The following is a 57,671-nucleotide window of genomic DNA, read 5'->3' as shown; positions in this document are numbered from 1 at the left end:
TAGACATCCAGCCGTCATGAGGTGGACTGCCCTTCTACAGGTTATAGGCCGAAGGGTTCTGGTAATGACGGTCTTCCAGCCAAACCCGCAGTTCAGAGGCCGAAACACCATGCAGAGCCTGACCTGTCGTGGGGTCATAGCTGTTCCAAACCTCACGTCCTGCAGCATCTTCACTACACCACACATGAGGTTCTGAGGAAACAGAGAGATGGGCGATCGCCGCTTGCCACAGGTTGTTGAGCTGAGCTTTCCAGGCATTGTTACGGCGAGAAGGCTTCTGGAAAATACGTTCCAGGGTTTGCACAGAGTGGAAATGGGATTGCATAACAGGTGCCTCACTGCAGTTCTCTAATAACCTTACTCTACAAAACGGTAGCTAAAGATACAAAAAGCAGCTTGCATAGCTTCCATGAGCAACTTCGATAGATCGCCAGGTTCTAGACCCGTGGATGATTCCCATCAGGATGGAATGGATACATCCAATGGGAATTGTTACGGAAACAGGAGTTCTAGATTTTGACGTGAAATGTGAGTATAAGGGAATGGCATACGCAAAGGTCTAACTTCCGTTATGGGACAACCGATCGCCCCTCTTTCCCTTCCTCCCGGTGAATTTGGCTTGCCGTTCATTGGGGAAACCCTCAGCTTTTTTGGTGATCCCAACTACGCGAAAAAGAAGCACCAGAAATACGGCTCTATTTTCAAAACTCGTTTGTTGGGCCAACCCACTATCTTTGTGCGGGGTTCAGAATTTAACCAGTTCATCCTTACGAACGACAATAAGTATTTCGAAATCAGTTGGCCGCCCAGCACCCGGATGTTGCTCGGTCCCCTTTCGTTGGCATTACAGACAGGCGGTACTCACCAAAGCCGCCGTAAGCTACTGGCGCAGGCCTTCATGCCCCGTGCTCTGTCCGGTTACATTCCGGCTATGCAGGAAATTATTCAAAGCTATACAAAGCGGTGGGCCGAGCAGGGACAACTGGTGTGGTATCCCGAATTGCGAAACTACACCCTGGATGTTGCGTGCAAACTGCTGGTGGGAATTGACCATGGCTCTCAGAGCGAGTTGGGACATCTGTTTGAAACCTGGTGCCAGGGTTTATTTTCAATTCCTTTAGACTTGCCATGGACACAGTTTGGTAAAGCAAAACGAGCACGACACAAGTTGCTGAAACTAATTGAGGAAATTATTCGCGATCGCCAAAAATCTCCCGAATCTGGCACCGATACCCTGGGGCTTTTGCTCCAGGCTCGAGATGATGATGGCAATGGGCTGAGCCTCGAGGAGTTAAAAGACCAAACGCTGCTGTTGTTATTTGCAGGGCATGAAACTTTGACCTCGGCGATCGCCTCCTTCTGCATGCTCATCGCCCAACATCCCCTCGTCTGGGAAAAACTCCGAACCGAACAGCAGTTGTTTGATACAGCCATCCCTACCACCCTGGACAGCCTGAAGCAAATGACGTATCTCGACCAGGTATTGCAGGAGGTGATGCGCCTGATACCTCCTGTTGGAGGTGGTTTTCGCCGCGTGATACAGTCGTGTGAAATGAGTGGCTTTCAGATGCCCGAGGGATGGAATGTCCTGTACGAAATTAATCAGACTCACATGAACCCACTGGAACATGCTGAGCCCGATCGCTTCCAACCCGAGCGCTTTGGAACTACGCAAGCTGGCGTGCAAAGCAAATACAGCTACCTCCCCTTTGGTGGCGGGATTCGCGAATGCTTAGGCAAAGAGTTTGCTCGTCTAGAAATGAAGCTATTTGCAGCACACTTAGTGCGTTACTACACTTGGGAGCTACTGCCAGACCAGGATTTGAGCATGGTCGTCATGCCCACACCACACCCTCGCGATAATCTGCGGGTCACGTTTAGGTCATTAACCAAAACAATTGGTTAACTGAAAGTAAAAGAGGGTAGTGCTCTAATTGGATAAGTGATGGGCTGTGTTTCGCACCCCATTCACTTGCTTTAAACATGGCCGGGCGCTCCGAGTGCTACACCTCTTACATGGAAGGTTTGGACTTTATTTGGTTCCCTCATTAGGAGGACGAAATTTCTCGTGCATATTTCCTACGATGGTGCTGACCAGTGAGGCAGCACGTTACAAACTTTTAGCGAGTTTACCCTCTGAATTTATCAACGTGATTTATTGTTGTTTGCCCGATGTCGCTTCAATATACATGTGAACGCAATGGTCTTCATGTACCCAGGCCAAAGTTGTTGGATGCTAGAAACCCGGTGTTGAAACACCGGGTTTCTGGGCTTTTTGAAACGTTAATAATTAAGCTGCATCGCCCAGTCAACATGCTTTGAAAGCATTATCCAAGCTAGTTCATAGAGGAATGCAAAATGTCAGATTCAGAAATGCAATATCGAGAGCTTGGGAGTACGGGTGTCAAGGTTTCCGCCATTGGATTGGGAGGATGGCATCTCAGCCTCAAGCATGTTGATGAGGAACTCGCAATTCGCATTGTTCGGAGTGCGATCGATCGTGGCATCACCTTCATGGATAATTGCTGGGATTACAACGAAGGGACCAGTGAGCAGCGGATGGGGAAAGCGCTGAAAGAGGGTTATCGCGATCGCATCTTCCTCATGACGAAGCTGGATGGACGTTCTAAAAAGGAAGCCGCGAAACAACTAGACGAGTCGTTACAACGCTTGCAAGTTGACCACGTTGATCTGGTGCAATATCACGAGGTACTGCGGTTTGAGGACCCTCACCGTATTTTTGATGAAGAGGGAGCCCATGCAGCCCTCATGGAGGCACAGCAAGCCGGAAAAATACGCTTCATTGGTTTTACAGGGCACAAAGACCCCATGATTCACCTGCACATGCTGGAGGTAGCTGACTATTACAACTTCCGGTTTGACACGGTGCAGATGCCGTTGAATGTGATGGATGCGCACTACCGCAGCTTTGCAAAACTGGTACTGCCTGAGTTGGTGAAGCGCAATATTGGCGTACTGGGCATGAAAAGTATGGCAAATGGAATTCTGTTACGTTCCAATACCGTCACACCTATTGAGTGCCTTCACTATGCTCTCAATTTACCCACCTCTGTCGTGATTACAGGGATGGATTCGATGGAGTTAGTTGACCAGGCGTTTGAAGCCATTCACGCATTCCAACCGATGACCGATGAGCAGGTACAGGCATTACTCGCAAAAACCGCAGAAGCAGGAGCCCACGGCGAGTTTGAGCCCTTCAAAACTTCCTCAATTTTTGATGGTACGGCCCAAAATCCGGATTGGTTAGGCGAAGAACCTGAGCGACTTCAGCAATTGATGTCAGCAGCAGGTTGATATAGCGCTGTGCGCATAGATTAATTACGATGGGGTGGGGCACGAAGTGCCCCACCCCATCGTTGCTGTACTTAACGCACTTGCATATTGTTGTTATATTATCCGGTCTATTTGATTAGACTGGCGATCGCCTCCACCAACATGACTGGGTCTACAGGTTTTGGAATGTGTCGTTGAAAGCCAGCCTGCATCGCCTGTTGATAGTCAATTTCCCCAGCATAGGCCGTGAGGGCGATCGCTGGAATATCCCCGCCCAGTTCTGGCGGCAAGGCTCTCACCTGGCGCAGGAGCATATAGCCATCCATCTCGGGCATACCAATGTCGCTGAGTAGGATGTCAGGCTTGTTCTGAGTGAGAGCGACCAGTACCTCGTCTGCCGATGTCACCGCTGTGACCTGAGCTCCATGCTGCTCAATTAGGAAGGCGACAAACTCGCGGGTATCCGTGTCGTCGTCAACAATCAGTATCTGAACACCGCTTAGATCCAGGGGTGCATCTAGCTGTCTGCTATCCCTATGGTTTTGGGAGTCGGTTTTTATCAGAGGCAATTTCACCGTGAAGCTTGCCCCCATGCCTTCGCCGGGGCTTTCGGCCCGAATGGAACCGCCATGCAGCTCAACCAGATGCCGTACGATCGCCAGCCCCAAACCTAGCCCGCCAAATTTACGAGTTGTCGCACCATCGGCCTGACGGAAATAATCAAACACGTGGGGCAGAAAATCCGGCGCAATCCCCTGCCCAGTATCACTAACCGTCATGAAGACGTGGTTGCTTTGGTGCTCCACCTGAATCGTGACCTGGCCACCTTCGGGGGTAAACTTCACCGCATTGGACAGCAGGTTCCACACCACCTGTTGCAACCGTGTGGAATCTCCAGAAACCCATTCCTCATTCCCGTCAAAATTTGCTTGCAAGTGAATTGTTTTGGCCTCTGCCGCCAATCGCACTGTTTCCATAGCAGCCCGAATAACAGGCAACAAATTGACGGGAGCTACGTGAAGACTGAGTTTGCCTTGGAGGATGCGCGACACATCCAGAAGATCTTCAATTAATTCAGACTGGAGTTTGGCGTTGCGTTGAATAGTAGCCAGGGCTTGAGCCGTCTTAGCTTCATCTAATTTCTTCTTTTGTAGCAGGTCTGACCAGCCAAGAATGGGATTGAGGGGCGATCGCAACTCATGAGATAGCACCGCTAAAAACTCATCCTTGATTCGATTAGAGGCCTGTGCTTCTTCCCGGGCCACTTCTGCGGCTGAACGGGCCTGTTGCTCCGCTTCATATAATCGCGCATTTTCGATAGCCACTGATGCCATTTGTGCCAACTGCACCAGAATCGTTTCATCCGTTTCAGTAAACTCTCCCTCAAAGCGGTCTGAGAGTTGAATTAACCCAATGTTCTGTCCATCTCGCCCCACTAGAGGAGCCGCCAACCATCCCCCCCGCATAGGGGGATGCTTTGCCCCTGATGGGCCAAAGTTGTTCCAGTGGGGATGTGCTTCCAACTCGGCCTGGGTCATGCGGATAGAACGATTCGTGTGGCATACGCAGGCATAAATTCCAGAACCATCAGGCTTTTCATCATAATTCCGCCACTGGGCGTATTTTTCTGACATGTAGATTGCGTTGATAGCCTGTGCCCAGTTTTCGTTAATCGTCATACTTGTGACAGACTGGTGCGTTCCAATGATGGAAGCTGCCTGATCGTTAATGACTTGCAACACCTGTTCAACAGAAAGAGCCGAATTAATTGCTAGAGCTGCATCAGCTAACCCTTGCAATTGTGTCAGATACCGATATTCTTGGGCTAATAGGTGTTCGCGTTCAGCTTCTGCCCGTTTCCGTTCAGTAATATTGAGAACAGTACCAATCAATCGCGTTTTTGTCCCTGCCGCATTGAAAAAGGTTTTTCCTCGTGTAGCGATCCATCGTTCGATACCATCCTCAATACCGATCACGCGATATTCAATATTAATCTCCCCGCCATCTTCAGAACTGACCGCAGCCTGTATTACTTGGTGAATGCGATCGCGGTCCAAAGGGTGTAATGCTGCCAGGAAAATATCATAATTGACCTCGGCCTCAGGCGGTAGCCCAAACATCGCTTTACATTGCTCATCCCAGGTCAACGCTCCAGTTAGCAGGTTAAGCTCCCATGCGCCTAAAGCGGCTGACTTCAGGGTAAGACGCAAACGCTCCTCATTCTCTCGCAGGGCTTCCTCGGCCTGTTTTCGCTCCGTAATATCCGTAAGCGTTCCAATCCACTCCCGAATTTCACCCGTATCATCCAGAATCGGCACTCCGCGCCCAATACCATAGCGGTACTGACCATCTCGATGCTGGAAACGATATTCCACTTCGTAAGGGAATTTGTTCTGCAGGGCCTCACTCCAAACAGCAAGGGTACGCTCTCGGTCGTCGGGATGCACCTTGTCAAACCATCCCCAGCCCTGATATTCCTCCGGTGTTTGCCCAGTAAACTCTTCCCAGGCAGGTGCCGACACGAGCGACCCCTCACCGGTTGCAATCCAAACAATCGAGGACGTCACCGTAACAAGCGACCGATACCGTTCTTCACTTAACCGCACGGCAGCTTCAGCTAGCCTACGCTCGGTAATGTCCTCCACAATGCCCGCTGTCCGATAAGGCTCACCCCGCTCGTTGTGAACCGGGAAGACGCGGTCATGCACCCAACGAATCTCACCATTAGGACGAACAATGCGAAATTCCTGATCAAACTCAGCACGGGCAAGACCAGGCAGCGCTCGCTGAATCCGTTCTTGATCATCGGGATGCACAGCCTCTAGCCAGGAACGCGTATTTTCGTACAGGCTCTGACAGGAGCGCCCCCAAATCCGTTCGTAGGCCGTGTTGACATACACAATGTGCCCAGGCGAAGACTCACTAAAGCCCTCGCTCATGAAAAAGACAGTATTGATATTTTCAGTCAGCTGACGAACGCGTTCCTCGCTTTCGCGCAAGGCTTGTTCAGATCTTTTGCGATCGCTCACGTCCTGAAAATAAAGGGCTAGCCCTTCAGCAGATGGATAGGCATGCACTTCAAGCCAGGTGCCAAGCGCTGGGTTAAAGTCCTCATACACAACCGCAACTTGTTCCGTTACAGCCCGGTGTAGCTCATGATAGGACAGCGTTCCCACACGATTGGGAAATACGTCTTCCCAGACCTGTTTACCGAGCAATTCTTCACGGGTTTTATGCAAAATTTTGGTAGCGTGTTCGTTCACAAAGGTATACCGCCATTCGCGATCGAAGGCGACGAAAGCATCTGTAATGCTGTCCAAAATCAGGCTGATCTTTTCTCGCCCAGATTCCGCTTCTCGCCGCAATTGTTGTTCATAACGGGCAACCTCCTGACGCATTTGAGCCAGCTTCAACGTCGCTTCAATGCGCACCAAAAGTTCCCGGGCTGAAAAGGGTTTTATCAAGTAATCATCAGCTCCAGCTTCCAGCCCTTCCATGCGGGCTTCTTCTCCGGCCCGGGCTGATAGCAAAATGATGGGCAACTCTTTCGTGGCTGGCTCTGCCCTTAGCCTACGAAGCAACTCAAAGCCATCCATACCTGGCATCATCACATCGGTTAATACCAGGTCAGGCAATTGCTGGTAGATAGCAGCCAGGGCAGCAACTCCATTGCCAACCGCCTCCACGGTGTACCGCTGGCCTAATAGGCGCTTAACATAGTCGCGCATGTCGGCGTTGTCGTCAGCCAGAAGAATCTTGGGAAGCGGGAGGTTGGGTGCTGGAGAGGAAAGGGAACTGGGTGAATGGGCGGGTGGATGTTCGTCGACCCGTTCAGGCCACGCATCTACGCGTCCATTGGCGTCTGGGAACCAGCGCAGGGCTTCTTCGACGTAGGGAGTGGCTCTGGTCGATGATAAGGTGCGGCTTGTCGTGGAAGGAGCGGATGGAGAGCGATCGCCCTCCAAGCGGAGGCGATCGCTCGGCAAGTGCGCCCAGCCCGTAGGAATAGCCACCGTAAAGCAGGTGCCCTGCCCCACAATACTGTTTACTGTAATCGTGCCACCCTGCAGGCGCACAAGTTCCTGTACCAGAGATAGGCCGATGCCCGAGCCTTCGTAGGTACGACCCTGAGCACCCTGCACCCGGTGGAATCGTTCAAAAATGTGGGGAAGTTCTTCGGCGGAAATACCCGTCCCAGTATCTTGGATAGTTAATGCAATGTGATCTCCATAAGGGTGTAGAAGAACGGCGATCTCCCCGTGAAGCGTGAATTTAAAGGCATTGGAGAGTAGATTCAGCACAATCTTCTCCCACATATCCCGATCAACGTAAATCGGTTCCGGCAGAGGAGAACAATCCACCCGCAAGCACAAACCCGCCCGTTCAATCGCCGAGCGAAATACTCCTGCCAGATCCCGCGTTAACTCGGCCAGATCCGTCGGCTCGTACACAGCCTCGATCCGTCCGGCTTCAATGCGGGAGAAATCTAGTAGGGTATTGACCAGTTTCTGTAACCGTAGGGCATTGCGCTGCACCAGTTGGAGGCGATCGCGCTGCTCACCATCCTGGGTCTCTTGCAGGGCTTCTTCTATGGGGCCGAGCATTAACGTCAGGGGAGTCCGAAACTCATGACTAACGTTTGAGAAGAACACTGTTTTGGCGCGATCCAACTCGGCCAGTTGCTCGGCGCGTTGTCGTTCTTCTTCGTAGGAACGGGCATTAGCGAGTGCGGTGGCCGTTTGGCTGGCAATCTGCCCCAAAAAGTCTCGATAGCGCTCATCTAATCGACGTCGTGGGCTTACGACTGCCACCATGACCCCGGCAACTTTGGTCTGTCCCATCAAAGCAATGGGGAGTACCATCGCTTCCTCAGGGGGTTCCGGCCAGGGGCTTCCCGGCAATGCTCCAAAGCGGGCCATCACATCACCGACCACCTGTGGCTGAGCCGTTCGGACGCAGCGAGCAATGGGCCAGCCCTTGGGATTGTCAGATGCATCCAAGTCTATCCGATCTGGAGCAACACTGGTGTTCAAGGGAAACGGGCTCCCATTGCAGAGCTGGGCGCATCCCTTCTCTAAATCAACCTGATAGAAGAGAAACAATGGAATATCAATTGAAGCTGACTGAAGGGCTTCGGCAATCAAGGTATAGGCATCCTCAGTCGTCTTAGCAGTACCCGTACGAGATGCCACCTCGTGCAGAAGTTGGGCCCGGCGATCGTTCAAAACCCGATACGTGGTTTCGCTCACCACGTTAAAAATGCCATCAACGCCGCCCCCTTCCCCCTGGATCGGGTTAAACGTGTAATCAAAGAAGCATTCTTCGGTATAGCCGTAACGGTGCATAGCCAGCAACTCGTCACTATGGAAGGTGCCTTCTCCCGTTGAAAAAACCTTCTCAAATTCAGGGCCAATCTCATCCCAGATTTCAGGCCACACTTCACATCCAGGTTGCCCTAGAGATGCAGGGTGTTTATCCCCCACAATCGGTCGCCAGGCATCGTTGTAGAGCAGTAGACATTGCGGGCCCCAATAAATCGCAATGGGAAAACGGGAGTTCAGACAAATACTCAGGGCCGATCGCAAGCTCTGAGGCCACCGATCAACAGGGCCAAAGGGTGTTTCGGCCCAATCCATAGACCGCATTAAAGCCCCCATCTCTCCACCGCCTGAGAAGAGGTTTTTTGCGATCGCCACTCCATCCTGAGCCACCGTCTTGCTCCTATCGAAAATCTTGGGCTAACAAATCCTGACCCCCAAGCCATTGCGTTGCCTTGGGCAAAGACACCTAGTGCAGCGTTTCCCCAATCTGCTTAAAGGCTAGAGCATACTTTAGAGATGCCTGGATAAGCTGTTTTTTCGGGTGCTTTGCACATTTAAAGGGACTTAAAACAGAGTGTCAGAGATAGACAACGATACGACTTTTCTTATGGGGGCTGCACAGCACGCAATGGCACTTCAGGATTTACCATCAACTTTTCCTGGGCAAGGGTGAGTTGTTGTCATAATTTATGAATTAGAGTAGCTATTTCCAATGGCATAGGAATGATATTACGACAACATCTCTGTCGTTATGGGTATGACAAGAGATCGGCACAGTTTGACAATACGACAAAGGGCATAGGCTTTGTCTCTACCTAGAGTATGGGTTATGAGTAGCGCTTTCCATAGGCTACAAGTCAATCACTACGTGTAGAGCCCTGTACTAAAATCCAAAGCCGTAAGAGCCATATTCCCTTCAAAGGGTGTGAAGGAAAGGCATATAGTGCCCTTTTCTCCCATCCCCTGAACCTATCCATCATCAGTTGTTCTTCTCCAGGAATAGCTGAAACCGTTGCTTCAGTAGGATGTTGTTCGGGGGCGATCGCCTTCTAATAGCTAACAGATGGAGTAATTTTTTGCGTGGATTTCCCACCCATCTCACAGCATCCTTATACTGCAAGCACCATGGAAGAACGAGACGTGACCGATAGCCAGGGCACAACCTGGACCTGTGTACAGGCCTATAGTGGCCTTTCGGATGATGCTGCCCAGGTGAAGGGTAACGAGAATAAGTACTGGGTGGTTTGTACCCCCAGTGGAGGTGCCCAATCGGTTCGAATCCAATTAGAGAACGATTGGCAACATGCTTGCTCCGATGAAACATTGCTGAATCAAATCGCCACTGCCCAAAGCGATTAAGCAAGCTGCAATCAGGGACGCACCACCGATTGCTGATTACCCATTAAACACCAATGATTCAAGATACCTATGCTGTGGCTGTCAACGCCTTTCAACGGTTTGCGATCGCCGCTGAAGCCATTGCTGCCACCACCAAACGACTTACCAAAGCTGCCATTCTGGGAGATTACTTCAATACCCTATCTGACAATGATTTGCGGCTAGCAGCCCGGTATTTTGCAGGCTCTCCCTTTCCGCTATTTGACCAGCGGGTTTTGCAGGTCGGTGGCTCGGCTCTGATGACGGCTCTGGTCGTGGTGAGTGGAGAAGATCCAGAGCGGTTACAGACGGAACTCGTGCAGCGAGGCGATTTAGGGGATGTGGCTGCCAGTGTGCTGGATGATGTTGATACGCCAATTCTGCTGTTGTCAGAGGTGGAGTCAACGCTGGCAACGTTGGTAGAAACGCGCGGCAACAAGAAAAAGGTGGATGTCATTATCAGCCTGTTACGGCGCGCGACCTCTCTGGAAGCCAAGTATCTTATCAAGTTGATGGCAGGAGATTTGCGCATTGGGTTGCGGGAAGGGGCCGTGGAGGATGCGATCGCCCGCCTCGCTCAGCAAAATGTGGCCCGCATTCAGTGGGTCAACATGCTGACGGGTGATATTGGTGAAACGGCAGTGCTGGCCCGCCATGACCAGCTAGACACCGCTCACATGCGGCTGTTCCACCCGATCAAATTCATGCTGGCAAGCCCGGTAGACGACCTGGCTGAAATCACTCAACGCATGCCCGAAGGCTTTGCGGTAGAAGATAAGTATGACGGTATTCGAGCCCAGGCCCACATTGCCCCCGCTAGTTCTGACAAAAATCCGTTACTCCATGGGGCAACCTTCGCAGGCATTCGCGTTGCGCTCTTCTCCCGTACCCTGGATGAGATCACCCTTGCATTTCCAGATCTGGTGCAGCCATTAGCCTCAATGAAACGGGATGCTTTTGGCATGGGAGCGGATGCTGGGTTAATTCTGGATGGGGAAATCGTGCCCTACCAAAACGGCCGCATTCTCCCGTTTCAGGAGTTACAGAAGCGCCTGGGGCGTAAGACGTTGACCGACGACTTGTTGAAATCGGTACCCGTGGCGTTTGTCGCCTACGATATTCTGTACCGAAACGGGCAGGTGCTGATTGAGGAACCCTACGAAGTGCGCCAGGCCATGTTGGAATCGCTGGGGTTGGAGTCTCCCACGGTACAACGGGTTGTCTCCCAACGGTTCTACAACGCGGAGGCGCTGGATGCAGAGTTCCAGGCGGCGCGCGATCGCGGGAATGAAGGGCTGATGGTCAAAGCGTTGCAATCGACCTACAAACCGGGGAAACGCGGCAAAGATTGGCTAAAGGTAAAGCGGGCGATCGCCACCCTAGACGTTGTCATCACCGCCGCCGAAGTGGGCACGGGCAAACGGAGCCGATTCCTCTCAGACTACACCTTTGCCGTGCGGGCCAGTGAGGATGATCCAACTCTGCTGAATGTCGGGAAAGCCTATTCAGGTCTAACCGATGCTGAAGTGCAGGAACTTTCCGATTGGCTGAAAGCCCATACGATTCAGGAGTTTGCCCACGGGCGTGTGCGTACCGTGGAACCCAGGGTTGTCCTGGAGGTAACGTTCGATCGGGTGCAGCCCTCTAAGCGTCACAAGAGCGGCTATGCGCTGCGGTTTCCCCGCATCCTTCGTATCCGCCATGATAAACCCCCGGAAGAGGCTGACACCCTTGAGACGGTACGCCAACTCGCTGCCCAGATGGGGAGTGAAGATGTCGAGCCAGAACCTTAGGAGTGGCTGAGCGGAACGATCGCCCTTCCGCTCATCTACAAAAGAAACTGTGAGTTGCTTGAGAGAGGAACTGTTGTAAGCGGCCTTGAAGATGAACATTCCAGATTTAAACAGCGCATGTCAGGCGTTTAAAACGTTTGTCGATCGCATTTCTACAAACGCACCCGTCACAGGGGCTTACGATTCTGATGCCGATGGCGTAACGGCGGGTGTTGTATGGCAGCGAGCATTCGAACGCGCAGGGTTCGCGCGTATCCATCCTGTCATCCCTGACCGCGAACGCAACGTCTGGACGGAGGCAAACCGCGATCGTATTGCCTCTACCCAGCCGGAATTCCTCTTTGTTATGGATTTGGGTAGCGGCTCCGAAGCCGTTCTAGATGGCGTCCCGACCTGCTTTATCGACCATCACCATCCTGAAGGAGTACCTGATGGAGATACACTCATCAGTGCCTATACCTGGGATCCCATTCCCAACACTTCCTGGCTTGTTTGGCAGCTCTGTCAATCCATTGCTGATGTATCAGATTTAGATTGGATTGCAGCCATTGGAACCTTGAGTGACCTGGGCGATCGTGCTCCCTTCGACCTACTCACTCAGGCCAAACGCAAGTACACGGCCAAGTATCTCAAAGAAGCCACCGCTTTGATCAACGCGTCCCGTCGTGCCTCCCACTATCAACCAGAAGCGGCAGTTGCCGCGCTATTAAATCATTCGGATCCCAAGTCCCTGGTCAACTCCAACTCCTCGGAAGTGGTTCAACTGCGCCAGGCCCGCGAGGAGGTGAAACACGCCCTGGAGGAAGCCCGTAAGGTCGCTCCTATCTTTGCGGGTAAGGTAGCGTTACTCCAACTGAACTCTCCCTGCCAGATACATCCACTGATCGCCCAGAGCTGGCGTAGCCGTCTCCCTGGCTATGTCGTCATTGCTGCCAATGAAGGTTATATACCCAATCGCATCAATTTCTCAGCCCGTTCCAATTCCATCAACGTGCTGGAATTTTTGCGATCGCACCCCCTGAGCGGCGGTGAAGGCAACTATGCAAATGGCCATGACCAGGCATCGGGTGGAAGCTTGCCGCGCGATCGCTGGCAACAATTGCTCACTCAACTCGGCTTCTCAAAAGCGTAGGCATATTTAATTTGAGTTCCAAGATGCCTGTTTTTGCGTGTGCTTCGCACACGCAAAAACAGGCATCTTAACTTGCTCGAAACTAGATTATTCAGCACCAGAGTTAAGGATTAGGAGGTAGGGTTTTGCCCCACCTCTCTCCCTTTTTTAACCTCGGTTCGGGTTAAGGGTGTTTTCGAGTGCCGCGCGTTGTGCGGCACTCGAAAACACCCTTAACCCGAACTCAGTTTTTTTACAAGCTATCTAGCGATCGTTAGAGGCAAGGAAAGCACTGCAGTTGTACCAAACCCTAACTCACTGTTGAGTGTAACTTGCCCATTATGTAGCTCAGCTGCCCGTCTGACGATTGCCAGCCCAAGACCAATGCCAGGAGTACCGGGGATGGAATTGGCATTACTGGCCCGGTAGTATCCATCAAAAACGCTCTCCAGCTCATCGGACGGAATTCCAATACCGGTATCTCTGATGTAAAACACAATGGTTTGCAACTCGTTTTGCTGTTCACAACTGAGTTCCAATTGAATCGAATCAGCGTTAGGCGCGTAACGAATAGCATTCAGCACTAGATGAGTCAGCATCAGTTGAACCAAACTAATGTCAACCGAAACTGGCGAAGAGAGACGGAAGGAATTGACAAACTCTAACTGTTGTGGTTCTGCCAACTGTTGAAGATTAGCGATCAGCTCTTCACAAACAGCGACTAGATCCGTCGGTGCAGGTTGAAATGGAATGGAACCTGCCTCTAGCGCAGCATAAATTAAGGCATTATCCAGGGTTTTGGTAATGCGATCGACACCCGCATAAATGCGCTGAAACCGTAGGGATTGTGTATCTTGGTCAGACGGGTAACCTTCTATCAGTTCAGCGGATCCCCGAATCGACATCAATGGGGTGCGAAACTCATGGGAAACCGAAGGTAACAATCGAGCCTGAAGCTGGCGAAGATAAGCTTCTTGCTCACGGGTTTGCTCCAATTCAGCGGATTGTTCCGCAACTTTGCTTTCTAACGTAGCGTTCGCCTGGGCGAGTGCTCTCTGGGCCTGGTACAGCAGAGCTTCGACTTGCTTCTGCCGGATAGCATAACGGATTGTACGCTCCAGGTTAGCAGGGCTAATTTCATCCTTTGCCAAAAAATTAGCTGCGCCCATTTCCATCGCTTGCAAATCAATGTCACGATTTGCCACTCCCGTCAGGAGAATAATGGGAGGCTGAGGCCCATAGGATAGCGCCTGTTGCAGAACCTCTAGCCCGTTACGTTCTCCCAGATAGTAGTTTAGTAGGCAGGCATCGTAAGAACCGGGTGCATCTTGGGACTCATCAGCTTTACGAGTGAGGCTAGAGATAGCCTCTTCATAGGTTGCAGCCCATTCCACTTCAAATTGAAGCTCCCGTACAATTGCCAGCATTTCACGCACAGCAATGTAATCATCTTCATTGTCCTCAACAAACAGAATTTTAATGGGCTGACGACTCATGAACTCACGCCTGAACAATTATTCCTTCTGATGGGGAGTGGATTGCCTAATATGGACTGCCTCCAAGAATGGATATGATTGTAAAACCTTTACGCCCATTCACAAAAACTATGCCATAGCGATCGCTTCAGTACTCATCCATAAAGTTTAAAGGTTTAATGGTGTATTTTGTACTTCCAGCACATCTGTATTCTATACCCACCGTCATTTTTATCATGAGTTAGGCAGATTTCATAAAGGATAAAGGTCTTAATCTTCCAGACTCATCTCAAATCCAGTTGAATAACGAATACGGAATGGTAATTCAGGATACACATCCTGATTACAGTTATTCAACAATTGCTATCGCCGTTGGTTAGGACATTGGGAGCTATTAAAGGCAATGCCTTCAATAGCTCCCAATGTCCTAACCAACTGAGCCAAGGCTATAGAAGTCACTTCAAGTAGTTTCAAGATGCGGTAAAGTAGGTGGTTATGTTTAGACTTAAAATCCAAAGTGTTGTCTCTCTCCCCAGACGGTCAATACGGCACTTTGGGTCTTACGTTGAGTGGCTTAAAGCCTGGATGTTTTGTGGTAAGAGGAGCTTTAGCGATCGCTACTGAACAAGTTTGAATGAAGTTTGCGGGGTAGGCAAGCCCGACCAAACCAGTATTGGTCAAGGCTGTCTGCCAGTTCAAAAATCTCTTGAATCGTTTGTGGCTTGCTAATATAAGAATTCGCTCCCAACTCATAGGCACGGTAGACATCTTCAACAGCATTAGAGGTGGTAACCACGACAATGGGAATGGCTTTCCAATCTGGATGTTTCTTTAACGCTTCTAGAACTTCAAACCCGTTCCTGCGCGGCATTCGAAGATCCAATAGGATGAGATCAGGCCGCGGAAAGCTGTCTGACTGCGTATACGTTCCCTGATGAGCCAGAAAATCTATAACCTCTTCCCCATCTTCAACCAGAAAGAGTTGCACATGGGGTCGATGGCTCCAGGCGTGCTGCATCAATAGGCGGTCATCTGGATTATCTTCAGCAACTAGCAGAACGTTTTGCAACATAACACTCGTGGCCATTAGAGAGCTAGACGCGAATTGAGCGAGGCAATGTCAGGGTGAAGGTTGATCCCTGACCAGGAGTACCGTGAGCTTCAATTGTGCCCCCATGCCGTTCCACAATCCTTCTACAGATAGCCAGGCCTATACCGGTTCCCTCATACTGACTGCGGCCCTGTAAACGTTCAAAGGCTCCAAAGATGCGATCGCGATATTTTGGATCAAACCCAATGCCATTGTCCTCTATGCAAAGCACATAATTTTGCGTACTTCCCAGATTCGCACTATTCTGTGGTAACAGATTCTCCCTGACATAAATTCTTACCAAAGGCGGAGCAGTTCCGTGAAACTTTAAAGCGTTACTGATCAGATTTTGGAAAAGTTGAATCATCTGGATGGGATCGGCTTGAATGGTCGGCAGAGTTCCTACCTGAATTTGGCCTGCGGTCAGCCGAATTTGCTCTTCAAGATTAGCAATGACCTGATCTATTACCCGATTTAAGTCAACCGATGTGAAGGGGGTTGTTGCGGTCGATATGCGGGAGAGTTGAAGTAAGTCGTCAATCATTAACTGCATCCGCTGTGTTGCTCTCCCGATGCGGTTCAGATAGTCCTTGCCTTCCTCCTGCAAAGATTCAGCACACGTTAACTGGAGCAGGGTACTAAAGTTTCGTACCGTTCGTAAAGGCTCCTTCAAATCGTGAGAAGCCAGGAAGGCAAAGTTTTCCAACTCCTTGTTGCTTTTCTGGAGTTGCACATTCAGTTCGTGCAAGCGTTGTTCTGCCAGTTTGCGATCGTTAATATCCAACAGAATGCCAATGGATCGCAGTAATTGACCAGTCTCATCGTAAATGCCTTGAGCCCGTGACATCACCCAACGGATGGAGCCATCGTCATGCACGACTCGATATTCCACGGTATACTCCGTCTGTTTCTCAATCGAGTCTGAGAACTGGTGAACCACCCAATCCAAATCATCTGGATGAACATGACTCCGCCAAACTGCATAAATCAGTTCGCCCTTCACTTGCCGCGTATCGAAGGTTGAACCTAGTAGCCTGAAGAATTGTTCATTACAGATCACTTCACCACTGGGAAAATGCCAATCCCAGCATCCAATATGAGTAAAATCAAGGGCCAATCGGAGGCGCTCTTCGCTTGTATGTAATGCGTCTTGAGTTTGTATCTGACTGTTGTAAGCCGGAAGTAAACGATCATTCAGGTCAACTAATTCAGCAGTGCGTTCTACAACACGTTGCTCTAACTCACTATTTAATTCCTGCAATGCAATTTCTGTTTGCTTCTGCTGGGTAATGTCAATCAAAATCCCTAGCATCCGAACAGCTTCACCGTTGGAATTGCGAAAAATCCTTCCAATTCCAGCAGCCCATTGCAATGCCTGGGTACCAATGAGCCGAAACTCAACCCTAATATTGGACGATCCATCAGTCAAGCATTGCAATGTTTGCTCTTTCACTTTGTCGCGATCGTCAGGATGAATACACTGTAGCCAGTTGTCCAAGCTGGGGGTAATAGCAGGGTCAAGCTCTAAAAGCTGGTAGAACTCAGGCGACCAGAATGCTGTGTTCGTGGTAATGTTCCAATCCCACACTGCCGAGTTACTAGCAGATTGAGCCAAGCTCAATCGGGCTTCACTAGCACGCAGCGCCAGTAATGTCATCTGCCTATCCAAGGTAGCCGTTCCCTTATGAGGGCTGTTTTCAACCAACCGAACTAATGGTTGTTCTGGATCTGCCGTCATACGGTCGGTGATGTCCCGCGTCACCATGACAACTTCCAAAACATGCCCCTGAGCGTCTTTAATGGGGTACAAAAGTATATCAACCCAACGGGGACGACCCGGCCGCCCCAGCGTAGAGGGATCATGGAAAAAGGGAACCAGGGAAACATGCTCCCCAGCAAACGCACGCATGACCTCGAGTCGCTGACCGTCCATCTCAACAAAGGGATCCTGCAAGATGTTGTACCCTACTAGTGCCTGTGCTGGGGCATTCCAAATCTCTTCTCCGGCCCGATTGACGGCAATCACCTGACCATCCGGGGCAAAGCGTATTTGGCCCTCGGGGGTTTGATCAAACATCAACTGAAAGCGTATCTCTGCCTGTTGTCGCTGGGTCTGTTCTTTGAGGAGATGGGCATGAAGTTCGGCTTGCTCAATGGCGATTGCCAGTTGAGTCGCCACCTGTTGCATCAAATCAATTTCCCGTTCCTGCCATCGGTGCGCATTTGCACAGTGATGGGCAATCAATAGCCCCCACAGTTTGCTGTGATGAATCAGCGGAACCACCAGATTTGCCTGGATCTGAAATTGCGACAGCATCTCCCGATGACAGGGCTGAATAGCGGCGGTATGAAGATCCTCAATACGGCTCACCCGACCATGAAAATAGGCTTGAACCAAGTCACCTTTAAAGCAGGACTCATCAATCACTCTACCGATCAAGGATGTCCATTCGCCCCCCACCGACTCCATCACAACCTGCCCGCTCCAGTCGGGGTTGAAGCGGTAAAGCAGTACTCGATCGCTTCGTAGGAGTGAGCGAAGTTCATGAACGGCTGTCTGAAGAATTTCATCGAGATTCAGGGCTTGGCGAATCCGCTGCGCCATCGTCGCGACGAGTCGTTGTTGTTCCTGCTGCCACGCCAATTCTCGCTTCAGCCTACTTTGCGCCAGAACATGATGCACACATTGAGATAGACTCTCCGCCGTTATCCGGCTCTTATCCAGATAGGTCTGAGCCCCTTGATTCATCGCTTCAAGTGCAACATCTATGCTTCCTGAATCGACTAGCAGTGCAACTGGCAGCACGGTTTCTTGACTTTGCTGTTTCAACGCCTCTAAAAACTCTAGCCCATTCAGGTCGGGAAGCATGTCATTCAGCAGGATCACATCTACCGCATTATGCTCACACCAGACCAGAGCATCTTTCCCTTTTTCGCATTCAATAATTTTATAGGAGTGGCGATCGTCCTGATTTAGAAGGAGTTGATAGAGCGCTCGATCAGTGGGAGAGGCATCGATCAGTAACAGGATCATCGGATCTGGCATAGATAGCAGCAGGGAACGACCATTAGGTTAAGCAGCACTGGGTTCAGGGGAGCAGACCCAAAATTTCTAGGAAACCTGAGGATCTGAGTACAGCCTTTGTGTAACTCAGTGCCACTTAAACATGGCTTTCTGTCTCCAAATAGGAAACATTTAGTGTATGAAACACCTCATGTCTGGTACATTCCGGTGCTACAAAACACTAATTTTTTCCTCAAATTTTAGATTACCTGGGAACAAGAGAATTCGTTTACCAGGATGGTCATGCTTTAAATATGGGATTGGTTGTTATGGAAGAAGCGCAAAACGCCCCTTCCATAACAAGCAACCACATATCTAGAACAACCCTAGTAGGGCTTACGCCATGATAACGGGTGTGGTAGATGGAAATCTACCCCATCCGTTACCATGACGTAGTCTTATTTGCAGAAGCGATGAAATTAGGTATTAGGCTTCTCGTTCAAGGATGGGTAGAGAGAGCATAGCGGTTGTCCCTACCCCTAATTCACTCCTGAGGGTGACGTGGCCGCCATGAAGTTCAGTAGCTCGCTTAACGATCGCCAACCCTACACCAATGCCCGGTGTACCCGAAATTAAGTCGGCATTCGTAGCCCGGTAGTATGCATCAAAGACTTTATTCAGTTCATCTGATGGAATTCCAATACCCGTATCTTTCACCTCAAAAACAATACTTTGGCCCTCTGGTTGCGGCTTACAGCCCAGTTCTAACTGGATAACACGGCTGTCAGGTGCATAGCGGATTGCGTTTAAAACCAGCTGGGTCAAAATGAGTTGAACGACATTCACATGCAAATGCACCACCTTGGCCGAATCCATGTGATTGATAAATTCAAGCTGCTGCTGTTTCCCCAGGAACTGTTGCAGGTTAGCGACAAGTTCTTTGCAAAGCCATTCAGGATCAACGGATACCGGTCTAAAGGGGATGGAACCAGCCTCTAACGCTGCATGAATCATCGCATTATCTAGCGATTGAGTAATGCGATCGACACTGGCATAAATCTTTTGAAACCGCTGAGATTGAGTATCTTCATCCGACGGGAACTCCTCTATCAGTTCAGCAGCTCCCTGAATCGACATCAATGGGGTGCGGAACTCGTGGGAAACCGAGGATAGCAGCCGCGCTTGCAGTTTACGCAAATAGGCTTCTTGCTCACGAGTATGTTCCAGTTCTGCGGACTGCTCGGCAACTCTACTCTTCAACGTAGCATTCGCCTGGGCCAACATCTCCTGAGATTGGTGTAACCGGGTTTCTGCTTGTTTTTGCCGGATAGCATAACGAATCGTTCGTTCTAAGCTAGTCGGGCTAATCTCATCCTTTGCCAGAAAAGCGGCTGCACCTAGCTCTAAGGCTTGCTGATCAACATCACGCGCCCCCTGCCCTGTGAGCAGAATGATCGGGGGATGATGACCCATGAAGAGCGCTTTCTGCAAAATTTCTAGCCCGTTATGCTCCCCCAGATGATAGTCCAGTAGGCAGGCATTATAGTGATAGGTGGGATCTTGTGGCTTGTTTTGTTGATAACCCAAATGGGTCAAAGCTGCTTCATAGGTTGCCACCCATACCACCTCAAATTCAGGTTCTCGCGCAGTTGCCAGCATTGCACGAACAGCAATGTAATCATCTTCGTTGTCTTCAACGAAAAGAATTTTGAGGTGTTGAAGCTCCATTAATGGGTCCCTGAACTATTGTTTTTGCTTACCAAGAACAGGCAAAAATACTGATACAAGCCAGTTCGACATTTAACTTTTCCTTAGAATGCCCAAATTAGACAAAAATTATTGGGGCTTGCTAAAAGGTAGGCAAAATCAACTTTTCAGGCTCTGTCTCGTACTGTGCGGTAAACAGGCTTTTGAGAACCAGTAATGATTAAGAACTTCCGCCAGTTCCAGGATTTCCTGAATGGTTTGAGGCTTGATGATGTAAGAGTTAGCTCCTAACTCATAGGCCCGATCAATATCAGTAGCCGCATCAGAGGTCGTGACTACTACCGTCGGAATAGATTTCCACTCGGGGGCAGTTTTCAAGTCTTTCAGAACCTCAAAACCGTTCTTTCGTGGCATTCGGAGGTCAAGCAGGATGAGATTGGGGCGGGGGAAGACATCAGCTTGAGCATACTTTCCCTGGTGAGCAAGAAAATTCATCAGCTCTTCTCCATCTTCAACCAGGAAAAGTTGAATGTGGGGTATACAACTCCAGGCACGCTCAATCAATAAGCGATCGTCTGGATTATCTTCAGCAATTAACAAAACGTTTCCATGCATGGGACTGTTGCCATCGGGAAGCTTAAGCGTCGGTTAATTGAGGCAAAGTCAGGATAAACGTTGCACCCTGACCAGGGATACTGTGAGCTTCAATAGTACCGCCATGGCGCTCTACAATTTTTTTGCAGATTGCCAAACCAATACCCGTTCCTTCATACTCACTACGACCATGCAGACGCTCAAAAGCACCAAAGATGCGATCGCAATACTGCGGATCAAATCCGATGCCGTTGTCTTCTACACACAGCCGATAGTATTGAGTATTCCCACAATCTTTTCTACCCAATGATCCTAAATTTTGATCTCCATAAACGTTTACAACAGGTGGACTTGCTCCATGAAACTTTAAAGCATTGCTGACCAAATTTTGAAGCAGTTGGGTCATCTGGCCCGGGTCTGCCTCAATTGTCGGTAGGGTACCAACTCGGATCTGCCCACCTGTACGCTGAGCTTGCTCCTGAAGATTAGCGATAACCTGCTCCATCACCTGATTCAGATTAACGGACACGAAGGGGGCTGTTGTGGTTGCCACCCTGGAAAGCCGTAACAGATCATCGATCAATGCCTGCATGCGTTGGGTTGCCTTGTCGATGCGAGCCAAATAGTCTTTACCCTCGTCATTCAGGGCCTTACCACAGGTTAATTGAAGCAATGTGCTGAAGTTACGCACTGTTCGTAAGGGTTCTTTCAAATCGTGAGAGGCAATGAAGGCAAAGCTTTCTAGCTCTCGATTACTTTCTTGAAGTTGAGCGTTGAGTTGATACAGTTGCTGTTCTGCTTGTTTCAGACCCGTAATATCTTCGATTTGGGCAACAAAATACAGAGGTTGTTCTTGAATATCTCGAACGAGCGACATGCTCAGAATTGTCCAAACAATGTGCCCCTGTTTGTGGAAATATCGCTTCTCTAATTGACATGTAGAATGCTCATTATTCAGCAGTTGTTGAACGTAGGCTTGGTAGCGATCGCGATCTTCTGGGTGTGTTATGGGCTGACAATCCATGCCCAAAAGCTCTGCTTCGGAGTAGCCCAACATTTTACAGAGGGAATCGTTAACCTGAAGCATAGCCCCAGCAGGAGAAATGAGGACCATACCAATGGCGGCATCTTCAAAGGCACTGCGGAACTTCACCTCACTTTGTTCTAAGGCAGCATTCGATCGTTGTTGCTCAATCTCGCTGCCAACCCACTGGCTCATCAGCTTTAATATTTGCTGATCGATCTTTTTGAAAGGCTTCGCTACAGGTTGGCGACTGCAAAAATACAAAACACCATAACTTTCATTGGACACCTGAACGCGCATACCGATGTAGCTTTCCATGCCAGAGGTGGTATAGCCCGGATGCTCGCACCACTGGGATTGACTCGCATGTTCGATGCAGATGGGTTCTGGGGAGTTTAAGGTTTCTAGACAATACGCTTGCCGAAGATCAAGCACCTTGCCTACCATCACGGGTTCATTAGGGGTCCTGGCAGCAACGATGTGGTAATCGTAACCGACAGCACAGGCTAAGAAGCCATAATCCAAATCAAATTGGTGACTCCCAAACTCGAACAACTGCTCAAGGCGTTGTTCAAAACTAAGGCCAGGAACAGTCGTGATGTAAGATAACGTCCGGAGTGCAGCTTCACTCGCTTGCATATCAAGTTCTGCCTGTTTGCGATCGCTAATATCTAACAGGAGGCAGCCCAGAGCATCGGGGCGATCGCTCCCCTGAATAATGGGGAAGTAGGAGACCAACCAATGTTTGATAACATCCGGTTGAGCAGGGGCAGCGGCTGCCATCTCTAAATTAATGACGGGTTGTCGAGTGGTCAGGACTCCTCGTGTTATGACTTCAACAGCAGCAGCAATATCTGGAATGCTATCGACAACGCGTTCACCCACAAGGTTCTCGACAGACTGTCCATTTACAGCAGCTAGCGTTTCATTAACCTTCACGTACCGTAAATCGTTGTCGATAATGCAAAAGCCAATATTTGCGGTAGACGTAGCCTCAAAAAAAGCATTTAAGAGGCGTTCACTGGCTTGAAGTTCGGCAGTTTGTGCCGCAACCCGTTCTTCTAAAGACTCGTTTACCCGTTGCAATGCTTGTTCGGCTTGTTTAAGGCTGGTGATATCGTGAACAATTCCACAGCATCGATAAACCTCACCGGCCTCATTCCTAATCGGAAAGTTTTTGTCAATGACCCAGCTAATCGAGCCATCAGGACGGACAACTCGATATTCATTCTGGTAAAACTGCGTTGCTCTTGCAGCCCCACTCGCCAAAAATCCTTCTCGATCGTCCGGATGAATTGCGTCTACAAACGATTTTGGATCTGCATACAGGCTTTCACAGCTTCGTCCCCAAACCTTTTCGTAGGCAGAGTTAATGTAGAGAACCCCATTGATTTCAGGCTCACTAATCCAAAAAACATCATTAGTGTTTTCTGCTAACTGGCGAAACTTCTCCTCACTTTGGCGCAATAATTCAAGCGATCGCGTTTGCTCAATCACGCTCCAGAGGCGCGACACAACATCTTGCATTAACACAATTTCATCCTCTTGCCACTGACGGCCTGTTCGAGTACTACCCGTAAGAGTCGCAACCCAATAACCCGCATGGGCACAAGAAACGGCAATCAATGCGCCAATATTTAATTGCTGATAGAACTTGGCTTTAGACGCCGTATGAGAATCGGTTAAGACATCAGCAATGACAATAGGCTGACCTGATGCATGAAGGGCTTGCAGCTCCAGAGGAATAACGTCTGCTAATGAATACATGCCTGCATGGCTAGGAAGATCCGGTTGTCGCCAATCCTGATTAATCACTACAACGTTATGTTTGTTATCAACTTCACACCATAAACAACGGTCAAGATCTAAATATGCGCCCAAACTGCTAACAACTTCCCATTGCATCGCTTTGATATCAGAAAGTTGCCGCAGCCGCCGCTCTAATTGATTGAGAAATTGCTCGTTCAGTCGCGCTCGTTGGCGCTCAGTAATATCCTCAGAGAAGATAATGATGCCACCAATCGTATTGTCGGGGTGATACCAGGGATGAATTTCCCTTCTGATCCATTGTTTCAGGCCATCGGGTTGCACGAAGAAATCTGCTTCGCAATAATCAATAGCTCCAGCCAAACATCGTTGATGCGTTTGTTTCCAGCGTTCAGGAAGTTCGGGAAAAACATCGTAATGAGACTGCCCAATTAAGGCTTCAAGCGGTTCCGTACGAAAATCATTCACCCATCGCTGGCTGGCTGTGACATACCGCATTTCACAGTCCAACATGGCAATTCTGACAGGAGCGTGTTTGATGAGTAGCCTGAATTTCTCCTCACTTTCTCGCAGAGAGTGCTCAGCCTGTTTACGGGCAGTAATGTCTCGGTTAATTTCCAAAATCAGCGTAGGTTGGCCGTGGGTATCACGTATCAGGGAATGGCGGCTCTCTGTAATAATCTTCTGCCCATCCTGCCGCGTATGAATCAGTTCGCCTTCCCAATACCCTTGTTCTAATATGGCCGCATGAATTACTTCGTAGGAAATGGGGAATTGTGTTTGAAATAGAGTATGAGATACGTGATCAGCTACCTGCTCTTTCGTCCATCCATATAAACTCTCGGCTCCCCGATTCCAGAAAGTAATTCTGCCGGAAATGTCATAGGCAATGACGGCATCATAAGCCAGGTCCAATAATTCAGCTTGCTGCCTGAGTAAGGCTTCTGTCTGTTTTTTCTCCCGCAAATCTTGTATGACTGCAGCGATCGCCTCAGGCTGATCGGTCTGTGGGTTGAAGAGCGTAAACGTATTGCACCAAACGGGGAGCTGTTCGCCGGTCTGGAAGTGGCGCATCCTTACTTCTCCCTGCCACTGTCCTCCCGAGAGAACAGCCGGAATAACCTGAGTATAGAAATGCTGGCTTTCTTCAGGAGTTTGGTAGTCCGGAACCATGGTCTGCGTCGTTTTACCGACACCCAAGCCAACAAGTACCTGCCCTGCCGGGTTGATAAAGGTAACTTGCCCATCCAGAGTAGCTGTCCCAATAAAGCTGGGGCTATGCTCAACCAACTGTACTAATCGTTGTTGTTCTTGCTCTAAGGTGATGCGATCGGTAGCATCCCGAATAACCATCACGACTTCCAGAATGCATCCTACCGGGTTTTTGATGGGGTGCATTAGCAGATCAATCCACCGAGAACGACCAGGACGATTGAACTGTGAGGGATCGTGGAAAAAAGGGGGACAGGTGACGGCTTCTCCAGCAAAGGCACGAAGTACTGCCGGCAAATAACCTTCCTGGACAACCGCCGGATCATGCAGGATGTTATAGCCTACGAGCCTGTCTGTTGATATTTCCCAGATTTCCTCCCATGCCCGGTTTGCCGCAATGAAGGAACCATCTGGGGCAAAGCGAACTTTCCCTTCTGGAGATTGTTCAAACACCGCATGGAGAGCGATTTCGCTTTGTTGGTGTTGGATTATTTCCCGTTGGAGATGCTCATAGAGTTTTGCATGTTCAAGGGCGATCGCTGCAACGAGTCGTTGTTGTTCCTGCTGCCATCCTGAATCTCGCATGAACCTGGTTTGCACGAGGACATGGTGTATGCATTGAGACAGGCTTTCCGCTGTAATTTGACGTTTATCCAGATAGTTCTGAGCACCCTGCTGCATCGCCTCAATAACAGCTACAGTGCTGCCTGTGGTTAACAAAACCACAGGCAGCACAGATTCATCCTGCTGTTTTAAGGCCTTCAGAAATGACAGCCCATCCAGATCGGGAAGTGTATCGTCCACCAGAATCACGTCTGCGGTATTGGACTGGCACCAGGCCAGGGCATCCTTCCCTTTCTCAAATTCGGTGATTCTGTAGGAATAGCGCTTATCCTGGCTCAGAAACTGCTGGTAGGTGGCATGATCTGCGGGAAAGCCACCGACCAGCAACAGAGTGAGTGAATCTAGCATGGATAGAGACAGAGAAAAGGCTTCCCTTAGGGTTCCTTTTCTCCATAAAAGAAAAACATTCTGAGCAGGAATGCATGGAAGGAGCTCAGCTCCATTAAACATACAGCGCTTTTCAATCGCTTAAAATCTGGTTGTTTTTGTGAGAGCCGCGCTCAGCGGGGCTCTCGCAAAAACAACCGTGGCTGATTCAAGCGCAAAGTGCTGTAAGACTCAACAGGGATCAAAAAGCTGTGTCGTCCGCGAGGCAGGTGACACAGCTTCTTAGGAGATTTCTGAGAAACAATATCCCCATTATTTGGAAAAAAGGCGCGGCTTCGCCGCGCCTTTTTTCCAAATAATGGGGAAGTTCTTATCTGGAAATCTCCTTAGGTCTTATATTGAATCCAACTACTTACTGAGAGCAGATACACTTGAATTCTTTACTCTCTGCAATTGACGGTAATAGAGACCGGAAAGGGCGATCGCCACTACTCCCAGCAGCAGCCATTCCCCTGGCTCCGGAACGCTAGAAACAGCACTGGCCGGTTCAGGTAACTGCTGATCTTCCACCTCTCGATTAAAGCGGTCCTCCGATTGCTCTAGTTCTCTCAGGCGTTGCCGCTGTTCTTCGTTCACCAGCACGACCATGGAGGAATACGGCGACACAATGCCATAGTCCTTCGTGATAGCGTGAATGGTATCGAGTTCGCTGAGTTGATCGGGTTTTATATAACGGCTGAGGTGAGTTACCCACTGTCGGGCCGCCAATGGCTCAAAGCTGGGATTAGCTGGGGTAGTCTCACTGGCTGGCTGGATAACATACCAGGCATAACCGTCCACCACATTGAGCAGGGATGTACCTTCCCCCTGGCTGGGCTGAGTTCCGAGCCGCTGCATTGCCTCCTGGATGGTAGTCGCCACGTTGCCACCACTATCTTGAATGGCTTGTAGTGTGGCATCGTCATAGGCCGGTTGTAACCCGCCCAGATGAACCAGCCACAAAGGTGCAGGCATTTGAAGCACCGTAGTGTTATCTGCCGTCAGCTCATAACTGCCAGGGTCCGTGATCAATACAATGGCATCGTAGGCCGTCTCACCCTGCAATTGTTGAAACTGGGCCAGCATTTGGCGGGGCTCCAACGTGCCATAAAAAGTTGTCTTTTGGAGCGCCCACCCCTGCAAATTGTCGATGCGTTGGGGAGCCGCAGGAGACATGGCGGTCAAGTACAGGTCACCCTGGTTCTGCTTCAGCAGTACGTTCTGCACCCAATCCATCGTTGCGCTTAACTCGGGCTGGTGGGTTTCCATGCTGCGGGAGCCATCGAGGACGATCGCCAACCGTTTGTTCTGGGGCAATTGGTAGCGATCGCCCTCCAACGGCACTGCCAGCACATGTGCCCCCCAGGGCAAATCAATCTGATGCTGGCTCGGTTTTATGGCCTCTGCTGGAACGCTTGCAGGCAGCCACTCGCTACTCAAATTGACCACTTTACCGTTCACCTGGTGCGGTGTGGTATTGTCCCAGTAAACGTTGCGTTGCTCACTAAGGCGTGGCATCGGCCAGCCACCATCCTGCTGCAACACCTTATAGGTCATCCACAGGTGCATTTCGCCCATACCGCTGGGTGGGATGGGAAAGGCCCGCAGACGATATTGCCGGGGGCCAACCTGCTCCAGCAGGGCCGGGTCAACTCGCCGCTCTACCTCCTCGTTGTAGACCTGCTGAGCAGCTCCTCGGGGTGCAATGGTATAGGGATAAGCAGTGGCGCGATCGCCCGTCTCATTCAGCCAAAGGCCTGTTAATACCGCGCTTTCCGGCAGCGAGAAGAAATAGAGGATTTCCTCCTGGTTCAAGGTTTGATTCTGATAGGTTTCGTGTATCTCTACGTCAGCCCAATCCCCTTGGGGGTTTACCGTCACCTGCTGGTTTGCTAGCCAGACCCGCTGCTCCCCAATGTCAAGTAAGCCCGCTTTTGCCTGCCCGCGGTCAAAGGTCGATTGGATAGCCCGCTTAATTGCAGGTTTCTCAGCTCGTAGAATGGGCGCGTCAAAAAACTGTGCGTAAAGCCCAGCTGCCCTGTCAATGTCGGCCTCGGTGCCCTGGTAGGTAAAGGGAGCCATGACAAAATCATAGGCATCCTGCAACACCTGAGCAATACTCACGGGCAAGGAGAATTGATAGTGATAAATGTCTTTGATCGGTGTGCTTTCAATGTAGGGATAGCGGTAATTTGCTAGATAGGCATTGAGCAAACCCTGGCGAATAATCTCAGATTTTTGGAGTAATATCTGCCGCTCTGCATCGGTTTGAGCCGGTTGTTCCAACAACTTAAACGCCTGATTTTGAGGTTGTTGTTGCAACAGAATAAATAGCCCAAGCACTGACCCAGCAACCGCTATTGTGAATGCACCGACCCATTTGGCGCTATATCGGCTGACCAGGGAAGTGAAGCACTGTCGCCATGACTGCCAATATACGACTGCCATTCCGATGGGCATGGATGCAAACCCAATCACCAACATTGTGAAGGGAAATGCAACGATGGCATACAGGCTCGCGGGAATGAGCGCAATAACAACGATCGCCACAATCGGCGGCACGTAAAAGGCAGTAATGGCCAGCAAGTAACCCACCAACATCAGCATTACCGTATGCCCTGCCAGGTGCCACCACTGCGGCTGAAATTGGGGCTTACTTCCCTGAAATAACCAGTGTGCGAAGGCGATCGCCCCCGCCAAACTCATGCCTAAAATCAACGTATTCGCCGGGGTTAGATCCCGTAGCCAGAAGAAGCGCAGTAGACAAAACGTCAGAAGCGGTGCCTCTACCCCATAGAACAATTGGAAGATGGGAAGCGATCGCCGCGTCTTTGGGACAATCTCTGCCACCGTACAGGTCGTCGGCACCCCCACCAACCCAATAAAGGGCACCAGAAAATCCCAGGGCACGTTGCCATCCATCGCATCGTTGATGATGGCGATGCCCCAAATCAACATTACTCCTAAATAAATCACCAGGAGTAATGAAGTATTGAATAACCAGAAAGCAATTTTAAATAGAAGACTAGAAGATTTGAAGAAGGTCATGGGAAAAAGAAATGGCAGACGGTAATCGGAAATAATAGATAGCGAACGCGAGCCAAAAGTTTTAAATATCGGCGGATGGGGAATTTAGATTTTCACGGATTGTTTCATGAACAGTCTGAAGAAATGACTGAACATTGTCTTGCTGAGCATTTTCCGGGTGGTCAAACACGATGGAAACAAGAACCCAGGAAGATTCCTGTCGCGATACATCCGCCCAAATACGGGTCAAATAATCATCCGTCGTCCGGTGAGCTGACTGAAACCAGTAAGCCGCAGATTGCCGATCGCCATTCAACATTAACCACCGTCCCAAAATCTCAGGGGTCAGTTGCCGCGGTTCCATGTGGCTCACTTCAAAGCCACTGCTGATTAAACACAGTTCAGGTGCATGATGCCCCTGCCAGCTAGAGCTACCAACCATCAGGAGATCGCCACTCAGCCCTTGAAACTGAAAGTGCTGCTTTTGTACGGACGCATTGGAGTGAGCGGCAAAAAAATCCTGTTCGTATGAATTAAGCGGAATGGACACCGTTTGAATGGCAGCAGATAGAGGCACGTGAGCCAGGTCAGGGGGATGGGAGGCGATCGCTCCGGGTCGAGGCAAGAGCGTCAGAGCGATTAAACAAAGAACAATTCCGGCGGGAGCAATTTTGGCTTGGAAAGACGGTTGTAGGGTAAGCGGTTTGGGTACCACAGGCCCTCGATTACGAGGAACCCACTGGAGCAGCCCCCAGGCGATCGCACACACGGCCACAAAGCCGATCACCCCCAGAGGCAGGTGTAGCGTCTCTGCCAGGGCAGGTTGTCCCAGGACGTGCAAAATCCCTACCAGGGTAAATACCCGCACAATATTTGCCAGAATCAGCAGCCCAATATTAGCTAAACAGACTAACAACCAGCGAAGCCCGATTTGCCGCCCTTCGAGCCCGGTGGCGGCTAGTAAGAACAAGGTTCCTGTCCACAAACTTTTGAGGCCGCTGCAAGGTAAATCCACCCGTGCTAGCCCGGTATCCAGCACAATGATGTCTTCCGAGGAAAGCGCCGCAATTTGGAAGTGGTGCAGCAGAAACTCAACGGCATGGGCCGTGAGGATACGACTAGGGAATCCCAAACCTGTGGTGAATTGAACGCTGAAGGGGAGAAGGATGGCGATCGCCACCGCCACAGCTAATCCCCGCCGCCAGATAGCTGGCGCGATATGCAACCCCAGCCAACTATAGGTTCCCAACATCAATAACACCACAGGAACCTGTTCCAGGTTGAGAACCCACTGTGTGGCGATCGCTCCCAGCCCGCAGCCGAAGATCAGCGCTACGGGGGCAACCCGCAGGGTGGGAGTTGGAGACAGCTGCCATTGGCTCGGCTGTCGAAGCATCTGCACCAGCAACACCAGGCCACCCGCCGCCAGCATCAATCCATTTAATAAGGACAGCTCTTGTGCCGCTTGCCATAGCCACTGCACAGATGCTCTGTTGAGGTAAAACCAGCTAAGAACAATGGCTGCGCTCCATGCGATCCCTTGTGGGAATCGTTGCCTCAGCTCACCCCCGACGGTGTCGGCTGATGCGGAACCTGCGTTTACTGCCATACCCTGTTTCTCCTCAGCAAGTGGCTCCGCAGCTTATGTGCCCGATGTAACATATAGTTCTACGGAATATTCTTAGGCGGTAGTGTATCCAAGCTAAGCTTTACTTCAAGTTCAACTCACGGATTTCGGAACGTCAAGAAAAATTAGTGCCTAATAAGTCACTCATTCCGAGGGGGAAACCAATCAGTTTCCCCCTCAAAAAATTACGCTTGTTATAGCTTCAGGCAATCAAGTGAATGAAGCGGACAGAGCCCGCCTCATTCACCTATCAAAATCAGAGCGGTGAACCCAGTAATTCTCATTTTGAAATTAGGCCCGAAAACCGCGCGCCAAAGGCGCGCGGTTTTCGGGCATCAAAGCCAAGAGTTCACGCCCGTAGGGCGTGAACTCTTGGCTTTGATGCCCATACTGAGAATTGCTGCGGTGAACCACGAGCACTTGACAAATTTAAAACCTCAAACCATCATTCTTTCAACACTTTGCGTGAGAGAAATGACAGCTTTGATCAGAGAATTGAGCGATCGCCTCATTCTGATCATCCACACAAGAATTCTTGCGTTTCTTTGAAGCCCACAAACTTATACCAAACCAATCTATAGCAATGTGCAAGTGCGTTAAGTACAGCAACGGTGGTGTGGGGCACGACGTGCCCCACACCACCGTACTTAATCAACGTGCACAGCGCTATAAAGCCGCACAGGATAAGACGTGTAACGCATGCGTGTCATACCTCTCATCCTGTACAGCTTTAGCTAAAAACGGTATTAGAACAGTGAGAAATTGGTTGAAAAAATCAGACCAAAAAGAGAACTATCAAAGTTAAGACTAGATTCTGTTGAGTCACCAAAGCTCAAACCTGCAAAGAGGCTAACACGACTGTTTTCTGTAAGAGCATAAGATAACTGAGCAGTCACTTCGTGATAACTATCGTGGCGCTCTTGTTGTGTAAAGTCTGACAGTACTAATTGATAGCCAAGGCTTGCCTCCAGTCCGGGTTGCAAGTCATACCCAAGACTAAGACCGAAGGTATTAAAGATGCGGTCGCGATCGCTTGGGTCAGTAAAGCTAAATCGCAATTGATAAAATCCATCTAAATACAACCGTGCAGCTAATTGCTCACGATGGGAAAGAGACAAGCGCAGAGAGTTGTCAGTGAGGAATCGGCCACCATTATCCAGGCCAAAAAACTGTTGATTTGACCAACTGGCATCAAGATAGGTATTGGAAAAAATAACCTGTCGGATACCAGCTTGCAATTCAAGGTCTGAATAGTTCAGACCAGATAGGTTGTTGTAAACCGATAGACTCCCTCCCACGGAGCCGAAAAAGTAGGTTCGGGGGCCAAGGCTTGGGGATGCAAACAGGGAAAGCCCCCCCTGAAACACCTGATCATCGATTGGATCAAAATCGTCCAGCAGAATATTGTTACTGCTAAAAAAGCTGAGCCGCCCCAGCAGGAAAACCGTGTCATTTTCCGTTTCGTCAACAGTTTCATCCAGTAGGGGTTGCTCTTGTAAGCGCAGACGCCCCAATTCTGGGTCTCCAGAGGGTTGCTCCCATAAGCGCAGACGCCCCAATTCCGGGTCATCTGAGGGCTGTTCCCATAAGCGAAGTTGGCCCAGTTCAGGATCGATCGTGGGGTCTGAAGGGGATAAAAATTGCTCGGATGATTCGGGAGGTAGGGTTTCGTCAGTTGCCTGCCCGACTACAGAATTATCGGTTGAGTTCTGGGAAGTAACCGCTGAGGATGGGCGCCGACCGTAGCGTGATCTGCTCCGCTCAACGATTGTTTCAGGGGAAGAGAGCCCGACCCAATCTGCTTTTGCTTGCGATCGAATAGCGGTTGACTCGGGTGTCCTCAGTGAGATTGCTCGTAGATCTTTTTCTGAAGGAGTGATTAAAGCATCAATATGAGGGAACAGATTGGCAACAGGTTGAGCCGTTGTAGACGTGGGTTCAACCGGAGCAAAATTCTCAATGAAACAGCATGTAGGACGGGTTAAAGATTCTGCTGTCGTTAAGGGCTCGTTAACCTCTGCATTGGCGGCTTCTGCATGGCTGGCGATCATCCCGAGACAAATCAGCGATTGACCTAAGAGACAGGTTTTAAGCTTCACGGAAGATCACCTCAGACAGCATTCATGACCAGCTAGACGAACAAATGGCATGCTTGACAAGCCGGATTCGCTATGAAATTGTTTCGCGCGCCATTATACGCCTAAAACATTCAGGGTCCGACTATTAATTATTATTTCTGGGTCTACCATTACCATTGCCGTTACCCTGACCTCCGTTGCCATTGCCATTACCGTTGCCAGGGCCCCCATTACCGTTACCCTGACCTCCGTTGCCATTACCGTTGCCAGGGCCCCCATTACCGTTACCCTGACCTCCGTTGCCATTACCGTTGCCAGGGCGTCCATTACCGTTGCCCTGACCTCCATTGCCATTACCGTTACCTGGTCTACCACCATCATTACCAGGTCTGCCATTGCCGTTACCATTGCCATTGCCGTTGCCATTGCCGTTGCCGTTACCAGGCCCGTCATTCCCATTGTCATCATCATTGCCACGACCGGGATTGTCATTACCATTGCCAGGCCTATCATCATCGTCTGAGTTGCCATTCCCACCATTCTCACCATTTCCGCCACGGCCAGGCTGATTACCGCCGCCACGACCATCATTACCCCGGTCAGGTTGATTGTTGTTATCGCGGCCTCGATTTACCCGCCCTGATCGCCCAGGGGAATCGTCTGTATCGCCACGTCGTGGATCACTCGTTGTGCGGTCAATACGGTTTTGCATCGGCTGTCTGCCAGGCCGATCTGCTGGGTGACCTTGGTTCCCTCTCCCTCGACCATTGGGTTGGCCCTGGTTCCCTCTCCCTTGACCATTGGGTTGGCCCTGGTTCCCTCTCCCTTGACCATTCAGCTGCGAAGGATTGTTGCTGAAGCGACCGTCGCCTCGGGAGGGATTATTGCCAGCTTGACCATTAGCACCCGAAGGATTACTACCCGGCACCGCCGGATTGGGGGAACCCGTAACATTGGGAGAACCCGTAGAATTTTCAGGTGGCACGTTCTGGGCAGAGGTTGAGGGGAGCCGAATGAAGTCGGGGGTTTCGATAGCTCCTTCAGTGGGGAGGGCAGGTTGTTGGGCGATCGCCGTATCCATTTCCTCCTGAACCTCGGCAATCCCCTCATCTACAACAGAGGATGCCGGTCCTCCTGCCGCCTCTGGAGCCAACCCTCTCACCAAATCACTGGTTTCATAGAAGGTGCGCAGGTCGAAGTCATAGATTTCGGTGATGCGATCGCCTACAGCCACCGCCATTTGCCCACCCCGCAACGGTTGCCGTTGGGTGCCATCTTCATTCAGTAGTTCAATACCGCTATCCGTGAGAGCACCCACCACAGTTGTATCGGTTTCAGCGATGTAACGAATGAATAAGGCCGACCCTTGGATACCCGCCGTTGCATTGGGAGTACGGACATTCGTACGCCCCTGCCCAGGAGGAATGAGCAGCAAAACCGTACCGTTGGAAAGGCGAAGATCTCGAGTTCCAGCATTGAACCAGAACACAACTCGTTCACCTAATCGCCCCAGAGACCCATCATTGAAGCGGAGTTCAGCAAAAGAACTTTGGGCCGTTGAGACGCCGTTACCTGGCACAATAATATCGGAAACCCGAGCTGAGCGAGGCGATTGATTTTGCTGTAGAACTTGAACCTGGTTTCGCAGGGATTCAACAACAGCGCGGTTGAGAGCCGTTTGGGCTCCGGCCTCCATGGCGAGTAAGAGGGTCGTTGTTAGTGCAGCAAGGGCGGCAGTGATGGTGCGAGAGCGGGAGATCATCTGTGATTTCTAACCTTGGGCAGTGACGATAGTTTGAGAAGTGGATTTCTGGAATCTAATGGCAGCACCCGCAGAACTCAACAGTAACCGATGAACATATTGTAAGAGCGTATAAAAATAGGCTTGTAAAACTTAAGACCTAAATTTCTCAAAAATCTGGCTGTATCCTCTCTTTGCAGAAACTTATTCTTTAACTTCAAATGCTTTCCCTCCTTTCCCTACAACACTTTAAGGGATTTTTCCACATCAGTTAATCTTATTCGGACGCCTTTCAGACACCATAAGTTCCTTACATCCATATCAGTGGATCCTCTGAAGCCAGGGAATATCTCAGGTTCTCATCATGTGCGTGTGTCGGCTTGCATCGGCACCAGACTTCAGACCTCGGATTTTGCCATCCCATTTTGAAAACCCAAAAGGCTCTATCGCCTTACGCAATAAGGTTAGAACAGGTTATTTCTAGAAAGCCCTACGGTGTGGGATTTTCCAAAAATAACCTTCCTGGCTCTGAGCGCATAGCGCTATAAGTACTCAACGGCTTAAGTTCGCCCCTGTTGAAGATAGGTTAATTTCCGCATATGTTTTTAACAAACCGCTAGAGGCTGTTTTCAAGGTCATTTTTTCGGGTGCGTCACGCATAAAAAAATGACCTTTATAGCAATGTGCAAGTGCGTTAAGTACAGCAACGGTGATGTGGGGCACGAAGTGCCCCACATCACCGTACTTAACCAACGTGCACAGCGCTATAAAGCACGTCGAGTAGTGAGCGGCAAGAATCAACCCATATTTGAATATAGGCAAACTTAAGCCGACGTGTAATGAGGTCTGCTTTAAGGTTCTTCTTTGTCTGCGTTGCAGACAAAGAAGAACCTTAAAGCAGACCTCGGATTAGTTAAAGGAACTAACGGTGAGCCCAGTCATCAGGCGAGATGACAGTGGTATCCTCAAACCCCTCCTCTGATTCGTCTGGAATAAGGGTATCGCTGGAGATGAAAAACAGGTTGTCGTCCTCCTCCTCCGATGGAGGAAGGTCAAGAACGTCAGGCTGATAAAAGGGTAGCAAGGCCGCTTGCACAATTTGGGTTGACTGGTAGCGCACAGCAGCATCCGGATGAACCATCAGGTCAACAATGACGGCAAGCTCAGGCGACATATTGGAGACGTGATGCTGCCAGCTCACCGTTCCCGATTTGAGACTGTGATTCAGGGTATGGGGAGCCTGCCCCGTCAGCGCTTCAATGCCAATCATGCCCAGAGCATAAATATCACTGTTAAAGTGAGGCCGTCCTGCTGACTGCTCGGCGGGCATGTATCCCGGCGTACCAACCGAAACTGTAAACCGCGATGCTTCATCGCTCTCGGCTAGTTGGGTCGTAATTTTCTTAGCAACCCCAAAGTCAATCAGAACCAATTTTCCATCCTTATGCCGCCGCATAATATTAGACGGTTTCAAATCTCGATGGATAACTCCCTGGCTATGAACAAATGATAATATCTCCAGCAACTCCATCATGAGCCTGACCACTTGAGGCTGGGACAGTTGGCGCCGGGGTAACAACTCTTGGGATAGGGGGTGGCCCTGAATAAACTCCTGTACCAGATAAAACTCCTCATTCTCCTCAAAGGAAGCCAGGAGTTGTGGAATCTGGTCATGGAGCCCCAGCCGCTCCAGGGTTTCGGCTTCTGTGGCAAAAAGCCGTCGCGCCAACCGTAGAGTGTTTTCATGGGCTCCCAGCATCCGCAATTGCTTCACCACACAGAGTGGGTTACCCGGTCGCTGACGATCTTCAGCGACGTAGGTCTCGCTGAAGCCGCCCGACCCCAGCACCCGCACAATGCGGTAACGCCCCGCCAGAACAGTACCGGATAGAGCTAATTCCCGCTCGCGCAGCAGATCTTGCAAATCGTCCTGTTGGCTAATGATCTCTTGCACGATGGGGGAGGTAACGTACTGTCGCAGGGTATCCCGCAGTTGCCGTTTACGTTTTTGTTCTTTAACAGAACCGACGATTAACTGCGACAGGCCACCCAGGACGATCGCTCCCGCAGGCATTGCCGTCGGCACAATCAAGCGTCCTCCCAGAAACAGGCTGTAGCTGATCCCCGTCCAGGCAACCGCCAGAGCAGCAGCCCAGGCTAACCGCCGTAGGGGTTGAGGATGCCGGCTCAACCACCAAGCGGCTCCGCCCGCCCCGACCAGTACAAACAGCCCGCGCCAACCTGACTCTCCAAACAGGTCTGTGAGAGCTTTGCCCTCCATCAGGGTGGCGATCGCATTGGCATGGATCTCGACCCCTGGCATGGCCTGGGGATAGAGCCAGCTTTTGGCAAAGGGAACAGGATGAAAATCCTGATGCACTGCCGCCGTGGAGCCAATTAGCACGATCTTGTCTTTGAAATACGCGCCAGATTGTAAATAGCCATTCCAGGTAGCCGGATCGAGGACATACCAGAAGGGGATGTGCTCAAAGGTCTGGCTTGGCCCATGGAAAAAAATGAAGTTGCCCGATTGCGGTAGAGTGCGGCGGTGGGCGGCCTGAAGCACAGAAGTGGCGAGCGTCGGTAGCTGTGGCAAAACCCCGGTTTGGAGTTCGGGAGAATCAATGTTGAGTTGCTGCCAATAGCGTTCTCCCAGTTGATGAATACGCCCGTCAGCATCCAGCAGAAAGTTAATGGATCCGATGCAGTTGGGCCGATCACAAAACCGGGGCAGCGGGGTTGTCAGCTCTGTCGTGTATCCCTGGAGCACGTCCGCCTGGGAATATTGGGCAGCTAATATAATTTGCCCCTGGTGGCGCTTAAGGGCATTCTCAAATGTCTGGTCGTCGATCTCACCGTAGCTGCTGGGAGTCGAAAAGATAATATCCAGGGCAATCGCATCGGCTCCTGCGGCCATGAGCTTGTCGATGACAGTAGCATAGGCGGCTCGTTGCCAGGGCCAGGCTTCAATCGGGGCAAGGCTACTATAACGCTGCGGGTCAGCCCGAAAAAATTCTCCCTGACCCAGAGATTCCTCATCAATGGCCAGGATCACCACATCTTTAGAAGGGGCTACTGGCCCCCGCACTTCAAAGAATAACGTTTGTACTTGCCGTTCCACAGATCGAGCAAGGCCCAGATCCAACCCCGTCAGAGCAGCGGCAGTAATGGCCCAAAACGCAGCCAAGGTTCGACCCGAATCACGAAACGGCCGCAACCAACGGGGCCCTAGAGCTGTATCGTTAGGTTGACGGCTATTCGGCCTGGAATTGGAGGAGGGAACAGGGCTGGACAAGGGGCCTCGGTTCATAAGCTTTATCCGTGACCAACGGCGTGGGCAATTTATGTATGCGAGTCAACGGATCACCCATCGGGATTGTAAAAATAGCCATTTACAATCCACTTGGCTCACGTCATCCGTCTGGTTTCTGCGCCCCGTTTTTCGCACCCTATTTAGCAACCAACCATCATAGCGCTTATTTCTCGGTTCATGCGTTTTCTTCTTAAAGAAGATATTTTGCATGGTTTTATCCCGATAGAGCAATGTGCAGTTCGTTGATTAGGTACGGTGGTGTGGGACCCACACCACCGTACCTAATCAACGAACTCAGCGCCATAAAAGGGGAAATCAGGTTGCGGACAATAACCGTGCTGGGGCATGTTTCAAACCTGGGCTGAACCGGGCTTGTGTCTCATTTCAAGGAAATGTCTTCGGTTCGATTCAAGAGTTGGGCGATCGCCGGAATTGCCCTCCAGATACTCAGTTCTCAAGCCAACACCGAAAGCCCTCATTTTTTCACCATAAGATGGTGAAAAAATGAGGGCTTTCGGTGTTGGCGTAACAACATACAGATGTGAGCGTATCTATATTCACACAGCAATTCTCATTTTGGAATCCAACCCGAAAATAGCCCGCCTTCGGCGGGCTATTTTCGGGCTTCAAAGCTGGGAGTTCCTGCCCTTCGGGCAGGAACTCCCAGCTTTGAAGCTCATACTGAGAATTGCTGACATTCACACCTTCCAATTAAAAGCTTTTGAAAAGTGTGATATTTCGTATACCTTAATAGGGCTGCCCACACCGAGCTTGGAGGTCTGCTTCACGTAGGCCGAAGTTTTGTTGGCGACACAGTAATACCTGAGCCGTGCGTTGTTGGGCATAAATACGATGAGCAAACCACCCCAGGGGTGCCCCCAACAGTATGGTGCCCAATCCAACTCCGATTAAGAGACTATTAAACAAATCTCGTCGATGAATTCGATCTCGCTCAGCATGCCGCTCAGCTGAGGCTGTTCGTGTGTCGTGCATTGTGACCATCCGGAAAGACTACTCTTAGCTAACAATGCTGGAAAAAAAATTACATCCTTCCTCGTACCGATGCTGCCTTCTCGCGTAGGGTGGAGATTGAGCTGTACCAAGTATTAGAGATAGAAAGTTAGTCCTTTGTGCAGCTTCATATTGATTAAGGAAGTAAGCGGGCATCATTCAACAGAAAACCCCAAATACTGTGCTACCTGCTTCATAGGCAACACAGTATTTTGGGCTTTCTGTTGAATGGAGTGGAGCTAATCTTGGGCTCTATAAATCCTTCCAGTCGGAATAGGTGGCAAGGCTATTAGACTGTAGACTTTGCAAATCTAATAAGAACAGAATAGATGTATCCGTGTCTGTCTCAGACTCCTGCACGACTGCATGGCTGGCCAGATTTGCAATTTTATGGCGATAAAACTCTGGTAGACGACGGCATTGGGTGAGGGATAAGGGCTGAATTTTGGGTAACCGATCAACCGCTAAACCGCAGCATTGATAAGACGGCAATCGGACAATAAGCAAAAATAAAGCATCCATAGTTTGAGCCATCGTATCCGCTGTGCTGGAGAGCGGAAGAGTACTAGAAGCCTCAACCAGAGCCATGCGTAAATCAAGAATGGGTAATGGCTCCCCTTCAAATAACTGCATGGGTGAACCAGCATGAAACTGGATCAAGTCCCGTTGAGACGACTGAGCCGAACGCCCTTGAACAATGCGAACAATCGCGCCCAATGGCAAAGCAAACCGATAATTCTGTACCTGAAAGGTTAAAGCCTGACAGATTACAGACGGGGAGGAAGCGATCGCAGGCTCCCTGGATAAGGGCGAGGAGGATTTCATCATGCTGGGTAAAAGCTGAATAACGAAGAGAAACGAGCATGAACTGCGGGGCAGAGGGTAATCAATACACCATGGATGGCTCCAGGGTCTGCTCCAGCACCTTCTCCAGGGTGGATAGCAGGCGATCGTCTGTGTAGGGCTTGGTGACATAGCCATTGGCTCCCAACCCAAGGGCCAATTGGCGGTGTTTCTCTGTGGTACGAGAGGTGAGCATGACCACTGGGATCTTAGACAGATCTGGGTGTTGGCGGGAGTAGGCCAAAAACTCAAAGCCATTTAACCGAGGCATTTCAATATCGCACAGCACCAGATCGACGGGATAATGGGTATTCAATTTCTCAATGGCATCCTGACCATCCTGAGCCTGAACAACCCGATACCCTCGCTGTTCCAGGGTCGCTGTTAGCATCTTACGCAGGGTGATAGAGTCATCCACGACCAGCAGGATATAGCGTTTGGGGGATTGGCCTGAGGGTTGTGGCTCGATATGGGTCGGGGCAGCCGTAAGAAGCTTATGGTTAACCTGTGCTGGCAATGGAGTGACAGGGATGAAACGTTGGGAGCCGTTTCTGGGTACTGGACTGACGGTTATGGGTTGGGCTGTTGTGTCTTCGGACTGCAAGAGCACATCTGGGTCAATCGCCAGGGCCATATCGTTATCCCCGAAAATCGTCCCACCGTAAATGTAGTCTGGCGGGTTCATACCCTTGAGGGGCCGGACTACGAGTTCCTGTTCCCCTAAGATACGTTCGACTTGTAGCGCCCATTTTTTTTCTTTACTGTGAAGCAGCAGAATGTAAGGATACTCGGAGTGACCTTGCGGTTTTGAGAAAGCACTCTGCTGATAACGGCGGGAACGGACAACGCGCTCACCCCCCGCCGCGTAAGTTAGCAACTCATCTAGCGATCGCAGGGGAATGAGCGGCTCATAACCGGGTTCAAACACTTGCAGGGCACGACGTTGAGCATGAATTTTATAGGCGTGGGGTTTGGGCAACAAAATACGCTCAATCTGTTGCACAGGCAACGCATACGCGACACTTCCAACCTGACAGACCAACATTTTGGTAATTGAGAATGAAAGCGGAAGCTGAAGGATGAAGGTTGTGCCCTGCTGGGGTCGGGAATAAAGCTGTACTGAGCCACCCATAGCGGTCAGTTGCGATCGCACAATATCCAGCCCCATACCCCGCCCGGATAAGTCGCTGACCTGTTCCCGTGTTGAAAAACCGGGTTTAAACAGGAAGTCAAGGAGCTGGTCATCAGAATAGCGAGCCGCGTTCTCAGAGTTAGCTAAGCCTAGCTTTACAACTCGTTGACGAATGCGATCAATATCAATCCCAACTCCATCATCAGACACTTCGATAATGGTATGACGGCCTTGATTGTACGCTTCAATACGAATCTGTCCTGATTGTTTTTTACCACTCATCTGGCGAGTTTCAGGGGACTCTATTCCATGGTCAAAAGCATTACGGATTAGGTGCAATAGAGGATCATAAAGTTTGTCGGCGATCGCTTTATCAACCTGAACATTACCACCGACCCAGTGAATCTCCGTGGGTTTCTGATGGGTTTTAGTCAACCGTTCTAACATCGATGGAAAACGGTTGAAAATAGTCTCCAGAGGAGCCATCCGCATATTCGTTAAATCATCGCGAATATGGGTTAGAAAGCGCTGCTGTCCCTGAATAGTTCGTTGATTTTGTTTGACTAACTGGCGTACAGTTTCTGCGGTACTTTCCAGAGTTGAGAAGTCAGTTAATGCACCTTGCACCAGGCTATGTAAGCCCGTGTAGTGATCGATTTCCAGGGCATCAAAGGCCGACATTGAAGAGGAGAGGCCCTGAGAGGTTAGGGAGACGGTAGACGATAGCTCTCCCTGCCAGGAGGCAAATCCTGGCGTGGCTTGTGCCGATGCCCGGATAAGCCACTGGTCAGCCCAGGCTTGAATGTTATAAAGCAGCTGTTGATGCCGTTGTAACCCCTGCACCAAACTTTGCACCTGACCACGCAAGCTTTCATTCTGCGTCGTCTGCCGATTCTGGTTGATCAGAAGCTCGCCGGTGAAGTGATTTAAGTTTTCCAGGTGCTTCAGATCGACCCGAATAGGGGTGCTAGTTTTAGGCGTGGTTTCCGTTAGGGCAGCCGAGCCAGACACTTCTATCCCCGGTAATTCGGAGGGATCAGTCGAAGCGCCTGAATAGTTAACAGATTGCTCTGTTATGGAAGACGGAAACGTACCACCTCTTGACGTACCATTAGAAGCAGCTTGTGCATAAGAACCATTCTGTAATACTTTTTCCTGAACAGCGGAGACTAGGTCGGCTAGATCGGATGCCTCGTCGAGTACTTCAACAGCTTGAGAGGACACAGGAGTAACCTCTATCGGCGTGCTCATAGGAGGTGCTGGAATAGAGGTATTCCCCTGAAAAATCTCGTCTTCCAGAGCCGCAATCAAGTCACTCAAATCTGAGTCCGTATCGTCTTCTACCTTAGAGGCGTTCAGATTGGTGGCTAAGGGTGCGGAACAGGCTTCATCCATAATGAGTTCCCCCTCTGTGATACTCAAATAAGTAGGGTCTGTGTCCTCCCAGTCAAAGAGGTCATCAGATTGGGTTTCCATTAATGGTTCTTCCGGTAATGGTTCTTCCAGTAATGGTTCTCCCGATAAGAGTTCTTCCGATAAGAGTTCTTCCAGCAGCTGCCCAGTAGCCCACTGTTGCAGGGCAGCGGATGGGGTACCGCCTTCTGTACGATCGCCCCCCAAAACCAGCTCCCGTCCCCGCGAAAAGTCCTCCAGAGCAATTTGGGCGATCGCCACCGCCTGATCCGGATGAGCGTTGAGGGCCTGTAAGGTAGTCTGGGCGATCGCCCCAAAACCTGGCAGGTTCAAAGATTCGGCAAAACCGAGGAACATTTCTGCCTGACTTTGAAGGGTTTTAGCCAGGGCGATCGCATCCTGGTGATGAATCGCCTGCTTCAGTTTTTCGAGATACTGGGTGACGCCCACTTCAAACATGGATTGCACCATGTCGAACCCTAGTTCCGCGGAGGTCGGGATAGCGGCATTGGGGTCGAAGGCATCACCAAACTTTTCCTGCAATCGGGCGATAATTCCGGCGGCCCGGTTCATAACCTCTGACTCGTCCTCAGTTTCCCCGTGAAGGGCCGCGGCGATGGGGCGGCGCAGACACTCGTAGCCTTCAAACAGAAGGGATTCAACCTCAGCGTCAATTTCCAGGTCAGGGTTGTAGAGCGCCTTAAAGATATCTTCCAGGACATGGGACACCTCCTGGATGGCCCGTTGTCCCACACTGGCGGATGCGCCTTTCAAGGTGTGGGCCACACGCATCAGGTCGTGGATGCAGGCAGTTGTCCGTTCCTGGTGCAAGCTGACTAACTTTTGCTCCAGAGTTTGTAGCAGATCCTGAGCTTCGGTTAGGAAGTAAGCCAGGTTTTCTGCCTGGTACGGATCGGGAGATGACATGGTGAGTGGTGAGTGAGTGGGTAGGGGGGCAGGGAAGTCGGTAGGGGGATGGGGGCAGCGCGCACAGCTTTTGGAAAAACCGGTTTGGTTTCCGCCGTTTAACGACGAAAACCAAACCGTCTAAGCCGCTACTAATTCACCTTGAACTGGTCGACGCTCTTTTGCAGAAGTTCGGCTGTTTGGACGAGGTTCTGGAAGGAGGTGGCGATTTCGGTGGAATCTGTACAGGTTTTGCGGGCGATCGCCGCCACTTCTTCCATCGTCTGTGTGACAGCGTTAGACTGTTGCCCCTGAGCTTGAGCTGAGGCAGTAATGCCCTGGATCAGGTCACGAATTTGGGCGGTAGCGGTGACAATTTCGTTCAGGCTTTGTCGGGTTTGGTTCACCAGATTGGTGCCTTCGACAACCTGTTGAATGCCCAAATCCATCGCCGCTGATACCCCGTTGGTTTCAGCCTGAATTTCCTGCACCAGAGCTTCGATTTCACCCGTTGCTTCGGAGGATTGTTGCGCCAGAGAGCGCACCTCGTCGGCCACCACAGCAAAGCCTCGGCCATACTCTCCAGCGCGGGTAGCCTCGATGGCGGCGTTCAGTGCGAGGAGTTGCGTCTGGGTCGTAAAGTTGCTGATCAGATTCACGACTTTGGAAATCTTTTGAGAAGACTCGCTCAGTCGTTTAATCTTTTTGGTGGTCTCTGAAACTGTTTCCCGAATTGCCAGAATACCGCCCACCGTTAGGTTCATGGCGTTATCTCCGGTCTGCACCGTTTCGTTGGCCCGTTGTACAGCCGCTTCCATACGTTGAGCATTTTGCGTAACGGATTCGGTGGCCTGAGCCATTTCCTCCAGTTTTTGCAGGGCGCGGGTGACCTGGGACAGTTCTTGCTGGGTTTGCTGGCTGAGGTGGGCGATCGCCGTTCCGTTCAATTCTGAGGTTTCCCGCACTCGATCCGTCGCGCCTTTCACCTGGGTTACCAGTTTACGCAGAGCCTGGATCGTGTTGTTGTAGGCATCGGCCACGGTGCCTACGGCATCCTCCGTAACCGGGGCACGTACTGTCAAATCACCCTGTAGAGCAGGACGTACTGCCGTAAGCATTTGCACAATCTGCAGTTGCAGTTGGGTTTTGTCCGCCTTCTCGCGCTCCGCCGCCTCTTGCAATTGCTTGGCTTGCTCTTCTACCTGACGGATGTACTCCGTCTGCTCAAGAGCCACCCCAAGCTGGGGAGCGATTTTTAACATGGCATTGACTTCCGTTTCTGTCCAGGTGCGGGGGCGATCGCACTGGTACACAAATAACAACCCCCAAAGCTCACCCCGCAGGAAAATCGGCACACCAATATACGCCTTTGCCTGAAACTTCTCCAGGCTTTCGAGATAGCAGGACTCAAAGCCCGCTTTATACACATCATCAACCTTACGATACAGCTCACCCCGGCCATAGGCACCGCCCTGAGTTTCCTTAAGATAGGTATCCGTGTCGGGGCGGGCAGGAGAACCATAGGCTTTGACAATGCATCGCTCAGAGCTCATCAGTGAAGTTTTCAGTGTTGGATCTACCGCTTGCTCCTGCATTAGAGCAACCCAGCCAGAACCGACAGATTCGGCAACCACCTCGCCGCTCCAATCCGGGTAGAAGCGGTAGACTAGGACGCGGTTCACCTTCAGCAAACGTCGCACTTCCGTCACCGTCGTCTGGAACGATTGCTGCATGTCAAGAGATTGCCGCAGCTTATAAATAATGCGGCTAATTTCTCGTTCTTGCTCTGTTGCTTCGGCAATCTGGCGATTGCGTTCTTGCAACTCCTTCACCACATCGGCTTGCAGGAGAACGTTGCCAAGCTGCACACCCACCTGGCTCAGAAGATTGATGTCGGCGTCCTCCCAGTGTCGGAAGCCACTGTTCTGATAGGCACCTAACAGCCCCCAGAGAGTATCGCCGTTGAAGATAGGCGCAATCATGTAAGCCTTGGCTTCCCATGTACTCAATAGCTCAACGTGGCAAGGTGCATGCCCCACCGTGTAGATGTTATCGACTCGCAGAGATTGGTTTTGGCGATAGCGTCCGCCCTGGTTTTCTTGAAGGAAAGTATCTTGTACTCGGGCTAAGTCAGTCCCCACCAGCTTCACCCAACCCGGTGCCCGATCTTCTGCAATAAACTCTCCGCTCCAGTCGGGACTGAACTGGTAGACGGCCACACGATCGGCCTTCAGAGCATGGCGTAGATCCTGAGTTGTGGATGCGAGTAAGAGGTTGAGATCAAGATCCTGCCGTTTGAGTCGCTCCACCAGGCGTTGCCCAATCTGCCCGATCACCTGGGTATAGCGAATCGCTTTATCGGCCTGATCTGTCAGCATTTGTTGGAGCAGGGTTTGCTGAAGGGCCAAACTCACAAGCTGACCCAGTTGCACCATGAAATTAATGTCGGTCGCTTCACGCCAGGTCCGGGGTTGCTGGCATTGCTGCGCCACCAGTAAGCCCCAAATTTTGTCTTTGACAAACAGCGGTACTGCCAGGCTTGATTGCAGTTGAAATCGTTCCATTAACTGCTTCTGATAGGGAGACACATCGGTGTGAGTGCCCTGCAAGGTAACCACCTGTTGCCGTTGATAATCCCGTGCTTGTTTCGCCCCAAAATAGAAGACAGGAAGGGACTCCGATTGCATGGGGGTCCAGCCCACCTCCAGGGATTCCATCGCAACGACCCCCTGATCGCCTTCAAAGCGATAAATCAGCGATCGCTCCACATCCAAAAACTGCCGTACGGCTCGTACAGCAATGCTCATGAGCGTATCCATATCGTCCGTCTGGCGAATCTGGTCAGCGATGCGCTGCACATACTGACGGATTTCTTCAAAATGCTCCTGCAAGGAGTCTGATAGATATCCTCCCAAACCCTGATGAATCCCTTGCATCAGATTGGATAAACAATCAACCTCTTGCTTCACATCCGGACGTTGCAGTAATCCTACTTTTTCTAACTCTGTTTTCACCTGAGCCAGGGCTGTTGTCGCGGCTTCAGTATCGTGTTGAAGCTCCATTTCAACGGCATTAAGTGCGGCCCGTAGCCGTCTACGCTCTTGCACCCAGGCCATGTCTTCATCAGGTTCGTTATTCCCCTGGATCAGCGACACCAGGTCACGTTGGGGTAAGCCCAACAGGGCATCATAGGAATTTTCGGAAGCGGTGTTTGTGGAGGAGTGCGAATTATTTTTGGTGTACATACGGATTACGGTGATGGGACTTCAGCAGAAAACGGGAACTGCATATCGCAGAACCACAAAGTAAATGAGAAACAGAACGAAATTGAGTAGGAGATCCTCAACCGTCAGCGCTGGTTCAGCAAGGCGGAGACATTCAGAACAGGCGTGCCGGATTCTTGTAAATAGCCGGATAAATAAGGGGTCAGACGGCTAGGAAACAGGGCTCCATCGAGGCCATGAATTTGGTCGGAGGACTGGGTTTCAATCTCAACCTGGGCATGGGTTACAAATCCAATTGCAGATGCCTGATGCTGAATCACAATGGCTGTTAGTTCCTGTTCTTGGCCCTCAGAGGCACCCAACCCCAACTGGGCATCCAGATCAACCATCCAAAGCATCTCGCCCCGATAATGGTGTACTCCTAACACCGTATCTGGCATATGGGGAACAGGCACAATATTGGCCAGGCGCGTTGTAAAAATAGACTGGATCTCCACAAGGGGAATGAGGACGCTTTCCTCTGTGCTCAAACAACAACGCAGAAAACGCCGTTCCTCAGCAGCTTGATGAATAACAGGAGCCAGAATTTGGGATGATACCCCTGCCCCCTGGGCCAGCCAGTCTGCTACAGAACGGGTTGTCGGGGCGACAGATTGTGTGGGTACCTGCAGTTCTCCTAAAGGATTCAGGGTAATTCTTCGCCCCCATAACGGGTTCGCCTCACCCGTAATCCGCGCATATACATGAACAATTTCAACAGCCTTCAGCTTGAGCACTTCAAGGGCCTGTTGAACCTGAGGCAACAGGATGTCAACCTCGGGCAATGCCAGAGATTCGATCAGCAGCACCAGATAGTTTTCCTTCCAGCGGGCTTGCACTGTGATTCCCTGAGAGCCAAAGTGTTGGTTGAGATGCTGGGCGATGGTTTCCAGATCGACCCATTGTGCTCTCGCCAGGGAGGTTGCGGATGATTCGGGGGCACCCGCAGCGGGTTCGTGCGAGAGAGGGTGATTGGGTAGGGCGATCGCAGAATCCACCATCTCTACCTCCCAATCAATTGCTGAACAGTATTCACAAACTCCTGCTGATTCACTGGCTTGGGTAAATAGGCATCAGCCCCCAACATATTGCCCCACAGCTTGTCTGCATCTGTATCCTTCGTGGAACACATGATGACCGGGATCCCATCCGTCTCTGTGCTAGCTTTTAATTCACGGCAGAGTTCAAAGCCACTTTGTCCTGGCAGAATCACGTCTAACACAATCAGATCTGGCCGTTGCTGATTCAGGTGGTATTGGGCTTCCATACCGTCCCGCGCTAAAACAACATTTAGCCCCACCTGCTGGAGATAGCGGGTAAGAATTTCCGATTCAGTCAGGCTATCTTCTACCAATAAAACGGTCGTCATACAATTCCTCAATTTCTTTGCTCAATGCCGGAATAGTGAAAAGCCCCGCATCGGGTTGTTTTCAAACTGTCTTTAGAGGCTGTTTGAAAAGGTCCGCCAAGGATTAACATTTCAAACAGCTTCTTAAGAAAGATTTGAACAGAGCTTTCAGAGGTTACTCTTCACAGAATTAACCGAAAAAGCACTATTAAAATCTTTTCTGGAGTTGGTAGATGACTTCTATTAGAGACGTTAATCTTTGTCCGCTAAGCCGACAAAAATTAACTTCTCAAACATTCGGTCAGGGAGGGCATTTCATCCGTAGAAATGGGGCAATATCGACGCACCACTTCCATCAACCGTTGGGGGTTAACCGGCTTTGACATAAAATCTGAAGCCCCAACAACCTTAGCCCGCACCCGATCCACAATCCCGTCATTTCCTGTCAAGATAATCACGGGAATATCTTTGAACGCGGAGATTCGCCGAATTTGAGAGCAAATCTCATACCCACTCGCGATTGGCATCACCAGATCAAGAAATACCAAGCTAGGTTTTTCTTCTAGCAACGTGGGAATAGCCTGGAGTGAATCCTGAATACTAATGCAGGGATAGCCCAGTTTAGTTAATACCTGTTCCAATTGCCAGCAAATAACAGGGCTATCATCAATACAAAGAATTTTGGGAAGATTTTGCTCTTTTGATGATAGGGAAGTAGAGTTAATTGGAGAACTGGGCAGTAAATCAGGAACTTGCCGTAGGGTCATTAACCCCTTACGCACCAAAGGATTAAGAAGCTTAGTAAAGCGTAGAACATCTTGCTTTGTCTCGACAGCAATATCTGCCAGAGGCGATTCCCCATCAATGAGATGACTTAAGGTATCGTAAGCTTTTGCTGGAATACAATTTTGTAGCTCCTGAACATTGTCAATGTAAGGAGCCAGGTGAGGGGAATAGTCAGCCAGCTCAGCCTTGCACCAGGACTGCCAGCGTTTGTAAGAGTTGCTAAAAAGTTGCTTCGGGCTGAAGACAGCAATCGGTTCCCCAATCCGTTTAATATCGGCAGAATTGCCTTCCTGGTGATAAGAAGCTCCTGACTGTAAAACATCAAAGAGAACTTCGCCCAGTAGATATTCAAGGAGGGCGATCGCCTGTTCCCGTTGAAGTTTTTCACTTCTCACCAAAGATGTAATAACCCGGTACTCCCAGAAGGGATCGGCATCCGGTTCATCTGGCAGCAATGCATCTGAATAAAGATTGGGGTTATGGTACAAAAAAGCACGCCGCCAACGACGAAATCGATGCCCATTGCTATTAGCCCAAAGCAGGCGGCCAAAGAGAAAGTAGAGGCTCCAGGTATTGTGACCCGTCAGGGAGCTGGTCAGAGAAGCATTGGATTGAACCTGAAGTTCTCCTGTGAAATGCTCATGAATATTGAGCTGAAATTGCCGGACTAATTCCTCAACATTCAAGCGTGTAGTATTTATCATTGCGCCATCTGAGGTTAAAAGAAACTCCAAGCCACATCTTTGTGGACATTATGGTAAACACCCAGATCCCTGATAAAGCCTTTTGCTGAGAATAAACTCAGCGAGATTTGATAAGTATAGAAATACTAAAAGTTAGTATTTAGCGAATCAAGTAAATGGCTGATAGGTACAACTCACGAGTAACAAGAATCGAAGCAACATAACAACCTTTCACTCTCAAAGCGCCACAGACTTAGCTCAATACCTGAGGGTAGATTCCTGAGAAACCTTAGCAGGAAAACTTAATATTACATGTATTATGCGTAAATCTTCCAGGATTTAACTTCGTAAAAACACGGAATCCAGCTTAATATATAAGAAAAATTATTGGCAGCTAAAGTACACGTTTCTACCACGCTTTAACAAAATAGAGAACATAATTGGCGAGTTAAAACGAAATCTTATAAAATAAACGTTCTATGCGATTCTTCTGCAAATTCTTGATCTAGCTGTCTAAGTCTCATTCCTTAGACAGATACAAATACTTTACTTAATGGATAAATAAGGTACGGATCCGATTGGGTGAAGTACGAGCAGCGCACAATGCTCAACTGCTGCGTCTCGCCCATCCGGATGAGAGAACTCGTTCAAATAAATGGGTTTTGTTGCAGAGGAATCGAGTACGCTTACTCCCGCTGGCGAACAGCTCGCAAAATTGCGTTGATCAACTCCTCTGGCTCTACAGGTTTCGTTAGATGCTGTTGGAAACCCGCTCGTAGGGATTGTTCTCGACGGGTTTGACAGGCGTAGGCCGTAAGAGCGATCGCCGGGATCCCTCCTCCAGGGCGTGCCCGCATGTGCTGCAGCAGTTCATATCCATCCTGCTCTGGCATGGCAATATCGCTGAGAAGAATATGGGGTTGAAACTTGGGCAACCGTTCTAGCGCCGACGGAACATTGGTAGCCGTTTGGGCCACAGCACCATGCTCCTCCAGGATGAAGGCTGTCAGGCTCAACATATCGGGTTCATCATCGACCAGCAAAACTCGAATATCGTTGAGAGGATGATGGGGTGGTGGAGCGATGGAGTAAGAGGGCGAGGACGGAACAGGGGAATGATTCATCTTTAACGATTCTGTCCCTTTGCTTCCCAGCAATGGTAATGTCACGGTAAACGTTGTGCCATAGTTTTCACCCTGGCTTTCTGCTGTCACACTCCCTCCGTGCATCTCGACGAGATGTTGAACGATCGCCAACCCTAATCCCAAGCCTTGTTTTGTGGTTGTGTTTTGTTGATCTTGCCGAAATCTCTCAAAAATGTGGGGCAGAAAATCAGCGCTGATGCCTTTGCCAGTGTCGATAACCTGGATTCGGGCATGAGTACCTTGCTGATCCAGCAAAACCTGAATGAACCCGCCCTCTGGGGTAAACTTGATAGCATTTGTGAGGAGATTCAGAACAATCTGTTGCAGCCGGTGAACGTCACCCGAAATCTGTGCACCATTATGTATCTGAGCTTCCAGGTGAAGCTGTTTGGCTTCTGCTGTCGGGCGCACCGTTTCTAGTGCAGTTTCAATGACGTTAACTAAGTTGACTGATGTTGTTGTCAACTGCAATGTACCGCGTACCATACGCGAAATATCCAACAAATCTTCCACCAATTGCACCTGGGCCTGGGTATTGCGAACAATCGTTTCCAGGGCTTTGTGGGTCGTAGCCGGATCAAACTGGCGGGTTTGTAATAGCTTTGCCCATCCCATAATGGCGTTGAGGGGCGATCGCAACTCATGGGCGACCATAGCCACAAAATCATCTTTACTACGACTGGCCGCTTCTGCCTCAGCACGGGCCGATTGCGCCTGGGCAAAAAGCTGTTCTCGTTCCTGTTCCAGTCGTTTTTGCCTGGTAATATCTCGCACCGTTCCGGAGAAGCCAATCACTTCATCTCTGGCATTTTTGATAGGCGAAATCGTGATGGATACATTTACGAGGCCGCCATCTTTGCGTTGCCGTACGGTTTCGAATTGATTAACGTACTTACCCTGCCGAATCGCATCAAGAACCGTGGCTGGCTCATGCGCCCGATTAGCAGGAACGAGAATTGATAAATCTTGTCCTAAAATTTCCGCCCGGGTGTAACCAAAAATGCGTTCGGCGGCTGGATTCCAGCTAATAATCTGGCGATCCAGGGTTAGCCCCATGATGGCGTCTCTGGAGGACTCTACAATTTGAGCCAGGAGGAGGCGATCGCACTCGGCCTGTTTACGCTCAGACACATCTTCAAAAGTGCTCACGGCAGCGACTTGTTGCCCTTGCTGGTCAATGATAGGAGCTGCATTGACTGATAGGGTCGTTATCGTACCGTCTCCCCGACGATAGGACATCTCTTCCGCCTTGACCACCTCTCCTGCCAAGACAGCTCGTGCAATCGGATACTCTTCGGGTTGGTAAGCCTGCCCATCGGCATGAAAGGCACCGTACTGGGTATACCCACTGTAGTCTTCCAATACGTACATCGAGTGACATAACAGGCGAATGGCTTCGTCGTTGTGAAATAGCAGCTTACCGGAAGGTGCTTCGGCGATCGCCACCCCCGAAGGCATCTGTTGCAGAGTCTGCTCTAAGAAGCTGTGTTCCAGTTCCAACTGATGCATCAGTTGTTCGCGTTCGGCTTGCGCTTGCTTTGCTTCAGAAATATCCTGTACGACAACATTGACACCCAGGACATGACCCCTTACATCCTTGAGTGGGTAATAGCTGGCTACCCAGTGTCGCTCAGTCTGAGGCTGTGCTTTGGTTCTACCCTGAATCTCAACATCCAGAACCGGTTCTCCAGACTCAATCACACGCCGATGCAAGGGTTCGAGCGCATCTGCCAGTTCAGGGAGCACTTCCCGGACCGTACGCCCGAGATGCTCGGCAGATGGAACACCGTTAATTTCGGCTAAACGGTCATTGATTCGGACAAACCGCAGATCCGTATCATGAAAACACAATCCGACAGGAGCTGTAGCATAAATGCCTTCTAGCTCGGCAAACTGTCGGCGAATGGTAGCTTCGCGCTCTTGCAACCGCGCTTCGGCTTGCTTCCGCTCCGTGATAACTTCCGAAAATATAATAATGCCACCAATCTCATGGGCATCTGTGCGCCACGGATGAACCTCCCAACGTATCCACATCAAAGAACCATCTGCACGGGAAAAGCAATCCTCCTCGCAGGACTCAATCGCTCCTGCTAGACAACGCTGATGGATGGCCTTCCACTGATCAGGAATATCGGGGAAAATTTCATAGTGAGAGCGACCAACAATGTTTTGATGTTCTACTCCATAACTGGTTAACCAGCGATCGCTCGCCACAATATATTGCATTTCCCGATCAAACATTGCCACCCCGGCTGGCACGTGTTTGATAAATAGCCGCAATTGTTCTTCACGGGTACGCAATTCTGCTTCAATACGGTTGCGTTCGGTAATGTCTAAAAAAGCCCCAACTGTTCCTCGAATTTCATCCTGGGCATTTCGTAGGGGAGTAGCATAGGACAAGAGCTGACGAGCCGTACCATCCGATCGTCGAATCTCAATTTCTGTATCCAGTACATCAACTCCCAATCGAACGGCCACCTGCATGGGCAAATTTTCAGATGGCACTTCCTGTCCATTCTGAAAAACTTGAAACGAAGGTTGTTCCTCTACAGGCGCACTTTTTGAAATATTGTTGCCCACGCTAACCCCCAGCATTTGCCGCATGTAAGCATTGCACTGCATCTCAGCACAGCTGGGATCCAGGGCGATCGCAATGCCAACGGGGGCAATGTCAATGAGGGTTTGCAACTCAGCTACACGATTCGCTAAATCACGATTGAGTTGCTGATACAACTGCAGTTGCGATCGCCCCGTTTCGATAGCCCCTCGTACCGCCTGTTGAAGCTGCTCTGGGGTCAAGGTTTGTTTAACCAAATAGTTGTCGGCTCCAAGCTTAATGGAACGAACAGCGATCGCTGGATCGGCTTCATGGCTGACAATGACGACAGGAGGATGATCCCCCTTCAATTGTTCCTGCAATGCCTGTATAAACTTCAGCCCAGTGCTATCAGATAATGCATTGCTAGTGAGTATTCCATCTACCTGTTGACTCTGGCACAGAGCCAGGGCCGCAGCGGCAGAATCGGATTCTAATACGGTGTAGCAGCAACCAGTATCGGCTAATAAATAGCGACGCAACACATCCCGTTCCGATGCAACGGTCTCAACAAGCAGTACGGTATAGGCCGGGGAATGGGCCGGGGTACTTTGGCGAATAGGTTGCGTTACCATCACAATCCTTGGGTCGTCATAGCAGGCTCAGAAGTATCTTCCTGAGCGGTTAACTGAACCTGAAACGATGCCAAAGCGGTTAAATCTGCATCGGTTTCTAAACGGGCTTGCCATCCATAAGTCGGACTCGCGGCAAAGGTCATACCGCCCTCCTTAAGGGTTTGCAAAACCTGCCGGGCAGTTTCTTGAGCCACTCCCGATAATTGAGCAATTTCTCGAACTGTACGAGGCTGTGACGAATCACAACAGTCAAGAATATTAAGCGCTAATTGATAAGGACGGTCGAGATAGGGCCGAATTTGGGTTTGCAACGTCTGAGGCAGACACCGACGAAACCAAATGAGAAATGGCGTTGCTAATTTGATCTTATCGGTACTGGTTTTATTCACCTAACAAAGCTCCAGGCAGGAGTAACGTATCTAAGTGCTCTATTTAGAAGCACACCAGAAGCATCCCCCGTAGGAGGGAAGTGCCCCCTTCTAGGATGAGAATACCCCTTAGGAGCGAAATCTTTGTATTCTTACGGACGCAGAATTTGAAATTACAAGTTTGTTCACATAAGAGTCACAAGCTCTAGCAAACTCAGCAATTACAATCACTGATCCTAAGGAGGTTATTTTTTCTGCTCTGTAAGCACAAAAAATTAGCCTCCTTAAAAAAACTCAAAACTTACGCATCAATATCAAAGGTACTAGAGAGACTCGCTATCTCTTACATTAATACGCCCTAGTTAGCAGACTTATAAAAGTTCTAAAACTCCCAGGATCATATATTTAATAACCTGTAATTATTTTGACCAGAATAATGGCGAAGTCACCACTCGACCTAAATAATTATAGGTTGATTCATTGGGATCCCTAACATTTAGACTTTTTATGATTCTGTGAAACTGTAATAAAGGCTTGTACTTTTTCCAGCAGTTCTTCAAACACAATAGGCTTACGAATACAATCAGCAATTAATCCAGTTTTATTTCCGAAATTTGGAAATTCTGAGGCACCCGTCACAATCAAGAGGGGCACAAAAGGTTGATTTTGAGATACCCATTGAGCAACTCCATAACCATCCAGGTCCGGCATCATGAGATCAAGGATGACTAAGTCAGGGAGCTGTTGTTCAATTTTTGCGATCGCAGTATATCCCTCAGCTGCTGTTTCGACGAGATAACCTTCACTCTCCAGAAGTAATTTCAGCAAATCTCGATTATCGGCAATATCATCAACAACCAAAACTTTGGGTGTAGGTGTATAAGATCGTGGAGAAGCAGACGTCATCATACTCCCAACCTAGCTCCCTATAAAAATTCTAGATGGTCATATTATGATGTTTGTTTAAACAATAGTTTTCGTTCAAAGGTAAGGTGTGAACTGTTGCTTAAGAAATAAATAATATAATGCTTATCCAAATAAATAGGATGTTCTATACCATCGATTCAATAACATTGTGTGAGTCAATGATCATGACTCAACATCAGATCCAAAAGGCTGTTCCGCCTGCTTTGTAGGTGGAACAGCCTTTTGGATCTGATGGGCTTAAAACATACTTCATCCCCAAAACATGCTGAGATTAGAAGGAACGCTGAAAGCTCACTATAAATCTTGTCCAGCCGTCGTGACTCTCAACAGCGATCGCACCGCTCATGTGCTCCACAAGCTTTTTAACCAGGGCCAAGCCTAAGCCCGTCCCGCCTCGCTTCCAGGGATCTGCATTGGGAATTCGATAAAACTTTTCAAAGATACGGGGTAATTCTTCTGCTGAAATTTCTGCCTGATTGCCAACCGCGATTTGAATAGATGATGAATCTTCGCTATAGTCTGCACTAAAAGCAATCCTACCCTGCGCCGGCGTGTACTTACAAGCATTGTTGAGCAACTCTGTTAAAACCCGCTCTAATCCTTTCAAATCAACCAGGAGTGAAGGGAGATCTGAAGCGATGGACACCTCAAAGGTCTGTTGATGTTCTTGAGCTCGGGCTTTAAAGGGGGTGAGAATAGGTGGTAGCCAATCGTGCAAATCCACAGAGCCAGTCAATTCGTTGACAGGGGAGGTCGTTTCTAGCTGTTGCAAGTCCAGCAGATCGTTCACTAGCATGGCTTCACGATCGCACTCTGCTTCCAAAATTTCCCAATAGCGTTGGGCTCGATCTCCAGATGGCTTGAGTTTCAGCATTCGAATCGCCATTTTCATGTTTGAAACGGGCGTTCGCAGCTCATGGGAGACAGTGCTCAGAAAGTCATCCTTCAGTTGATTGAGCTTTTCTAGTTCTTGAACCTGCGTTTGAGCCGCTTGATAAAGGCGAGCCTGACGGAGGGCGATCGCACAATGATTCGCAACTTGTTGAACCAGGCGTAATTCCTGTTCTTTGAAGCCATACTCCTTATCAATAATCAGCCAAATATCTCCCAGCACCTCATGTTCAACAAACATAGGACAGGCTAACATCGCAACCCACCCACGGATAGGATTTCGGCCGAGATTACAAAATTGAATTGACTGCCCATGCAACAGCGGTTGGTAAATTTCGGGATACTTAGCCAAATGGCAAACATGGCCTTTCATCGGAAAAAGTGGTGGGTTGTATTCATAGCGGATGTGAGAAACCCCCTCTTTCAGGTCGTACAACGCAGCATTACAGGAATTGACCCCCAACCCCATGCCCAATTCCTGTACGGCCGTTTGCAAAATTTGGCTTTCATCCAGGCTATCTCGCACCTTATCTGTGATTCGGCGCAGGGTTGCTTCAAATTCTAAAGCTTGCTCCAGCTGGGCAGTTCGCTCCCGCACTTGCTGTTCCAGGGTGGCCGTAAGCTGTTGGAGTTTGATTTCGGATTCCTTCTGTTGTGTAATATCCATCGTTGTTCCTAGAAAGCGAATAGGCTGCCCCGTTTCACTAAGAACAATTTCACCATTACCCACAACCCATCGAACATTACCGTCCGGACGAACAATGCGATTTTCTAAGGAATAGCTTGTTTTTTGTTCCAGCGATCGCTCTACAGTCTGGTGAACCAGATTCCGATCTTCAGGGTGAACCAGCTCTAAAAACGCTTCGTAAGTTCCGTCAAAAGTACCAGGTACCAGTCCAAACAGCTTCTCATTACTCTCTGTCCAGGTAATGCGATTGGTTTGAAAATCCCAGTCCCAAATACCCATCTGAGCTGCATGAAGAGCTAATCTTAAGCGTTCCTCACTTTGCTGTAAAGCGTGCTCCATCTGTTGCTGCTCGGCAGTTTGCTGACCTTGATTTAGTGCTGAGCGAATAACCAGGGGTAGTTGAGCATAATGTTGGGGAGATTTCGTTAAATAATCATCTAATCCCGATTTCATTGCTTCAACGGCAACCTCCTGGTTACCACTATCGGTCAACATGATGACCGGACAGTTTGGGGTATGAGATTTAACCTCCCTAAGAATTGTCAGTCCATCACTCCAATGAAGATGATAATCCGTTATAACGAGATCAAAATTGCCTCGCTTCACCACCTGATTTAGATGAGCCGCCTCTGTTACCTCCACAATGTGTAGTTCCGAAAACCCGCGTTGCAGTTCACGGGTGATCAGAGAACGATCATCAGGGTTGTCATCAACGAGGAGCAGGCGCAACATTAAAGGCACTTCACAGAGATCACGATTAGGGGACATGGTATGGTTCCCTAATTAAACTCGAATTGGGTGAGTGTTTGGGCACTTCTAAAGGCAGAGCCTTGCCATAAAATCGCTTCACCCCTATCTATCCTCCTATATCCACTTCAATTTTTACAGAAGTGCTATTTCTTTGGTGGGATGCTTACTGCGGTTTTCTCGATCCGATATGCTATAAAAGGGGATATTAATCTTCCTGCATCTCTCACTTCACTAGAGCGGAGGCTGGTTTTAACGATATGTTGAAACAGCACCAAATTGAATGCTGCACAGAGGAATTTCAGCAGACAATATTGCCACTTTGCACTCAGCTTCCATATCAAAATTCGCTTGAAAAGGTTACCTCTTCATATTGAAAGGCATGAAAAGCAACCTTTCACTAGCACTGACGGCTTAAGTTCGCTCATGGTTAAAGGGGTAGGGGGCCTTACAACCCTCCGTCTTCAACCATGGGTTGATTTTCACCCGCTAGTGCTAAACCTCGAAGCAGATTCTTAATGAGCTTAATAGTTTGAGGCTTGAGAACACTTTGGACTAATAATATTGCTCACCCAGGATTCAAACGCTATATCTAGTGTTTTTCGACACCAATACCTTTATACTGTGTCATGGGTAGGTTTCTATGAAAAGCTGCATCCTTCTTCAGTAGCAATACTAGAATAAAGATCATCTGTACTTATCTAGTCGACTTTACCCGTTTGCAACGAGGCCAGACCGTATGATCCAAGAAGTTTTTATAGAAAGTCCCTGGGAAGATGAAAGCATAGCTCGTCAAAGACGAGA

The 57,671-nt window shown here is 49.8% G+C and carries 31 protein-coding genes (2 of these 31 cut by a window edge); 7 read left to right on the top strand and 24 right to left on the bottom strand.

Features of this window, described 5'->3' with window-relative positions; all coding sequences use genetic code 11:
• Window positions 1-3, top strand: the end of a protein-coding gene (locus tag H6F91_RS02505; RefSeq protein WP_190772517.1) for a LysR family transcriptional regulator. The gene continues 879 nt to the left of window position 1, outside the view; the window shows 3 of its 882 coding nt (coding positions 880-882); its start codon lies beyond the left edge, outside the window; the stop codon is at window positions 1-3.
• Window positions 4-34: 31 nt separating this feature from the next.
• Here the strand turns inward: H6F91_RS02505 and H6F91_RS02500 are convergent, their stop codons facing one another.
• Window positions 35-325, bottom strand: coding sequence for a hypothetical protein (locus H6F91_RS02500; RefSeq protein ID WP_190772518.1), 291 nt, complete (start codon window positions 323-325; stop codon window positions 35-37).
• A gap of 246 nt (window positions 326-571) precedes the next feature.
• Here H6F91_RS02500 and H6F91_RS02495 point away from each other — a divergent pair, with 246 nt between their 5' ends.
• Window positions 572-1,906, top strand: coding sequence for a cytochrome P450 (locus H6F91_RS02495; RefSeq protein WP_190772519.1), 1,335 nt, complete (start codon window positions 572-574; stop codon window positions 1,904-1,906).
• Between the two features lie 452 nt (window positions 1,907-2,358).
• The gene (locus H6F91_RS02490; RefSeq protein WP_190772520.1) at window positions 2,359-3,315 is read left to right on the top strand and encodes an aldo/keto reductase; all 957 of its coding nucleotides are present in this window, start codon (window positions 2,359-2,361) and stop codon (window positions 3,313-3,315) included.
• Between the two features lie 107 nt (window positions 3,316-3,422).
• Here the strand turns inward: H6F91_RS02490 and H6F91_RS27775 are convergent, their stop codons facing one another.
• Entirely contained in the window at window positions 3,423-9,005 is a 5,583-nt protein-coding gene (locus H6F91_RS27775) for an ATP-binding protein (protein WP_190772521.1), read from the bottom strand.
• A 735-nt stretch (window positions 9,006-9,740) separates the two neighbouring features.
• Between H6F91_RS27775 and H6F91_RS02480 the strand changes: the two genes are divergently transcribed.
• The 3 genes from H6F91_RS02480 to H6F91_RS02470 all read left to right on the top strand — a co-directional run bounded on the left by H6F91_RS02480 (window position 9,741) and on the right by H6F91_RS02470 (window position 12,917).
• Window positions 9,741-9,974: a hypothetical protein gene (locus H6F91_RS02480; RefSeq protein WP_190772522.1), complete on the top strand. Its 234-nt coding sequence runs from the start codon at window positions 9,741-9,743 to the stop codon at window positions 9,972-9,974.
• 53 nt (window positions 9,975-10,027) lie between these two features.
• Window positions 10,028-11,785, top strand: coding sequence for an ATP-dependent DNA ligase (locus tag H6F91_RS02475; RefSeq protein ID WP_190772523.1), 1,758 nt, complete (start codon window positions 10,028-10,030; stop codon window positions 11,783-11,785).
• A gap of 91 nt (window positions 11,786-11,876) precedes the next feature.
• Window positions 11,877-12,917, top strand: coding sequence for a DHH family phosphoesterase (locus H6F91_RS02470; protein WP_190772524.1), 1,041 nt, complete (start codon window positions 11,877-11,879; stop codon window positions 12,915-12,917).
• Window positions 12,918-13,156: 239 nt separating this feature from the next.
• Here H6F91_RS02470 and H6F91_RS02465 read toward each other — a convergent pair whose 3' ends face one another.
• The 22 genes from H6F91_RS02465 to H6F91_RS02360 form a co-directional block, all read right to left on the bottom strand.
• On the bottom strand, window positions 13,157-14,392 hold the full coding sequence (locus tag H6F91_RS02465) for a hybrid sensor histidine kinase/response regulator (RefSeq protein ID WP_190772525.1): 1,236 nt from the start codon (window positions 14,390-14,392) through the stop codon (window positions 13,157-13,159).
• Between the two features lie 586 nt (window positions 14,393-14,978).
• A complete protein-coding gene (locus tag H6F91_RS02460) occupies window positions 14,979-15,443 on the bottom strand; it encodes a response regulator (RefSeq protein ID WP_206754887.1) in 465 nt (154 codons plus the stop codon).
• A 22-nt stretch (window positions 15,444-15,465) separates the two neighbouring features.
• Entirely contained in the window at window positions 15,466-18,507 is a 3,042-nt protein-coding gene (locus tag H6F91_RS02455; protein WP_190772527.1) for a PAS domain-containing protein, read from the bottom strand.
• Window positions 18,508-18,951: 444 nt separating this feature from the next.
• Window positions 18,952-20,193, bottom strand: a complete 1,242-nt coding sequence (locus tag H6F91_RS02450) for an ATP-binding protein (RefSeq protein ID WP_190772528.1) — start codon at window positions 20,191-20,193, stop codon at window positions 18,952-18,954.
• Window positions 20,194-20,331: 138 nt separating this feature from the next.
• A complete protein-coding gene (locus H6F91_RS02445; protein ID WP_190772529.1) occupies window positions 20,332-20,787 on the bottom strand; it encodes a response regulator in 456 nt (151 codons plus the stop codon).
• 22 nt (window positions 20,788-20,809) lie between these two features.
• Window positions 20,810-25,741 (bottom strand): PAS domain S-box protein, encoded by a 4,932-nt coding sequence (locus tag H6F91_RS02440; RefSeq protein WP_190772530.1) that lies wholly within the window; start codon window positions 25,739-25,741, stop codon window positions 20,810-20,812.
• Window positions 25,742-26,128: 387 nt separating this feature from the next.
• Window positions 26,129-28,807: a TIGR02921 family PEP-CTERM protein gene (locus H6F91_RS02435; RefSeq protein ID WP_190772531.1), complete on the bottom strand. Its 2,679-nt coding sequence runs from the start codon at window positions 28,805-28,807 to the stop codon at window positions 26,129-26,131.
• Window positions 28,808-28,868: 61 nt separating this feature from the next.
• A complete protein-coding gene (gene xrtO / locus H6F91_RS02430; RefSeq protein ID WP_190772532.1) occupies window positions 28,869-30,395 on the bottom strand; it encodes an exosortase O in 1,527 nt (508 codons plus the stop codon).
• A gap of 764 nt (window positions 30,396-31,159) precedes the next feature.
• The gene (locus H6F91_RS02425; RefSeq protein ID WP_190772533.1) at window positions 31,160-32,512 is read right to left on the bottom strand and encodes a hypothetical protein; all 1,353 of its coding nucleotides are present in this window, start codon (window positions 32,510-32,512) and stop codon (window positions 31,160-31,162) included.
• Between the two features lie 124 nt (window positions 32,513-32,636).
• A complete protein-coding gene (locus H6F91_RS02420; protein WP_190772534.1) occupies window positions 32,637-34,253 on the bottom strand; it encodes a FecR domain-containing protein in 1,617 nt (538 codons plus the stop codon).
• A gap of 901 nt (window positions 34,254-35,154) precedes the next feature.
• A complete protein-coding gene (locus H6F91_RS02415) occupies window positions 35,155-37,542 on the bottom strand; it encodes a serine/threonine-protein kinase (RefSeq protein WP_190772535.1) in 2,388 nt (795 codons plus the stop codon).
• A gap of 750 nt (window positions 37,543-38,292) precedes the next feature.
• Window positions 38,293-38,538 (bottom strand): hypothetical protein, encoded by a 246-nt coding sequence (locus H6F91_RS02410; RefSeq protein WP_190775437.1) that lies wholly within the window; start codon window positions 38,536-38,538, stop codon window positions 38,293-38,295.
• A gap of 270 nt (window positions 38,539-38,808) precedes the next feature.
• A complete protein-coding gene (locus H6F91_RS02405; RefSeq protein ID WP_190775436.1) occupies window positions 38,809-39,384 on the bottom strand; it encodes a chemotaxis protein CheW in 576 nt (191 codons plus the stop codon).
• A 58-nt stretch (window positions 39,385-39,442) separates the two neighbouring features.
• A complete protein-coding gene (locus H6F91_RS02400; protein WP_190775435.1) occupies window positions 39,443-42,871 on the bottom strand; it encodes a hybrid sensor histidine kinase/response regulator in 3,429 nt (1,142 codons plus the stop codon).
• Window positions 42,872-43,002: 131 nt separating this feature from the next.
• Complete coding sequence (locus tag H6F91_RS02395) at window positions 43,003-46,095, bottom strand: GAF domain-containing protein (protein ID WP_190775434.1); 3,093 nt, start codon at window positions 46,093-46,095, stop codon at window positions 43,003-43,005.
• 104 nt (window positions 46,096-46,199) lie between these two features.
• Window positions 46,200-47,114: a chemotaxis protein CheW gene (locus H6F91_RS02390; protein WP_190775433.1), complete on the bottom strand. Its 915-nt coding sequence runs from the start codon at window positions 47,112-47,114 to the stop codon at window positions 46,200-46,202.
• A gap of 2 nt (window positions 47,115-47,116) precedes the next feature.
• Window positions 47,117-47,482 (bottom strand): response regulator, encoded by a 366-nt coding sequence (locus H6F91_RS02385; RefSeq protein WP_190775432.1) that lies wholly within the window; start codon window positions 47,480-47,482, stop codon window positions 47,117-47,119.
• A gap of 260 nt (window positions 47,483-47,742) precedes the next feature.
• Window positions 47,743-48,951 carry a response regulator gene (locus H6F91_RS02380; RefSeq protein WP_190775431.1) on the bottom strand — a complete coding sequence of 403 codons (1,209 nt, stop codon included), beginning with the start codon at window positions 48,949-48,951 and terminating at the stop codon, window positions 47,743-47,745.
• A 665-nt stretch (window positions 48,952-49,616) separates the two neighbouring features.
• Entirely contained in the window at window positions 49,617-53,246 is a 3,630-nt protein-coding gene (locus H6F91_RS02375; RefSeq protein ID WP_190789207.1) for a PAS domain S-box protein, read from the bottom strand.
• Complete coding sequence (locus H6F91_RS02370) at window positions 53,246-53,635, bottom strand: helix-turn-helix domain-containing protein (protein WP_190774447.1); 390 nt, start codon at window positions 53,633-53,635, stop codon at window positions 53,246-53,248. Before H6F91_RS02370 ends, H6F91_RS02375 begins: the two co-directional genes overlap by 1 nt.
• A 468-nt stretch (window positions 53,636-54,103) precedes the next feature.
• Window positions 54,104-54,523, bottom strand: a complete 420-nt coding sequence (locus tag H6F91_RS02365; RefSeq protein WP_242035598.1) for a response regulator — start codon at window positions 54,521-54,523, stop codon at window positions 54,104-54,106.
• Between the two features lie 289 nt (window positions 54,524-54,812).
• Window positions 54,813-56,888, bottom strand: coding sequence for a PAS domain-containing protein (locus tag H6F91_RS02360; protein WP_190774448.1), 2,076 nt, complete (start codon window positions 56,886-56,888; stop codon window positions 54,813-54,815).
• Between the two features lie 718 nt (window positions 56,889-57,606).
• On the opposite strand from H6F91_RS02360, the gene H6F91_RS02355 reads away from it, so the two are divergent.
• A protein-coding gene (locus tag H6F91_RS02355; RefSeq protein WP_190774449.1) for a hypothetical protein crosses the window boundary here: on the top strand, window positions 57,607-57,671 show its beginning. 208 nt of this gene lie beyond the right edge of the window; the window shows 65 of its 273 coding nt (coding positions 1-65); the start codon lies at window positions 57,607-57,609; its stop codon lies beyond the right edge, outside the window.

This window comes from Leptolyngbya sp. FACHB-8 (assembly GCF_014695575.1).
In the GTDB taxonomy this organism is placed as follows: Bacteria; Cyanobacteriota; Cyanobacteriia; order Elainellales; family Elainellaceae; genus Vacuolonema.
Note: the sequence above shows the minus strand (reverse complement) of the source record. Positions and strands in the feature narration are given on the sequence as shown.

Coding starts and splice junctions, on each gene's coding strand:
- H6F91_RS02500 (WP_190772518.1), bottom strand. CDS start 325: ATGCAATCCCATTTCCACTCTGTGCAAACCCTGGAACGTATTTTCCAG.
- H6F91_RS02495 (WP_190772519.1), top strand. CDS start 572: ATGGGACAACCGATCGCCCCTCTTTCCCTTCCTCCCGGTGAATTTGGC.
- H6F91_RS02490 (WP_190772520.1), top strand. CDS start 2,359: ATGTCAGATTCAGAAATGCAATATCGAGAGCTTGGGAGTACGGGTGTC.
- H6F91_RS02480 (WP_190772522.1), top strand. CDS start 9,741: ATGGAAGAACGAGACGTGACCGATAGCCAGGGCACAACCTGGACCTGT.
- H6F91_RS02475 (WP_190772523.1), top strand. CDS start 10,028: ATGATTCAAGATACCTATGCTGTGGCTGTCAACGCCTTTCAACGGTTT.
- H6F91_RS02470 (WP_190772524.1), top strand. CDS start 11,877: ATGAACATTCCAGATTTAAACAGCGCATGTCAGGCGTTTAAAACGTTT.
- H6F91_RS02465 (WP_190772525.1), bottom strand. CDS start 14,392: ATGAGTCGTCAGCCCATTAAAATTCTGTTTGTTGAGGACAATGAAGAT.
- H6F91_RS02460 (WP_206754887.1), bottom strand. CDS start 15,443: ATGTTGCAAAACGTTCTGCTAGTTGCTGAAGATAATCCAGATGACCGC.
- H6F91_RS02455 (WP_190772527.1), bottom strand. CDS start 18,507: ATGCCAGATCCGATGATCCTGTTACTGATCGATGCCTCTCCCACTGAT.
- H6F91_RS02450 (WP_190772528.1), bottom strand. CDS start 20,193: ATGGAGCTTCAACACCTCAAAATTCTTTTCGTTGAAGACAACGAAGAT.
- H6F91_RS02445 (WP_190772529.1), bottom strand. CDS start 20,787: ATGCATGGAAACGTTTTGTTAATTGCTGAAGATAATCCAGACGATCGC.
- H6F91_RS02440 (WP_190772530.1), bottom strand. CDS start 25,741: ATGCTAGATTCACTCACTCTGTTGCTGGTCGGTGGCTTTCCCGCAGAT.
- H6F91_RS02435 (WP_190772531.1), bottom strand. CDS start 28,807: ATGACCTTCTTCAAATCTTCTAGTCTTCTATTTAAAATTGCTTTCTGG.
- xrtO (WP_190772532.1), bottom strand. CDS start 30,395: ATGGCAGTAAACGCAGGTTCCGCATCAGCCGACACCGTCGGGGGTGAG.
- H6F91_RS02420 (WP_190772534.1), bottom strand. CDS start 34,253: ATGATCTCCCGCTCTCGCACCATCACTGCCGCCCTTGCTGCACTAACA.
- H6F91_RS02415 (WP_190772535.1), bottom strand. CDS start 37,542: ATGAACCGAGGCCCCTTGTCCAGCCCTGTTCCCTCCTCCAATTCCAGG.
- H6F91_RS02410 (WP_190775437.1), bottom strand. CDS start 38,538: ATGCACGACACACGAACAGCCTCAGCTGAGCGGCATGCTGAGCGAGAT.
- H6F91_RS02405 (WP_190775436.1), bottom strand. CDS start 39,384: ATGATGAAATCCTCCTCGCCCTTATCCAGGGAGCCTGCGATCGCTTCC.
- H6F91_RS02400 (WP_190775435.1), bottom strand. CDS start 42,871: ATGTCATCTCCCGATCCGTACCAGGCAGAAAACCTGGCTTACTTCCTA.
- H6F91_RS02395 (WP_190775434.1), bottom strand. CDS start 46,095: ATGTACACCAAAAATAATTCGCACTCCTCCACAAACACCGCTTCCGAA.
- H6F91_RS02390 (WP_190775433.1), bottom strand. CDS start 47,114: ATGGTGGATTCTGCGATCGCCCTACCCAATCACCCTCTCTCGCACGAA.
- H6F91_RS02385 (WP_190775432.1), bottom strand. CDS start 47,482: ATGACGACCGTTTTATTGGTAGAAGATAGCCTGACTGAATCGGAAATT.
- H6F91_RS02380 (WP_190775431.1), bottom strand. CDS start 48,951: ATGATAAATACTACACGCTTGAATGTTGAGGAATTAGTCCGGCAATTT.
- H6F91_RS02375 (WP_190789207.1), bottom strand. CDS start 53,246: ATGGTAACGCAACCTATTCGCCAAAGTACCCCGGCCCATTCCCCGGCC.
- H6F91_RS02365 (WP_242035598.1), bottom strand. CDS start 54,523: ATGATGACGTCTGCTTCTCCACGATCTTATACACCTACACCCAAAGTT.
- H6F91_RS02360 (WP_190774448.1), bottom strand. CDS start 56,888: ATGTCCCCTAATCGTGATCTCTGTGAAGTGCCTTTAATGTTGCGCCTG.